This is a genomic window from Mucisphaera sp., from assembly GCF_965279675.1.
Taxonomy (GTDB): domain Bacteria; phylum Planctomycetota; class Phycisphaerae; order Phycisphaerales; family Phycisphaeraceae; genus Mucisphaera.
Genome location: NZ_CBDIIJ010000001.1, coordinates 1 through 42,267, shown reverse-complemented (window position 1 = coordinate 42,267; position 42,267 = coordinate 1). Strand labels below are relative to the sequence as shown.

Below are 42,267 nucleotides of genomic sequence, written 5' to 3'. Positions count from 1 at the left end.
CCGGGGAGCGTGGCGGGGGTGCTGCGGACGCCGACGGCGATGGGGGCGGTTCCGTTGATGGACGTGTTGGAAACGCGGGCGGATGTGGGGCTTGAGGTTGGTGGCGAGCTCATGCTGATGCTGAGTGTGCGTCGTCCGTAGCTGGTGCGATTCCTTTTTTTGTGGAGAGTGTTTTCGATGCTCAACGTGTACGGCCGACGGTTGTTTGCCTGGCTCGGGTGTGTGGTGGTCCTGCTGGTGGGGGCGGGTGTGTCGCTGGCGATTCAGCCGGTGACGGTGGTGCATGAGACCGAGGCGGATTTCAGTGACGGGACGACGGAGTCGGCGCGGGTGACGACCCGGGGTCGGATCGCGCTGGCGCCGGAGACGGCTGATGTGATTGAACTGGGTGAGGATCTCACGACGTTGTTTGGTGCGCTGCGGCTGGCGGATGAGGAGGCGTGGTTGCTGGCGGCGGGTCCGAAGGGTTTGTTTCTGGGGCGTGCGGAGCGGGGAGCCGTGGCGGTGGAGGGCGTGGCGGATGAGGAGCAGGTGTTTGTGATCACGCGGGTGGGTGAGCGTGTGGTGGTGGGGATTTCGGGGGAGACCTCGCGGCTGGCGGTGTATTCAGAGGGTGCGGTTACAACGGTGATGGCGCTGCCGGGGGTGCGTTACATCTGGGAGGTGGTTGATCTGGGGCGGGGGATGGTGGCGGTTGCGACTGGGACGGAGGGGAAGGTGCTGGTGGCGATGCTGGATGCGCCGGAGCGCGAGCCGCGGGTGGCGTTGGAAACGGGGCAGGCGAATGTGCTGAGTCTGGTGGTGGGTGCGGATGGGGAGACACTTTTTGCGGGGACGGATGGGGAGGGTCTGGTGTATCGGGTACGGATTGTGGAGGGCGAGCCCGAGGTTTATGTGATGTATGACGCGCCGGAGCCGGAGATTGCTTCGCTTGTGGTGACGACGGATGGCTCGCTGCTGGTGGGGACGGCGGACAGCGAGCAGGCTCGGCCGGGGGCGGCTGGAGGAGCCTGTGGCGTCTTCGGAGGGTGCGTTGGAGGCGGTGGAGGAGGCGGCGGAGGAGGTGGATCCGATGCTTGAATCGATCGAGGGGGCGGAGCCGGTTGCGGCTGAGACTGGGGAAGCGGCGGCGGGTGATGATGAGGTTGATATGGCGGTTGAAGCGGGTGGTGAGGCTTCGGAGGAGCAGCCGGCGGTGACGGATGAGCAGCGGGATCGGCTGCGAGAGGTGCTGCGGGAGCGGTTGATGGCGGCGCGGGAGCGTGGCGAGTTGCAGGTGAGTGGGATTGGGGAGGATCCGAGACAGATGCGTGCGCCGGCGGCGCAGCGGGTGCGCCGGCTCAGCCGCGTGGCGGGGGTGGCGAGGGGAATGCGGTGTATGTCATCACCGAGGGTGGCTTCGTGCGGGAGTTGTTTCGGGAGTCGGTGACGATGCTGGGTCTGGTGGAGCGGGCGGACTTCATCGTGGTGGGGACGGGGAACGAGGGTCAGGTGTATGCGATTGATGAGGAGACGCTTGAGGTATCGGTGCTGGCTGATTTTGAGAGCGAGCAGGTGAGTGTGCTGGAGGCGGCGGGGCCGGATGGGTTGCTGGTGGGGTTATCGAATCCGGCGCGGCTGGTGTCGATGTCGGAGGGTTTGACGCGTCGGGGGGTGTTTGTTTCAGGTGTGATTGATGCGGAGCAGATCAGTTTGTGGGGGACGGCGCGTCTGCGGGTGGATCTGCCGGCGGGGTCGTCGGTGACGTTCGAGACGCGGTCGAGCAATCTGGGTGATCCGGAGTTGGCGGGGTGGTCGTCGTGGTCGAACCCTTTGGGGTTGATGTCTCATGATTCGGTGGCGCCGGAGATTCCTCGTGAGGTAACGGTGACGTCGCCGCCTGCGCGGTTTCTGCAGTATCGGATCACGCTGATGAGTGACGGGGCTGCGTCGCCTGAGGTGGACGCGGTGATGGTGACGCATGTGACGCCGAATCTGCAGCCGAGGTTGCTGTCGGTGTCGGTGGATGTGGAGGAGGTGAGTGATCCCGATGTGACGCCTGGTGCGGAATATGGCGTGAACTGGGAGGCGGAGGATCCGAACGGGGATCGGCTTCGTTACGAGGTGTCGTTCCAGCGGGCGGGCTCGAGTGTGTGGATCGTGGCGGAGGAGGAGTTGGAAGAGAATCGTTTTGGCTGGGACACGGCGCGGGTGCCGGATGGGTGGTACCGGGTGCGGGTGACGGCGGATGATAAGTTGGACAACCCGCCTGACATGGCTCGGTTTGCGCGTCGGGTGAGTGATCCGGTGCTGGTGGATCGGACCCCGCCAGTCATTGAGGGTCTGGCTCATCGGGTGATGCCCGGTGGGCGGGTTCGGGTGTCGGGTGTGGTGGTGGATGAGCTCTCGGCGATTTTGAGTATCGGGTATGCGATCGATGGGGAGGTGTCGTTCCGGCCGATCATCCCGGAGGACCTGATTCTGGACTCGACCCGGGAAGCGTTCTCGATTACACTGCAGGGCTTGACGCAGCCGGAGCATGTGGTGACGCTTCGGGTGGTTGACCGGCGGGGCCAGTCGAGGCTGATCCCGCTGGTTGTGGACACCACGGATTTTTGACCAGTAACGACTGCAAGTCGTTTTTTATCAGAGAGATAGTGAGCTTCCATCATGTCGACCCACTACCCCAAGCGTCGCAGTCGGATCAAGCGTTCCCGCAAGTGGGGCTTTCGTGCCCGGATGCGGACGAAGCTCGGCCGGAAAATGATCAATCGGAAGCGTCGTGTGGGTCGGAGCGTGAACGTCCGGCACAACTTCTGATTGGCTCGCTGAGCGGGTGTGACTTTTGCATTTTTGGTCGGGGTGGGTGACCCCGTGCGGGTGTGGAGACGCTATCTTGCAGGGGCTTCCGATCAGCAGACTTTGGAGTCTGGCGATCGGCCCTCAGACCTACCGGCGTGTTGACGCCTTATTTCCAAACAGGAGTTTGATCGATGAGCTTCGATATCGAAGTCGTTCATGGCAGACAGGTTCTCGACTCGCGTGGCAATCCGACCGTGGAGGTCGAGGTGATTCTGGCGGATGGCAGCCAGGGGCGGGCGCTGGTGCCGAGCGGGGCGAGCACCGGTGAAAACGAGGCCGTTGAGCTGCGTGACGGGAACAAGGATTACTACGTCGGCAAGAGCGTCGAGCAGGCGGTGGCAAACGTGAACGAGCAGATCGCTCCAGAGCTGGTGGGGCTGGATGCTCGCGATCAGCAGTACATCGACCAGTTGATGCTGGACGTGGACGGGACGGAGACGAAGTCGAAGCTGGGGGCGAACGCGATTCTGGGCGTGTCGATGGCGACGGCGCATGCGGCGGCGGATGCGTGCGGGCTGCCGTTGTACCGTTACCTAGGCGGTACGGGTGCGAAGGTGCTGCCGGTGCCGATGCTGAACATCCTGAATGGCGGCAAACACGCGGACAACACGGTGGACTTCCAGGAGTTCATGATTCAGCCGTGGGGCTTCGAGCGGTTCGAGGATGCGATCCGTGCGGGTGTGGAGATCTATCACGCGCTCAAGGGCGTGCTGCACGACCAGGGGTTGTCGACGGCGGTGGGTGATGAGGGCGGTTTCGCACCGAACCTCAAGGACAACGAGGACGCGCTGAAGATCATCGAGCAGGCGGTGGACAAGGCGGGGTACAAGTGGGGTGAGCAGATCTTTGTCGCTCTGGATCCGGCGACGAGTGAGCTGTGGAACGAGGCAGAGAAGGATGGGAAGAAGGGTTACAAGTTCTTCTCGTCGTCGCAGGAGATCATTACGTCGGAGCAGATGGCTGATCTTTGGGCCGAGTGGTGCGGGAAGTACCCGATTCGGTCGATCGAGGATGGTCTGGCTGAGAACGACTGGGATGGCTGGAAGGTGCTGACCGACAAGCTGGGCGGCAAGGTTCAGCTGGTGGGTGACGACCTGTTTGTGACGAACCAGAAGTTCCTGAAGAAGGGCATTGATACGGGGTGTGGGAACTCGATTCTGGTGAAGGTGAATCAGATCGGAACGCTTAGCGAGACGTTTGATGCGGTGGGTCTGGCGATGCGGAATGGTTACAGCGCCGTGCTGTCGCACCGGAGTGGTGAGACTGAAGACGCGACGATAGCGGACATTGCGGTGGCGACGAACTGCGGGCAGATCAAGACGGGTGCTCCGTGTCGATCGGACCGTAACGCGAAGTACAATCAGCTGATCCGGATTGCGGAAGAGCTGGGTGACGCGGCGGTGTATGGGGCCGCGTATTGGAATAAGGGGTAACCCCCCCCGTCTATGCCCCGATCATCGGTGGCACATCCTGTATCGAACGAGCCTCGGGTTTTTGCCCGAGGCTTTTTTGTTGGCGGGTTCGACTGGGTGTGACTTCTGCTGATTCTCTGTTTGGTGGATGTCGGATGATTGCTCGCCCGGACCTATCAGGTCCGGGTTATGTGGAGAGGTCTTCGGACGGTGCGGTGTGTCTGGGGGTAGGTGAGTGATGGGGATTCGGGGTTATGCTGGGGGGATGAGATCGATCGTCTGGGTGTTGTGTCTGTGTGTTGTTTGCTTCCTGCCGAGTGTCAGCTGTGGGGAAACGGCTCAAGCATGGATTGCTTACGGCGTGGGGGCTGGGGAGCGGCCTGGTGGTGGGTTTTCGGATTCGGAGGGGATTCGTCGGGGGTTGCATCGGGTGGAGGGTGAGGTGGGGGCGGCGATGTTGTGGGCGTTGGCTCGGCGGGGGGAGGTGGAGGCTCAGGCGTTGTTGGATGTGGTGATGCTGGCGCGGATGCCGGATGAGACGCGGGCGGGGGCGGTCTTGGCGATGGGGGAGATGCCTTGGGAGGCTTATTCGCATCTGCTGGCGCTGATTGCGACGGGGCATGGGGCGGATGAGCCGGTGGATCGGCTGGTGACGTGGCGGGCGATTCTGGCGCTGCCGCGGCCGGACATGCGGGCGGTGACGATCACGCCTGACAAGCTGGTGCTGTCGTCGTGGTGTCGTGATCCGGGGGAGGATGATCGCGAGGCCTGGCCGTTATTTCTGGCGGCGGTCTCACAGACGGGGGAGGCGCTGTCGCCTCGGCGGGAGCCTGGGCATGAGTTGGGTGATCTGACGCGATTGGCGACGGTGGAGGCGGCGGATGTGTGGGGGTATCGGTTTATGAATCCGGAGCGGCCTGCCTTGGAGCGTGTGTTGACGACGCGGATTGATGTGAACTTTCGGTTGCTGGATATGCGGGATGCGTTGGGCTCGGAGGAGCCCGGGGTGGCGGAGCTGGCGCTGTTGACGGTGCAGGAGCGGCTGGGTCTGGATGAGCGGGCTGCTTTGGCGGCTGAGCTTCTTGAGGACCCCGCGACGGTTCGGGCTGGTTTGCTGCTCGGGGCGTTGAATGCCTGGGGTGGCGGTCCGATGGCGGTTCCTGATGATCTGCCTGAGGGGCTGGATGGGTATGGGCAGTTGCTTCGGGCTTCGAACCAGGCGCCTGTTTTGGCTCGGGTGGCGACGCAGTTTGCGCGGCATGACGCGGAGGCGGCTCCTGCGTGTCTGCTGGTGTTGTTTGAGCGTGGGTATGTGCGGGAGGCGCTGGATCTGCTGTTTCCGGTGGAGGGCGAGCCGGTGGTGGATGTCTATCGGTGGCTGATTGCGGAGCGGGGGTGGCATCTGCTTGAGAAGTATTGGCCGGCTGAGGCGCCGGGTTTCTGGTTGTATGGGGATGAGGCGGCGCAGCGTTTTCAGTTGCGAGCGATGGGTGCTTGGTATGGGGCGAAGCGGGTCTCGGGTGAGCTGTTGTTGCCTGAGTCACCTTGAATCGGCTAGTGTTTACGTTTTCAGGATTTAGCTAGGGACCGCATGGAAAAGCCAGCCGACAACGACTACCCGATTCTTGATGTGGCGAAGCGTCGATGGAGCCCTTACGGGTTGTCGCCAAAGGTGATTACGGATCAGAAGATTCACTCGCTGCTGGAGGCAGCGCGTTGGGCGGCGTCGTCGTTCAATGAGCAGCCGTGGCGTTTTATTCTGGCTCCGCGGACGGACGAGGCGGCGTTTGCGAAGGCGCTGGATTGTCTGGTTGAAGCCAATCAGGTTTGGGCCAAGGAGGCGGGGCTGCTGATTCTGACTTGTGTGAAGACGACATTTACTCAGAACGGCAAGCCGAACGTGGTGGCGGAGCATGACCTGGGTTTGGCGGCGGGGAATTTGTCGCTTCAGGCGACAGCGATGGGGTTGTTCGTGCATCAGATGGCGGGGATCGATCACGACAAGATGCGCAGTGCCTATGGCATCCCGGATGACTTCAAGACGATGACGGCGATCGCGGTGGGTCACGGGGCGAACGCGGATGATGTGCCAGAGGACCTGCGTGAGCGGGATGAGGCGGAGCGGAATCGGAAGCCGTTTTCGGAGTTTGTGTTTGGTCAGCAGTGGGGTGAGGCTTCGCCTTTGGCGGAGTGAGTGACGCTTAATTGTTGATCGCTTGGTTCTGTGGGCCCACCTTCGGCGGGACCACAGCCACCCGAGATTTTTGGTGGTCGGGTGTCCTGGTCAGTTGCTTAGCTACACATTTAGGCGGAGGCGACTTGTTGTTCGGTGGGTTGCTGGAGGGACCAGGTGACGAAGGACTTGGCCCAGTCGTGGATGTCGTCGCGGGCCATGCGGAAGGCGCCCATGCGTCGCTCGTCGTCGCCAGAGGACATGGTGGGGTCATTGAAGGGGTTGTGGATCATCCAGCGAGCGCCGGGGATCTCGGGGCAGTTGTCGCGGGCGTAGTCGCACATGGTGATGACGAACTCGAACTCCTGTCCGTCGAACTGCTCGATGGGCTTGGGGTGCTGGTCGCTGATGTCCTTGCCGACCTCGAACATGACTTCGAGGGCGAAGGGGTGGAGGTCGTCGGGCATGAGTCCGGCGCTGACGACCTCTAGTCGGTCGGCGGCGATATGTCGGATCCATGCTTCCATCATCTGTGAGTTGCAGCGGTTGTTGCGGGAGAGGATGAGGACGCGTCTTTTGGGGGTCTGGTTGGCGTTGGTGATCCGCATGCGTGAGGGATCGGCGGCAAGACCGCGTTGGTTGGGGTTGTGATGGGGGTTGGGTTTTGATTCGCCTGCGACCATGGTGTCACCCTTCTGCGTCATGCTGTTTCCGCTGGTGAATACGCAGCCCGGGGCGTTTTCTTGCACGGAATGGAGGGCTTATCGGAGATTGATGGGTTGGGGATTACCCGTGGCCGTGGTGGTAGGGGTTTTGGGACGTGAACTGCGGGCTCTGGTCAAGCTGGGGAACTTCGCTCACTCGGTGGATGGGCAGTTCGGGCAGGGCAGCGAGGAAGCGCTTGCCGTAGGGTTTGTTGATGAGTCGGGTGTCGAGGACGACGACGCGGCCGGTGTCGGCGTGGCTGCGGATGAGGCGTCCGAAGCCCTGTTTGAACTTGAGGACGGCTTCGGGGAGTGAGTAGTGGGCGAAGGGGCTGCCGCCTTGGGCTTCGATGCGTTCGAGTCTGGCTTCGACGAGGGGGCGGTCGGGCGAGGCGAAGGGGAGGCGCATGATGATGACGTTGCGGAGGTTGTCGCCTGGGACGTCGACGCCTTGCCAGAAGGTGTCGGTGCCGAGGAGGACGGAACGGCGGTCATTCTTGAATCGGCTGAGGAGTTCGTTGCGTTCGATGCCGGCGCCCTGGATGAGAACGGGCATGCTGCGGTCGGCGAGGGGTGCGGAGAGTCTGCGTGAGGTTTCGTGGAGGTCGCGATAGCTGGTAAAGAGGATGAAGGCCCCGCCATCGGTGGCGTCGATCTGCTCGAGCGCGGCGGCGGCGGCGGAGGGGAGGTAGCGGGCGTCGCGGGGGTCGGGGAGGCGATCGTAGACGTGGAGGGCGGCCTGGGTCTGGTAGTCGAAGGGGGAATCGAGTCGGATGGCTTCGGTGTCGCCGGCTCCGAGTCGGCTGCGGACGTGGCGGAAGGGATCGCCGTTGCCTCCCCCGCCACCCCGCTTCTTCGATGGTGTTGTCTGGTTGTCCTGGTTCCTGCTTTGCTCGGCGAGGGTGGCGGAGGTGAGGATGACGGGGAGTTGGCGGCCTTCGGAGTCGGTGGCTCCGAAGAGGAGGCGCTCGAGGGTGGGTGCGACTTCGACGGGCGCGGCGAGGAGTCGGATGCGGGGTTGTCGCTGGCGTTCGTTGAGCTCGACCCAGTAGACGCAGTCGGGGAGCTTCTGGTCGTTCCAGGCGGCGATGGATGCGGAGAGGTTTTCGGCGCGGTCGGCGTAGCTGGCGAGTTCGAGTCGATCTTGTTCGTCTTCAATCGAGTCTTTGACGCGTCGGAGGATGGAGGTGAGTCGCGCGAGGGGTTCGGAGAGGATGTCTTCGATGCTGGCGGCCTGGCGAATGCGGCCGTTGCTGCGTGGGTGTTCCTGCTTCCAGGCGATCCAGCTGTTGAAGTAGTGGTCGGAGGCGATGCGGACGTGTTCGGTTTCGCGGATGGCGCGTTCGAGGAGGTCGGTGTCGGCGACGCCGTTCTGGGCGACGAGGATCCCGCGTTGTCGAGTGGGCTGGAAGAGGCGGTTGAGAAGGAGGATGAGCTGCCCGCGCGAGATGGAGAGACCGAAGTGTTCGGCGGCGACGTCTTCGACGGTGTGGGCTTCGTCGAGGACGACGGCGTCGTAGGGCGGGAGGATGCCGACGCCTTGCTCGCGGAGGGCGAGGTCGGCGAAGAAGAGGGCGTGGTTGACGACGAGGACGTCGGCGTGGGCCATGCGTCGTCGGGCGTTCTGATAGAAGCACTGGTTGTAGGTGGGGCAGCGGCGGCCGAGGCAGTCTTCGGCGTCGGACTGGACGTCGGACCAGACGGCGGGGCGTGGGAGTTGGGGGAGGGTGGCGAGGGTGCCGTCGGCGGTGTCGTCGGCCCAGTCGCGGATGGTCTCGAGGCTGAGGATGCTGCCGTCTTCATCGAAGAGCTGGCCCTGGCGTTGCCAGGCTCGGCTGAGTCGGCGGCGGGAGAGGTAGTTGCCGCGGCCTTTGACGAGAACGGCGGAGAATTCGTCGGCGACGCCTGGGAGGACGGACTGGAGCAAGGGGATGTCCTTGCCCATGAGCTGTTCCTGGAGGGCGATGGTGTGGGTGGCGATGACGACCTTCTTTTTGCTGGCGGGTGCCTGGCTGTTGGGGTCGATGGGGTCTTCGGAGAGGCCGAGGGCGTGGAGGACCATTGGGAGGAGGTAGGCGAAGGATTTACCGACGCCTGTGCCGGCCTCGACGAGGAGTGGGCGGCGTTCGCGGAGGGCGGCCCAGACGGCTTTGGCCATGGCCTCCTGCTGGGGTCGTTGTTCGTAGGCGTCGCCCAGGCGGCGGGCGATGGGCCCCTCGGGGCCGAGTAGCTGGACGGGGTTGAGGGGCATGGGGTGATTGTAGAGGGGTCTGATAACGGCGTTTCTTGTGGGGGTGGGTGTGTCGGTTGTTGGGTTGACCGATGCAGGGGTGGAGGTGACTTCATGATTGTGATCAGTGGCAGTCTGCCGAAATCGGGAAGCACGTGGCTGTACAGCATGACGGAGGCGGCGTTGGTCGCTGGGGGGTATCGGCCGGCGGACCGGGTGCGGAAGCGGTTTCGGCTTGAGGATGTGCTGGTGAGCAAGGCGTGTGAGATCAGCTATGCGACGCCTGGGAAGTTGCTGCGGCTGCTGCCAGCGCATGCGGTGGGGGAGGCGGTTTTGTGCAAGACGCATTTTGCGCCGTCGCGGTCGCTGCGGGCGCTGATGAAGGCGGGAATCGCGAAGGGGACGTACATCTATCGTGACCCGCGGGATTCGGCGTTGTCGGCGCTGGATCATGGGGAGCGGGCACGGACTCAGGGGTATGGGCATGAACTCGGGAAGCTGAAGAGCGTGGCGGAGGCGCTTCATTACACGCATGAGCGGTCGGTGCGGGAGTGGGCGAAGTGGTCGGCGTCGCCTGGGCTGTTGATGCTGCGGTATGAGGATCTGTTGGCGGACCCGGAGGCGGAGCTGCGGCGGGTGGTGAATCACCTGGGTCTGCGGCTGGATGACGGGGTGGTGGCGGAGATTGTGAGGCGATTTGATCGTCGGAATGTGGCGGGGCAGACGCGCGCGAATCTGATGGTGAACAAGGCGACGACGCGTCGTTGGATGGAGGAGATGACGGTGGCGGATCAGCGGCTGGCGGAAGATTTGTTTGGGCGGGAGTTGGAGGCGATGGGGTATGCGGCGTGATTCGTCTTCGTGGGGTCTGATTTGCCTACAACTGCGTCGCTGAGTCGGAGAGAGGGTCACGGTTATAGACGGGGGCCTGCTGCATGTTGTGACTCTCGGTTCTGGGCAGCAACGAAAAGACCTCGCGAGGGTTGCTCGCGAGGTCTCAGGGTAGCAGGATTGCTTTTGAATCGAGGTCTTACTTGATTTCGACTTCGGCGCCGGCTTCCTTGAGCTTGGCGGCGAGTTCGTCGGCTTCTTCCTTGGAGACGTTTTCCTTGACGGGCTTGGGGGCTCCGTCGACGACTTCCTTGGCTTCCTTGAGGCCGAGGCCGGTGGCTTCGCGGACGGCCTTGATGACCTGGATCTTCTTGTCGCCGGCGCTGGCGAGGACGACGGTGAACTCGGTCTGCTCTTCGGCGGCGGCGCCGGCTTCGGCACCGGCGGCGGGGCCTGCCATCATCACGGCGCCGCCACCGGCGGGCTCGATGTTGTAGGCTTCCTTGAGGTAGTCAGCGACGTCGACGGCCTGCTTGAGGGTGAGGGCGGCGAGCTTGTCGCCGAGCTCCTTGATGTCTGCGTCGAACTCTTTGGTTGCGGTTGCTTCTTCGGACATTTTCAAACTCCAGGTTACGCATCCCGAGAGGCGATCGACCATCGATCATTTAACCCCTTGCGGGGCCAGTCGGGCTTGCATGACTGATTTGGTTTAGACAAACGTTGTTGGGTCGTTTCAGGCGACCTTTTCGACTTCGCCGCCCTTCTCTTCGACGGCCTTGATGAGGCCGGCGAGTGCGGAGAACGGACCCTTGAGCGCGCCGCCGAGGCGTCCACCCGGGCCGAGGACCGAGCCGACGAGTTTGGCGATGGCTTCTTCGCGGGTGGGGTACTTGCTGAGTTCCTTGACACCGGCTTCGTCGGCGAAGATGGAGCCTTCCATGACAGCGCCCTTGAGGACGATGTAGGGCTTGGACTTGGCTTCGTCGACGAGGGTGCGGGTGACGTTGATGATGGACTGTTCTTCGTCGACGGCGTAGACGAAGGCGCAGGATCCGGTGAGGAGGTCGCCGACGGGCTCGAGTTCGGTGCCTTTGACGGCCTGTCGGGCGATCGTGTTCTTGACGACCGTGATCTTCATGCCCTTTTCGGCGAGTACCTTGCGCATTTCGACGGTGTCGGTGGCGTTGACGCCACGGATATCGACGATGACGAGGCCGTCGCGTTCGACGAACTTCTGCTTGTAGCTGTTGGTGATGAGGTTTTTGACGGGCTTGCTCATGGCAGGCTCCTAGGGCCCAGGGGCCGGGTTTGAGGGCTTGGGCTTAGCTGCTGTGGTCCACGATGACGCTGGGTGTCATGGTGGCGGAGAGTGCGATCTTCTTGACGTAGACGCCTTTGGTGGTGGCGGGCTTGAGCTTCTCGATGGTGGCGATGAAGTGCTCGGCGTTCTCGACGAGCTTGGCGGGCTCGAAGCTGTGCTTGCCGATGATGGCGTGGACGTTGCCGCCTGAGTCGTTGCGGAACTCGACCTTACCGGCGGCGAATTCCTTGACGCCTTCGATGACCTTGGGGGTCACGGTGTCGTTCTTGGGGGAAGGCATGAGGCCCTTGGGTCCGAGGGCCCGGCCGAGGCGGGCGACGACGCGCATCATGTCGGGTGAGGCGATGGCGACGTCGAAGTCGAGCCAGCCGTCCTCGATCTTCTTGACGAGTTCTTCGCCGCCGGCTTCGATGGCCCCGGCGGCTTTGGCTTCGTCGACCAGGTCGGGTCCGCAGAAGGCGATGACGCGCTTGCTGGCACCGATGCCATTGGGCAGGGAGACCGAGCCGCGGATGAGCTGGTCGGCCTGCTTGGCGTCGATGCCGAGGTGCATCACGATTTCGACGGACTGGTCGAACTTGGTGGTTTTGAAGGCCTTGACCCGGTTGACGGCCTCGACGAGGGCGACGGGTTCTTTGGAGGCTTTGGAGAGGTCGGCGCTATAGCGCTTGCCTTGGCGTGGCATGTCGTTTCCTTTCGATGGCCACTGGATGGTGGCGATCTCCCACGGATTGGAGCGATCCGACGCGTGCCGGTCGCGGGCTCGTGGTGGGCCCTTTGCTGTTTGCGGTCAGCCGTGGCTGCTGTCTGTCGATGGCGTTATTCGGCGGGGGCGTCTTCGACTTCGACACCCATGGAACGGCAGGTGCCAGCGAGGGTCTTGATGATGGTGGCTTGGGTGTGGCCGGTCATCTCTTCGCCCTTCTCTTCGGCGATGGCCTTGAGCTGGTCGTAGGTGAGCTTGCCGACTTTGTTTTTGTTGGGCTCGCCTGAGCCTTTTTCGAGTTTGAGGGCGGCCTTGATGAGTTCGGCGGCGGGGGGCGCCTTGATCTCGAACTCGAAGCTGCGGTCGCTGTAGACGGTGATAAGGCAGCCGACGACCTTGCCCTGCATAGGTGCGGTGCGTTCGTTGAACTGCTGGATAAACTGTCCGGGGTTGACGCCGTTCTGACCGAGCGCGGGCCCGATGGGGGGCGCGGGGGTCGCCTGGCCGGCGGGTGCCTGGATCTTGAAGACTTTTTCGACGGTTTTCTTGGCCATTTGGCGGTCCTTGTGACGGTCGGGCGCAGCGGCGGCTGGCCGCTGGAGCGAGCCTCATAGAATAGCCCGATTCGGGAGGGTCTGCAAGGTGTGCAGGCGTGGGTGGATCTGGCCGATGGTGGGCGGTAGCGGCGGCTGATTGACTTTGGTGAGCCGCGGACTAAATTACCCAGCCGGCCACGACGGTTTCGGCTTCGTGCGGCCAGATAGCTCAGTTGGTAGAGCACAGCATTGAAAATGCTGGTGTCCCCGGTTCAAGTCCGGGTCTGGCCATTCCCTCCCCCCGCCCACGCTACCTCCCACTACATCACGCTTCTTTCTAGAGAGATCAGCTTGAGCGATCACCGCACCGGATCGTCGGTTTTGTTTCTGTGCACCGGGAACTACTACCGGAGTCGTTTTTCGGAGCTGTGGTTCAATCATCTGGCCGAGCGTCGCGAGCTGGGTTGGCGGGCGATGTCGCGGGCGCTGGGTCTGGATGAGCATCCTGAGTTGCTGGGGCCGATGGCGGCTTCTGCTCGGGAGAAGCTGGCCGGGCTTAGGGTGATGGTTGGCCCGGCTCGGCTGCCGATTCAGGTGATCGACAGTGAGTTAGAAGCTGCGACGCTGGTGGTGGGGATCAAGCGAGCGGAGCATGAGCCGCGTCTGGCGCAGAAGCATCAGGCTGGGAAGAGCGCGTGCGGTACTGGGGCGTGCACGATGTGGATGCGGCACCAGCGGAGCAGGCGCTCGGCGAACTCGAGAGCCTGGTGGCTGATCTGGTGGATGAGTTGGCGGCGGGCTGAGGCTTACTCGGGGAGGATCAGCATCTGGCCGATGGCGAGCCGATTGGGATCGATATCGGGGTTGGCCTCGGCGATGTCCTGCCAGCGGAGGCCGTCGCCATAGGTCTGGACGGCGATTTTCCAAAGGGAGTCGCCACGGCGGACCTCGTAGGTGCGGATCATGGGGAGTTCGGGCTGAGGCTCGGCGGCGCGGGGTGCTGGGGCCGGAGCGGGTGCGGGCGCAGGAGCCGTGGCCTGGACCGGGGCGGCACCGGGGGTGAGGCCGCTTCGGGGTGGCGGGGGCGGGCCGGGTTCGGCGAAGCCGTCGGTGGTGCTGGTGGCCATCGGGGCCTGGTCGAGGGTGTCGGCTCGGTCGGAGGGGCTTTCGCGGAGGCCGACGAGGTTGCTGGCGGGGGGCGGGGGGACGGGGTCGGGCATGGTTTCGGGCTCGACCCGGCAGCCTGTGGCCCCGGCCGATGAAGCGATCAGCATGGCAAGCGCGAAGCGTGTGGATGCTCGGCCGGTGAGGGGCTTGTGGAGGCGGTTCTGGTTGGTCATCTCGGTTCCCTTGAAGTCAGCGGTCGAAGCGGGGCTTCGTCTCCTCCGAGGGATATCCTGCCCGGGAATGGCTTCGGGTTCAAGGCGGGGTGATCGGATAGCACTTGTGAATCAGGCGGTGTGGTTGGCGTCGATGGTTTCGGCGTCGACTTCTTCGTCCTCGGGGAGGCCGAGGTGCTCTTCGACGATTTCCATGACGGCCTGGGTGGGCTGTCTTTCGTATTTCCAGTCGTCGAGGAGGATGCGTTGGCCGCCTGCGATTTTGACGTAGGCGATGCCCTTGGACTTCCAGCGGGTGCGGTCGACGTCGGTGACTTCGGACCAGCTGGCGGCGCGGCCGCCGTGGGAACGGATGCCGTCGTCGTCGGCTTCGACCCACCATCCGCCCGAGGTGATGGCGCGGAAAGCGAAGATCAGGCCAAGGGGGCCGGTGATGGCGAGCATGATGTACTGGGTGTAGATGTCGAAGTCGGACCGAGGCTTGATGGCGGCGATGTCCTCGCTCCATCCGTTCGCTCTGGCGTACTCGGGCCAGGCGGTGTTCCAGTCGTCGGGGTTGGCTTCCTTGAAATCCTGTAGGGCGGCATGTTCCTGAGCCTGGCGGGGATAGGTGTAGAAGCCATCTTTCACGCACCATGCGGCCCATCCGAGGCAGGCGAGGCCGATGATGATAAGGCGTACGCGATAGCCGGTGCTGACAGTCGTTCTTGCTGACATAGTCGTCATCAACCTTCCAGTTGCCTCAACCCGCACTCCCGGCGCGTCGACGTGGCGCAGAGTATGGCATGAACATCGGTTGCTCACAGCCTCCGGTTCAGATCGTCGTCGCGGTTGATCCAGCTTCGCCAGAAATGACGGACGAGGAGCTGGCCCATGATGTTATTTTTGAGCATGCCGAATCCGCCTTCATCCACTTTGCGGGTTGGGATGCGTGGGGTGTGGATGTCGCCTCGGAGAGCGAGGTTCAGGAAATGGTTGGTCTCGGCGACCATCCTCCGCCGGAGCGGGTCGATGTTGGACAGGCCGTTGTAGGAGGGGCGTCCGGGTTTCATCCGGCTGGCCGCCTTTCGGTTGCCCCGACCTGCGGCCGAGTGGGAGAGTCACCTTTCCTAGTTGCTGAAAGTATAGTCCATCGCTTTCCCAACGCTGACAGGTTTTCGACGAAACATGCTTACGGCCGATCTCCAGTTTGAACTACCCGAGGACCTGATTGCGACCCGAGCGGCCGAGCCGCGGGATGCGGCGCGGCTGATGGTGATCGATCGCGCGAGCGGTGAGATTCGGCACCAGCGGGTGCGTGATTTGCTGGACCTGGGCGTTTTCAGAGCGGGTGATCTGCTGGTGCTCAACAACACCCGCGTCCTGCCGGCAAATTTCCGGGGTACGCGGACCGGGACCGGCGGGGCGTTGCAGGGGTTGTTTCTGAATAGTGAAGAGGATGGCCACTGGACGGTGATGCTGGAGGCGCGTGGTCGGTTGCGGCCGGGCGAGGCTTGGACGATCGATGATGCGGACGGTGAGCCGGCGCTGTCGCTGAAGCTGGTCGAGAAGATCGATGCCGGGAACTGGCGGGTGCTGCCCGATCGGACGGTAGATCCGGCTGAGTTGCTGGGGCGGGTCGGATCGATGCCGTTGCCGCCTTACATCAGGAAGGCGCGGAAGCAGGCGGGGATGGCGGAGGTCGATGAGGGGGATCGTGATCGGTACAACACGGTGTATGCGGATCGGGCGGGATCGGCGGCGGCGCCGACGGCGGGTCTGCATCTAACCCCCCTGCTGCTGTCGTCGCTCGAGGCGGCCGGGGTACGTGTGGCCCGGATCACGCTGCACGTGGGGCTGGGGACGTTTGCGCCGGTGCGGACAGAGCGTTTGGCGGACCACACACTGCACAGTGAGTGGATTGAGGTTACACCCGAGGCGATCGGGTTGCTGGAAACGACGCGTGCGTCGGGTGGGCGGGTTCTGGCGGTGGGGACGACCTCGGTGCGGACGCTGGAATCGCTGCCGGACCCACTTCCGGAGGAGGGGTTTCGTGGCACGACGGACCTGTTTATCTATCCGGGGCGTGGATTCCGGTTCCGGTGGACGGATCGGCTGATGACGAATTTTCACCTGCCGGGGTCGACGTTGCTGGCGTTGGTGGCGGCGCTGCCCGGTGTGGGGACGGAGCGGCTGCTGGACTGGTACGGGCAGGCAATCGATGAGCGATATCGCTTCTACAGCTACGGCGACGCGATGCTGATCCTGTAGAAGCGTGTCGGACGGGGATGCTTACAATCGCAGGCGATGACGCTGGACCAGCCGACCGAGAGCACGAGTGCGAGTGAGATGAGCCTGGGGGATCATCTGGAGGAACTGCGCAAGCGGATCATGTATTCGCTGGTCGGGACGCTGATCGCGGCGATTGGGACGTTCGCGTTCGGGTTTCAGTTGATCGCCTGGCTGGCTCGGCCGCTACTGCAGGCGCAGGAGGCGCTGGGGTATCCGCCTCAGGTATACGCGTTTGATCCGACGGTGGGTTTCACGTCGGTGTATCTGCGGGTGTCGCTGATCGCTGCGGCGATTGTGGCGTCGCCGTGGATTTTGTTTCAGCTGTGGCGTTTTGTGTCGGTGGGTCTGTACGCCCACGAGCGTCGGGTGGTGCACATTCTCGCGCCGTTCAGCACGGTGATGACGCTGTTGGGTGTAGCGTTTACTTATTACGTGCTGCTGCCGGTGTGTCTGATTTTCTTTCTGGGTTGGGCTTCGGCTTATCCGCCTATCGAACCCGGTCAGCGTGGTTTCATGCTGCGGGTGATGCTGGGCGAGGCGACGGAGACGCGCGAGGTGATGGAGGACGCACAAGCGTCGTCGCCTTTGCGGATTCCGGTGCTGCGGGAGCCGCCGGTGGAACCGGTGGAGGGGGACATCTGGATCGATGCGCGGCTGGGGGTGGTGCAGGCGCAGATCGGCGGGAAGACGCATTCGTTTCTGGCCCGGCAGCCGACGATGCTGCAGCCGATGCCGGAGTTGGGTCAGTTTGTCGGGTTCGCGGCGTTCATGGGTTTGGGGATTGTGATCGCGTTCCAGTTGCCGGTGGCGATGCTGGTGATGGGGTGGACGGGTCTGGTTGATCCGTCGTGGATTGCGGGCTTCCGTAAGCATGCTTTTTTAGGGGTTTTGGTGGTCTCGGCGATCCTGACGCCTGCTGATTTGCTGAGCATGGTGGTGCTGTCGGTGCCGCTTTATGGATTGTTTGAGTTTGGCTTGCTGCTGATGCGGTCGGTCTATCGGGAGCCGGCCTTCCCGTCGGATGGCTGAGCCGAAGCGGACGGCATTGGGAGCAGGTCTTCGGGGTGGATGGGGGCTTCGCAGCGTTGGATGTCGACGGCTTGATCGACGCGGTAAGGGCCGATCTGCGTGCGCCGGAGTGAGGCGAGGTGCCCGCCTGTGTTGAGGGCTTGGCCGAGGTCGCGGGCGAGGGAGCGGATGTAGGTGCCTTTGCCGCAGTCGATCTGAAGCGTCAGTAGCGGCCAGTGGTAATCGGTGATCTCGATGGCGTCGATGCGGACGGTTCTGCTTTTGAGTTCGACGGCCTTGCCTCGCCGTGCGAGGTCGTAGGCACGGCGGCCATCGACGTGGATGGCGGAGTAGGCGGGCGGGGTTTGCTGGATGTCGCCGAGGAACTTCTGGCAGGCCTGGTCGATGTCATCACGGGTTGGTGGGGTGTGCACGTGGACCTCATTGCGGTCGCCTTCGCGGTCGTCGGTGGTGGTGAAGGCGGTGAGGTCGATTTCGGCGAGGTACTGCTTGGGCAGGCCCATGAGCTGTTCGACGGAGCGTGTGGCCTTGCCGATGCAGGCGATGAGTAGACCGGTGGCGAGGGGATCGAGGGTGCCGGCGTGGCCGGTGCGGACCTTGCCGGGCCCTTTGCCACGGACTTTGGCCCCAGCGGCGGCGAGACCGCGGCGGAGGACGCGGAGGGCGTCCATCGAGGTGATGCCCAGCGGCTTATCGATCAGCAGCAGCCCTGCGTAGGGGTTGGCTGGCTGATGGCTGGCGGGGACGGGTTGGCTTGGACGGTGGGTCACCATCGTCTATGCTACCGGGCTCGACGCCGTCGACCCCCTTTGGAGAGGTGACCGAGCGGCTGAAGGTGCAGCATTGGAAATGCTGTGTACGGCTTGTCCGTACCGCGGGTTCGAATCCCGCCCTCTCCGCTTGAGATTCGGATCCCAGATTCCGCCTCGGTTGCATCTCACCGATGCAGGGAGATTTCTTGGCCTGGCTCACTGGCCGGGTCAACCTCTCGACTATGCCTGGACACAACTCGGGGTCAGGGCGAGTCACGAATTACTTGCTTATCACCTACGAGAGGGTCGCTCACGCGAATCCCGGATTCAGGCACTACAATCTGCGCGGCCTGCCGTAGTCACTGGAGAATCTGAGTCTGAGGCGGTGGACGTCCTCACCGCAGACAACACGGGTTCTTCAGCCAGCGTCAGGCGGGCCTTCTTATGACCAATACATCCGGGACAGGACACGAAACCACACAGCGTGATGCGGATCAGTTGTTCAACAACGTCATCATCCTTGTGCGGGCCGACCCGATCATCTGCGGGCACTCGACCGAGGCGAGAAATCTCGCCGAAGCGGCTCACGAGGCGGGCGTGGAGAAGATACACATCGTCAGTTATCCATTAGAGACGCTGGCCGAGTCACAGTTGCCGCTGAAGCCGCTCGCCTCGGTACAGTCATACTCCCAGGGGATCAGCGTGGACCGGCCCGAGCCCGTTGGCGATTACAAGGTGCTCGATGGACGCCTGAGCTACGCCATCTCGGGGCACCTGATCGATCTGCTGCAGGCATGCGAGGGGCCAACGCTGGTGATGGACCTCTATATCGTGCCGCACGGCATGATGGTGATGAATGCGGTCCAGAGCTTTGGTCAGATCAGTCACGGGCACGAGGTGTCGACCGTGGCCGAAGCGGTTGGGTCGGACATCACGAACATCGTCAAGGCCGCGTTGCAATCGGGTCAGATCGGTACGGCGCAGCTGGTCCTGCAGAACTACCTCGATCACGATCTGCCCGTCGCCGTCTCGGCCTACACGAGAGACCTGATCGTCGAAGCCGGGCGGAAAGTCGATGAAGCGGTCGGCACCTGCTTCGAGGAGCAACTCAGACAGCGCGTCCAGATCAGCTACCCCGCGATCGACACGGCGGTCTATATCAACGTCGAGACACACACCAAGCGTGTCCGGGAAGCCCTCGCCGAGCGCGGACTCGCGGTCGATGGCTATGTGCTATTTCTGAGTAGGCTGGCACGAGCCAAGGGGGTGGACGACCTTATCCATGCCTACCGGGCATCGACGGGTTATGGCGACAAGAAGCTGGTCATCTGCGGCAACGGACCCGAGAGCGATCGGCTGCACGAGCTGAGCGATCCCGATCCGAACATCGTGATCCTCCACGACGTTGGCGACGAGGAGAAGACCCTGCTGATGCACGGCTGCGCGGCGTACTGCCTGCCCAGCAAGGAGATGCCGGAGTTCACCGAGACCTTCGGCATCGCCATCGCCGAGAAGATGCTCGCTGGCGGGCTCGGGCCGGTGATCACGACCCGAACCGGCGGGATCCCGGAAGCCACCGGCGACCACTGCTTCTATCACGAGGCCGGCAACATCGCCGACCTGACCCGAGCACTCGACAAGGCCTTTGGCATGACCGACGACGAACGACGAGACATGAGCGAGCAGGCCCGGGAGTTCGCCAAGCGATTCGACCGCGCCCACATCTTCAGCAACCTCTCGCGCATGATCCGGCGGCAACCTCAAGCAGAAGGCTCCGGGTTATCTTGAAACCGATGAAGCCAACTTCGATGCTGGATGACGTCGATCCCTTTGTCGGCAGCGAGCCGATGGACGTGCCGATCCCCGAGGGGTTGGCCTCGTCATGGTTCTTTCCCAAGCCGATGATCGGCAACACGCACCCGGGTGCCACGCTGCCGTTCGGCATGGCTTCGAGTTGCGCTTACACCGGCGGCTATCCAACCGGCTATGGGCTCTGGGGCAAGTGCACCGAGGGCATGCCCCCCAGGCTGTTCGAAGACCGCCTGTGCCTTGGTTTCACACACTTTCATCCCTCTGGCGTCGGTGCCATCCGCAAGTACTACAACTACGTGCGCGTGGTCCCAAGCACCCTGGCGCTCGGCGGGCTGGCATCGTTGAATGAACCCCGCCGGCTCATCCACGAGCAGGCTAAACCGGGCTACTACGGCTGCGAACTCGAAGGCACAGGCATCCGCGCGGAGTTGTCCGTGACCCGTCGGGGAACGGTCCATCACTACACCTTCCAGGAAGCCGGCGACGCCGTGCTGATGATCGACCTCTCGCACGGCGGGATCGCCCTCGAAGACACGCGCACCATCCCGCAGCAGGGAACCTGTGAGATCACCGGCGCTAACACCTTCGCTTCGGAGGTGGTGCTCGAAGGCGTCCCGCTCTGCACCTCTGCGGCCGTGCGTTACTACGAGGAAGAACCGACGGCCAGGCTCTGGCTGGGCGATGAGATCCTCGAAGACCGGGACGAGCTTTCTTTTCGGTACATCCGGGAGTCCACGTTCAAGCCCTTCGGGGTCATCTTCACGATGCCTGTCGAAGCCGGCCATCAACTCGAACTGCGCATGGGTTTCAGCTGGCGTTCGATCAGAAAGGCTCACAAGCACCTGCCGAGCCGGAGCTTCCGGGTGGTGAAAGAACAGGCGGCGGAGCGGTGGGCCGAGAAACTCGGAGCGATCGATGTCGAAGGCGGCACCGAGGCCCAGCGACGGACCTTCCGCACATCGCAGTACCGGAGCCTCATCAAGCCCTGCGAAGCTCACGACGAGTCGCCCTTCTGGCCATGGGACGGGCCCTTCTACTTCGACATGTCGACGATGTGGGACCTCTACAAGACCCAGTTGCCCCTCGCGATGAGCCTCGATCCCGAGTTCGGATCGACCTTCATCAACGCCCTGCTGAACATCGTCGAGATCGAAGGCAACTTCCCGATCGGCTACCGGATGGCGAGGGGCTACGACCGGTTCGCGCATCAGGCCAGCGCGCTGGCTCACGTCACGATCGCCGATGCGCTGACCTACGGAATTCCCGATATCGATTGGGAACGCGCCGCGACCATGATGATGCGCGACCTGTCGCGTGGCGGGATGGGCGAGACCTTCATGCGGGAGGGCATCGTCCATCCGATCACCCACACACTCGATCTGGCTTACGGCTGCTACTGCACGGCTCGGGTCGCACAGCACATCGGCGATGAACGGCTGTGCGCGCAGATGATCGAGAAGGCCGACAACTGGGCCAACGCCTTCGACCCCGAAACCGGATTGCTCCGACACTCAACCTTCTACGAAGGCGGGAAATGGAACTACTCGTTCCGGCTGCTTCACGACATGCATTCACGCATGACACTCTCGGGCGGACCCGGGGCCTTCGCCGACCAACTCGATCGGTTCTTCGGTTTCGGTGCGCCGGCCGTTGAGCAGGTCGGGCTGTCACCCACGAACGAACGTATGCGTGAAGGCTATGACCTGCACCGCTTCGAGGGCTTGTGCAACGAGCCCGACATGGAGGTGCCCTACGCCTACGCCTTCGCCGGACGACACGATCGGCTGTGCAAGGTCGTCCGTGAAGGCCTCAGGCTGTTCACCCCGACGCCAGGCGGGATGGTCGGTAATGACGACTCCGGCGCGATGACCTCCTGGTATGTCTGGTCAGCCTTGGGGTTGTTTCCTGTCGCCGGGCAGGACCTGTTTATCATCGGCAGCCCGCTCTTTGAGCGATCCGTGATCCGGCTGCCCGGAGGTGACTTCACGATCGAAAGCCCGGCCACCAGCGACGATCGGCGGTACGTCGCCAGCGCGATGCTCAACGGTCAGCCACTCGATCGCCCGTTCCTCAGTTGGTCAGATCTCATCAGCGGCACACTCCGGCTGGAGATGTCTGCCGAGCCGAAAGGCTGGGGCCGTTCGGCCTGAGGGAGGCTGGTTACGATGGCACGATGCTGTTGCAGATCCTGTTGACACTCGCGCCGATGATGGCCCTCGTCGGCATCGGCGCCGGGCTCTTCCGATTCGGGCTGCTCGACCAGAGCCATCGATCGATGCTGGAACGGCTCGTGTACTGGGTCTGTCTGCCGTCGCTGCTCGTGATCCGCATCGCCGAAGCAGGCACCATCGATGTATCCATTCTCTGGGTGATCCTCGCCTTCGCCGCGGTCACGCTGGCTGCCGCTGGCTTAGCAGGGTTATGGTGGTACCTGCAGGGACGACCGAACGGAACACTCGGCGTGGTCATCCAGGGCGGGTTCAGAGGGAATCTGGCGTTCGTCGGCTTGCCTGTGATCGATCTGGCCGGGGCCGACACACGAACGCTGGCCATCGCGGCGCTCACCCTCGGCCCGATCGTCGCCTTCTACAACGTGCTCGCCGTGCTGGCCCTGGCCTGGTCGGACAACCATCACAACGGCACTCCCGCAACACTGATGACGAACGTGTTGCAGTCGATCCGTTCTCTGGTGACCAACCCTCTCATCATCGCCTGCGTGCTCGGCTTGCTGATGGGGCTTAGCGGGTTGGCTGAGATCCGGCCGCTCGCCCAGACACTCACCTTACTCGGACAGCCCGCCGCTCCGCTCGCCCTGATGAGCCTGGGCGGGGCGCTGGTGGTCTACAAAATCCGCAGCCGGCTCAGCCTGGCCTTGGGGGTGACGACGATCAAACTGGCGGTGTGCCCAGCGCTCGCGATCGGCCTGGCCTGGTTCCTAAATCTGGATGAGCAGCAGGCCTTCGCCCTCATCCTGCTGGCTGCCTGCCCCACCGCGGTCGCCAGCTACGTGCTGGTCACGCAGTTCAAGAGCGATCAGGGGCTGGCCGCCACGATCATCGCCATGACCACGCTGGCCTCACCCGTATCGCTCGGCATCGGATTGATCGTCCTCAAGGGATGGGGTGGCTGAAGCGCGATGAGGATCGATCACCGCAATCAGATGCTGTAGTCATCGGCACGGGCTGTTGAGATCCGTACCTCGGCCTGGCTCATCGCCTGACGCGTCGAGCTCATCGGGTAGTCGCCTGAGACGAAGATGTTCTCCCGGCCGATATGACGGGTCAGGCCAAAGTCGGTCATCCGCTGGAACATACGGGGCCGAACCCCACAGAGCATGAGTGTGACACCCGCCGCCTGCATCTTCGTCGCAACCCGATCCAGCGTGTGCATGGTCGAGGCATCAACGAGGTGAGCACGCTTGAGCCGGAGAATAATGACCCGTGGCTCATCCTCCAAAAGCTGATCCAGAACGGCTTCCAGTTCCTCAACCGCCGCGAAGAACAGCGTGCCTTCCACGTGGATGAGACGGATCTGCCGATTCGCGCCGGCTTCGAGTTCTTCTTCACGAAACTGCCCGCGATCATGCGTCTCGGTGATGAACTCGGTGACGCGCAGCAAGCGGACCTGGCTGAGATACAGCGCAAGACTGATCGCCACACCGATGAAGACAGCGTGCTCAAGCGAGAGCAGCAACGTCGCCGCGAAGGTGCAACTAGCAGCGATAAGATCGGCGCGGTTGCCACGAAGCAGACGCTTGAAGTAGGCCACATCGATGAGCTTGATACCGATCACGATCAGGATCGCAGCGATGCTCGCCAGCGGGATGTAACGGGCAAGCGGAGCCAACGCGACAAACCCAGCCGCCACGAGCAAACCCGTGAACAGGCAGGCGAGTCGTGTCTGCGCCCCCGCGGCATCCGCCAGAGCCGACCGAGAGAAGCTCCCGCTGCAGGGGATGCCGGCGAACAGGCCCGAGGTAATGTTCGTCGCGCCCTGAGCCAGCGCTTCCTGATCCGGCTGGAACCGATCGCCGCCGCGATGAGCCAGCCCACGCCCGATCGCGACCGCCTCAAGCAATCCGACCAGTGCCAGAGCCAGCGCCGGGTAAACCAGCAGATGCCAGCCCGTGAAATCGGCGGGCCAGGCCGGCATCGGCAGGCCCTGAGGCAGATCACCGACCAACGCCAGGTCCGTTGGCTGCCAGCCGAAAGCCGCCACGGCGACGGCACCAGCGATGACAGCAATCAGGTAGCTGGGCAGGTACTTGGAGATACGCAACCCGATGAGTGTGATGACAAGGCTCGCTGCGCCAACCATCAGGTTGAGCGCGTTGATACCGCCGGGGCCGTGGTACCAGGCGATGGCCAGCCTGGGCAGACCCGACCAGTGGCCTTCGACCTCCGCGAGTTCGACGCCAAGAAACTTCGGCAGCTGCCCCGCTGCAATCAGCAAACCTGCACCGGACGTAAAACCGACGACCACGCTGTGGCTCACAAACCGGGTCAGGCTGCCAAGCCGGATCAGACCCGCCACGGCCTGGAACAACCCCGCCATCAGCGTGACGATCACCACCGCTGCGAGCTTCTGCTCGATCGTGCCGGGCGTCGTCGCCACAACGCCCGCCGTCAGCAGACTCATGGTGTTCGTGGGACCAATCGACAGCCGACTGCTCGAAGTCAGCAGCGCGCCCGCGATCGCACCTACGATCCCGGCGTACAGACCATGCACCGGCGGGAGCCCTGCAATCTGAGCGAACGCCATGGACTGCGGGATCGCCACCAGCGCCACAGTCAAAGCAGCCTGGCTGTCAGCCATCAGTGAGCGGGGCGTGACTCGCTGCGGGAGCGTGCGCCAGGCATCGGCGATGTCGATCACCGGCTGAAGGAGTCGCGATGTTGACTTCTGTCTCACAAACCCGCCTTGGATGAAGCCGTGGGTGCTTAGCCCCCCTGCCACCCGGCCAGCAAAGCCTGTTGCCGCCACGGGTTACGAGGTTGCATCATAGCAACGAGCGAATCGGCCGCTTCCCTTAGCTCTCGCCTTGTCGATACACGGGTCGGGCTAGACCTGAGGCTGCTTCAGGCGCAGACGCAGCGCACCAAAACCAACCAGCAGAGCAAGACCGCCAGCCGGCTCCGGCACAGGAGACGACCCGCTCTCCCAGGTCTCACCAAACGCCAGCGCACGGATCGACAGATCGACCAGATCAACCGCCTCATCACCCGAGGCATCGCCTGCTACAAAGCCGACCTGGTTCTCACCGAAGGAACTCGCCAGGATCGAGAGATCGATGAGATCAACGCGCCGGTCATCGTTGAAATCGGCCCGCGCCGCTTCCGGCACCACCTCGAGTTCAACGTCCGAGCCGTACCGGATCTTGACCCAATGCCCATCGAGCTCGAAGACGTGCCCCTGATCGAGACCAGCGAACGCGCCCTGGATCAGCCCGCCCACCTCCAGAAGCCTCCACGCCGTTCCGAGGGTCAGCAGATCCGGTTCGTCGATCGACAGCAGCAGGACCCCGTCCAGCGAAGCATCCCCGGTGATCAGCAGCCGATCCGACCGGCCGTCCGCACCGAGATCCAACCGGAGCACGGCTTGCTCACGCTGGATGTAGCTGCCATCGAGCTCGATCAAGCCGTAGGCATCTCCGGGTGCTGGCGAGGGCGCATCGGCTTCCCCCGCGAGAATGAACGTCGCATCCATAGAAACCGCCTGGATGTGCGTGCTGGCAAGCCCATCGTTAGCGTTCCAGCCGTAGAGCCGGATATCCACCGGTTCCGATGTCGATCCGCTGGGCGAGAACGCCGTGAAGGTCTGACGCGAGCCCGGGCCGGAAGAGGCAACGTTGTTCCGCTGCGCGAGTGCCTGCCCCTCGGTAAAGCCTTCGAGGCTGGTCAGGATGGCGTAGTCGTTCGCCGCGTTGAAGCCGTTTCGCCAGAGATCGAAACTGATGCTCTCGATGAGCAACTCAAAACCATCGGCGGCCTGAACCGTGAAGCCGAGGTAATCATCGGCCACGATCGCCGCCGAAAGCGAGCCGGTGTCGAAGCCCCCCGCATTGAACTCATCCCCTTGGTCCGTGGCCGTCAGCCCGTCCGGCCCCTGGCTCCTGGCCAGCGTCCCCGGGCCGTAGTCGAAGCCCTCCAGCAGAATCAGCCGTGCGTCCTGCACCAGTGTCTGCGTCACCGGGCCATTGTCCTGAATACCAATGAAGTTGAAATCGAGGGCATCGTCGGCCGCCGCCGGAGCAAAGATCGCTTCGAGCTCAACACCCGTCACGTGCGTGCTCGCCAGACCATCATTCGCACCCTAGGCATAGAGCCGGACCTCAACCGGAGCCGCACCGGGCAGCAGCGTCTCGAAGCTACCGGTGAACCGCTGAGCCGAGGCAGGACCCGACGCCGTCAGGCCGTCGACCCTGGCCAGCTCCGCGCCTTCTGCGAAACCATCCAGACTCGTCAGGATCGCGTAGTCCGTGGCCGCGTTCCCGCCGTTGCGCCAGAGCACGTAGCTCACCGACTGCAAGGCCATTTCAAAACCGGCGACCGGACGCACCTCATAAGTGAGGTAATCGCCCGCGACGATGGCGTCCGCCAAGGTCGGCGGCGAGGACGAAAGCGCGCTGGGGTGCTTGATGAGGTTGTGCGGGGTTGGTGGTCATGGTGATGGGGCGACTGGCGATTATCGGATCGGGCTGCCGCGCGACCAGATCGGCCAGACGATCGCGATGAACTTGCGGGGGTAGTGTCCGCCGGTACGAGGTTCGAGATTGCCGCGTTCGCGTCGCTGCTGGATCAGGCGTCTAACCCACGCACGACTGACCGAATACTTCTGGGCAACCGCCTGGGTCCCTAGCCCAGCATCGTGATCCGCAGCCACACGCTCTCTCAAGTCCATCGAATAAGATTTGTGCATCGCGACCTCCCTGTCGTGGTGATGCCCTATTCATAATCCATCCAACAGCGAAGCGCTGGATGGAAGGTGAAGCCGCTCAAAGGACGGCTCTGAGTATCGCACGGAACCACGCTGAGTTAGCGACGTCGACGTGCCGCTGCAAGACCGGCGATTGCCAGCGCTCCTCCCACGGGGCCGGGAGTTGGTACAGCTTGTACATTCGTCACGAATGATGAGATGTTGAAGTCTTCACCCTCACCAGACTGATAAGTTAAGGCAATCACATCTATGTCAGACAGGTCGATGAGTGAGTTGTTGGCGATGAAATCCGCATTGGCAAAGTCAAGCACGAGCACGGTGCCGTTGACGTTCTGGAAGCTGCTGAAAAGGTTCGCGACAGTCGCGACTTCACCGCTTCCATCCGTGATCGTCATCGTCGCGCCGGTGGTGCGGCCGAAGCCCAATGTATCCGTATCAAGATTGAGCGAGAACTTTGTGCCCAGTGACTGATCGAAGCTCAAACCAGCCCCGCCCGCGTCGTACGTGAGTGTCAGGTCGGCCATATGGTCTTCCGCACGAACTTGCAGTTCGCCACTTGTCGCACGCACGCGGAATCGGATGTCTTCGCTCGTGAACGGCGTGTGGATACTGTTGAACGAAATCGCGCGTGTTCCGCCGATGCCGCCGATGTCTGCGAATGTGCTGAGGCCCTCTGGAAGATCGGCATAGGATGATCCGAGGCTCGTCGATGAGAAGTCGTCTATGACGGTTATTGCTTGCGCCGACGAGGCAGTAAGTATTGCACAGCATGCAGCAAGTATTGAAATACGCATGATCTATTCCCTCTCAAGTTCAACTGACGAGTCTCTTCTAACGGCGACCGTTCTAGTCGCAGGTATTTACAGAATACCCCCACCCGCTCAAGTCGCAAGTCGCACCAGTTGATTTGCAGACCAGTGCACTTTTGGGCGATAGCTTTGCGGTGAGGGCTTTCCCAACTTCACACAGTCGCCCGCAGCTTCATGCGCGGTGTAGACCCCGTCTACACCGCGCGACGGCCGTAAACCGGCCCGATCCGCCGCAAGACCCGCATCGCTTGCATTCCGGAACCCTCCGCCGCCATCTGGTCGAACCGAGGCGTCTGGATCACAGACTGCCCGTAAGGCCCCAGATCCCCGATCCCCACATCATCAGCGAGGATCATCACGATGTTGGGGGCCACATCGCCCCGAACACCCGACGCCGCAGCGCCCGTGGCCAGCGTCGCACAACTCACCGCCAGCAAACCGGCCCCGAGACGCAGCATCCTTCGAAACTCCTGAACACCGAGACACACGAAGAGAAACAGACGTAGGACCAGTAAGCAGGCCATCGCCACCCGCCGCAAGTGCCAGCTTGTGACCTCCCATGCTCTCCTGTGACAAGCAGCGCGACGAGCCGGTCAGCCAGAAGCGTGTAAGGAAAGGACACGCAGAAACAGGGTCGACACACCAACGAATCACTCCAGACTCCGACTCGAATCCCCCCCCAAGCGAAAGACTAAAAAAATCATCTGCTCAATCAGAAGCACACCTGTTCGCCAAGCGAACAGACACAGCCCCCCATCGGCTACATTTCTCCGCAGAAGACGATTCAGTATCCGCCGACTCTTTGACCTTATTGAGGAAGGCTAGCCCGAGCACGTGCTCAGTCAGCCAACCAGGTAGGAAGAAAGCTATAGGAGGCTTCTCATGTACAAGTCCGCTCTCACCCTCTGCGCCGTAGCCGCACTCGCCACCCAGGCGTCCGCCATCGAACTCACCAGTAATGGCGGCTTCGAAACCGGCGATACCAGCGACTGGGTCTCGTTCCCAACCGCCAACTCAACCTTCAACATCACCACCGACGCCAACTCAGGCGCCTGGGCCGCCGAAGTCTTCAACAACGACCTCGCCAGCTCCGCCGTCATCAAGCAGGCCAACCTGGGCATCGGCACCGTCCAGCCCGGCGACCTCATCGATATCTCCTTCGCAGCCAAAGGCGAAGGCGTCATCGGCGGCGTGGTCTTCGCCGAGTTCTTCTCCGAACTCGATGGCGGCGGCACCTCCTCCGCTGAAATCCTTGGCGGCGGACCCCTCCCCCTCACCAGCGACTATCAGGTCTTCAACTTCCAGACGACCGCCGGAGCCGATGTCAGCGGCGGCGTCACCCTCCAGTTCGCCACCGTCACAGGCGGCGCAACCGGAAGCGTCTCTATCCTCTTTATCGACGACGCCTCGGTCAGCATCGTCCCCGAGCCCGCCAGCCTCGGCCTCCTCGGTGCAGGTGCCCTCGCACTCGTCCGTCGTCGCCGCATGGCCTGATCGCTCACACGCGACTCTCAAGAAAAAGGCAGGGCGCCCCAGGCGTCCTGTCTTTTTTCATACCTATAGCACCAATAAGTACGCTTTCGACCCTTGAAGGACAACAGGCACGGACGTGCAAGGTGCTGAGTTCCGGGTGGGGTGCGGGGGCGGAGGGGGTTATTCGAGGATGGTTCGGAACCGGATACCGCAGCCACCGCACCTGCGGTACTGCTCGCAGAGTCCTTCTCGGCTCGCCCGCCGACCGGTTTCCGCTTTGTGTTGAACCGAACCGCATTTCGGGCACCGCAGCGCCGCCGCGATCACCAGCCACAGACGCCCCTCGGCTTCGGGGGCCACATTGATCTGGCTATCCAACTCACCCGGAGCCGGGGGGAAGACCCCATCCTCATAAACAGCGGGCTCCGACGAAGCATGCGTTCTGACAACCATGATGAACCTTTCTCTCAGAGCCCGAAGGCCCCATCCCTTGATGAACCACGAATCAAAGACAACAGACAGACTGATTAACTGAACCTGTAACTGATACGCGTTTGTTACATTAAGAACCGAGCCCGTCCTTGTCAATCATTTCCCGTGAATTCGCATGTAATCATCGCGGCACAAGCCGCTGGAGATCACGCTCATGTAACACCGTTACACGAACGCACCCCATCCGGCACATCACAGAACCTTACGGATAGCCTTGAATACCCCCTCTTCCAGCGAAACACCCACCGAGCCCACCGTCACTCGAGACGCACTAATCAACAAGAAAACCGATCATTTTCGAGCATCTCAGACCATAACCGGCCCAAAACAGCCCGAACCAGGCCTTCTGGAACACCCGCCCAGGCCCAAAAAACGACCTCACGCCCCACCAGCCCCGATTTCAGCCCCAATCCGCCCGCCGACGCCCAAACACACCCACCACACCCCCGAGCAGCCCCCACATCCCCGCGGGCTCCGGCACGACCGCCGCAAACCCAAAATTGCCCGCCAGAAGCGACAGATCAATCAGATCCACCTGCGAATCGGCGTTGAAATCCCCATCGCCCCAGGCACCGGCGTGACCAAACCCGCTGGCGAGTTGGCTGAGGTCCACGAGATCGACGAGTCCATCCACATTCGCGTCGCCACGGGTGCTGCCGGCCAGTAAAAGCCAAGCGTCGAGATCGGCCGCATCGACAACCCCGCTGCCATCAAGATCGAAACCGAGGTCGGCCCCGCCGAAGCCGGAGACGAGCAGGTCGATATCGGCGTCGGTGAGCTGGCCGTCCTGGTTGAAGTCGCCGGTCAGACCCAGCGGGACGTGCTGGTCGATCCATTCGGTGAACGCGGCGACGCGGGTCAGGCCGCTGAGGTCGCCATAGGCGCTGAAGACGCTGTCGCGTGACAGGCCGACGGAGACGACGCCGGCGACGGTCGGGACGCCGTCGACATCGATAAAGCCAGGACCACCGGAGTCGCCGAGAGCGCTGAGGCCTTCGAGATCGGTCGGGCTCGCGGAGCCGAGGGGGTTGACGGCCGAAGCGCCCGGAGCCGGGTCGAAGTCCATGAACATGACGCTGGGAAGGTAGGCGCTAAGGCTGAACGGCGAGGCGGGCTCGCCGCCGAAGGCGTCGACGGTGTTGGTCACGGCGGCGGGGAGGCCGTTGCCTGTGAGGACGGCGCCGGAGAAGCCGTTGCCGACCGAGCCGTAGCCGACGATGGTGATGTCCTGATCGCGTTCGCCACCATCGTCGCGGAAGATCGGGCTGGGGGTGATATCCGTCAGGGGTTCGGTCAGGCGAACCAGGCCGATGTCGAGGTTGAAAGCCGAGGCGAAGGGGTTGAAATCGGGGAAGGGAATCAAGTCTGCGGCGGTGGCGGTGACCGGCGTGCCGGTGTCCTGATCGGTGAAGTCGAGCTCGATGCCGGTGATGGAGACGGCGGTGATGGGGTGAGCCGCGGTGAGCACCCACTCGGGATGGATGAGGACGCCGGAGGCCAGCGAGGGAGCGCCGAAGAAGAAGGAGATCTCCATCTGCGTGACCGATTCGTAGGCCGGCTGCGCGGCGAGGTTGCGGGCATCGACGAGGGACCGGTCGTGCCGAAACGTCACGGCGTCAGCGCTGGTCGCGAAGGCCACTGAGGTCAGCGTCGCGATTGACAGACAGGATGTGAGCCGGCGAAACAACATGTCCTGACTCGCTAGTTACGGTGAGGTTTCAGGGGTACTGATCAAGCGTTCTGCCGCGTGAATCCAGCCAGCTGTAGAGCACATTGATGTTGCGGAGGTCCTCGCGGACATACACACCTGCGAAGGGGAGGAACTGGCCGCTCGCGTCGCCATAGACCACATTGATCCCACGATCACCGTGTGCTCCCTGGACATCGTTGAACTGATGCTGGCACCATGAGAGCGATTTGTTGGCGTTCTCACTGAAGCGCAGCGACCCGAAGTAGACCTCATCCTGACTGAGACCAAGAGCTCGCGCGATGCCCGTCTTGTCGTCTTTCGAGACCAATTCTGAACGATTGGCATAGGTGCCAATACCCACCCGTCGAGAGGGACTAAAGCCGGGAACGCCCCAATTCTGGGCCCCAAAGTTCTCATCGGTCGGTTCGATCTGCCTGGCTTCGGGGAAGCCCCAGAAAGTCAGGTCGGCGACTGCGGCATCTGGACAGAAGAAAAACTCGACGTCCTCGATGTAACCCTGATCGATCAGGATCCCGTGGCCGGAGGGGCCGCCAAACTGCCAGATGAACTCTCCCCCGGGCGCGGTTCCTGCAAGCGCTCGGTCAGCGGAAAAGACGGTAGCCGTGTAGCCGCCAAAGGTGATCTGGCTGGAGCGGGGCAACTGAGTTGCGGGGTTCTGCGCGACAAACATCCCGTCATTGAAATCGACGGCATAGATGTTTCTGGCGGTAGCGATCTGTCGCTGGTTGGCGAGACACAAGACCTGGCGTGCCGAGCTGCGGGCGGCACCGAGGGCGGGGAGGAGGATGCCGATGAGGAGGGCGATGATGGAGATCACCACGAGGAGTTCGATGAGGGTGAAGGCCTGTTTAGCTTGGCGGGCCTGCTTCATGCTGGGTTCCTGCTTGTGCGTTTCACTGGCTTCTATTTACTGAACTGGTCGTTGCATGACGGGCATCGGGGGTTGTTTATTCCGCGTGATGCATGCTTTAGCTGATGCTGCTCTATGGCTGAAGGTCTTGCTTCCAGCGGTCCGCCTTCGGTCCGCCTGCGGCGGATCTCACTTTGTTCGACGGGTTAGGGCGAGCATGCTGAGCGTGAGGAGTGCTGCCGACGCGGGTTCGGGGACGGTGGTGGTGCCGAAGTTGGTGGCGAGGAGGGACAGGTCGATGAGGTCGACGGTGCCGTCGAGGTTGAAGTCGCCTTGGTCCCAGAAGCGGCCGTTGGAGGTGCCAAAGTTGGTGGCGAGGGCGGAGAGGTCGATGAGGTCGACGGTGCCGTCGAGGTTGGCGTCGCCGTCGATGACGCTGTTTGTGGTTTCGCCGGCGAGGATGGGCTTGTCGTATTCGGTTTCGTAGGCCCACTGGGTGATGGTGAAGGTGCCGAGTCCGTTGCCGGCGGGGGGCGCGACGATCTCGAACTCGACCCAGGCGTAGTTGATGCGGCGGTTTTCACGCTCGCTGAAGGGTGTGTCGAGGCCGACGAAGGAGAGGCCGACCATGCCGGTGATGGACTGGCCGTCGGGGACATAGAAGTCGCCAAACTGCTCGCCACGGACGGCGAGGACGCCGAGGAAGTCCTGGGTGGCGTCGCCGGTGGCTCCGATGTTGAGTCGGCTGATCGGTGAGCCGGGAGCGAGATTGGCGAGGGCCTGGTGGGTCAGGGTCGTTTCGCTGGGGGTGCCCGGGAAGTAGGTGACGTCGATGGCTTCACCCGTGAGGACGACGCTGCCGGGGAAGGCTCGGACAGAGATGCCCTGGAAGGTGGTGAAGTCGGGGGCGAAGAAGTGGTTGACGAAGACGTCGAAGGGCGGGGTCTGGCCGGCGTTGGCGGGGTCTTCGGGGTCGAAGAGGGGGAGGCCGTCGATCTCGAGGTTCTGGGTGAAGCCGGGCTGGACGACGATGGGGGTTTCGAGGACGACGTGGTCGATCTCGGCGTGGGCGGCGGCGGTGAGGCTGAGGGCGGCCAGACAGGTGATCGCGAACGGGTTACGGCTCATCGCGGCGGTCTCCGTAGCTAGATGATGGGGCTCGGGTTGGGAGCCTGGCATGGGTTGGTTGACTGGGGCGGCCTGGGGGCCGGTTGGAGATGGCCGGTTCGCCATCTCGAACAGGGCAAGTATAGCTCAGGAGGTCTTGAAAGCCAGTGTTGCGGCTGTTCAAGCGGAGGGCGAGGGTGGTTTCGGGAGCGATTGATCTTCGTAAACGGGCCAGGGTTGCCTGGCGCGTGCCTGGTTGTCCCGGGTCGCCCATTTTGACGCGTGCGTGGTGGTTTTTGTTGCTGATTTTTTTGGGGTGGCGCTACCCGGGGCGGCTGTTCGGCGTCATACTATCGGATCGGCCGAACTGCCTGTCCGGGCGCGGCTGTGGTCCTGCCACCCTATTTACCGGTTTGAGGAGAATGACAGATGTCTCAGTCTGAAGGCAAAGCAGCGGGTGTTTCGAAGCGTCTGGCGGCTTACAGCGCGGCGGCGGGTGCGGCTGCTCTGGGCGTGAGTGCTGATGCGGAAGCCGCGATCATCTACTCGGGCGTTCAGGATATTTCGATCAACCAGTTCGGCGCTCAGGACCTGAACCTGGATGGGGATGCTTACAACGACATCCTGCTCAAGAACTACGTGTTCGGTGGCAACTACCAGGGTGCGACGGTGAACTTCTTCCCGGGCAAGGTGGTCGGCTTCACGACCGGCCTGAACTACGCCTCGGCGTTGTCGGCGGGTGATGTGATTGATGCGGCGGCGACGGCTGGCGGTTCGTTCGCGGTGTCGCTGGCTTATGCGAACAACCCGGACTCGCAGTTTGATAACGCTGTGGGTGCATTCATCGGTCTGGAGTTTCCGATCAATGCGGTAAGCCACTTCGGCTGGATCCGTGTGACGATCGACAACGCGGCGGGCACGTTTGTGATTAATGACTGGGCTTATGAGTCGGTGCCCGGTGTCGGCATCGAGGCTGGTGCGATTCCCGAGCCGGGTGCTCTGGGACTGCTGGCTGCGGGTGCTCTGGGCCTGGCCGGTTATCGCGGTCGTCGGGCCTGAGTCGTCTGGCTCTGACAGATTTGGTTTTGATGACACCGCCTCGGTTCAGCCGGGGCGGTGTTTGTTTGTGGGCGGCTGGCCGATAGATGGTTTATGGCAGAACGATTGGCGAAGCGTGTGTTGCTGGTGGGTTGGGACGCGGCGGACTGGCGGTTCGCGGAGCCATTGATGGCGAAGGGGTTGATGCCGAGTCTGTCGAAGCTTCGCGAGGGTGGGAGTTGGGGGAAGCTGGCGACGCTGAAGCCGATGTTGTCGCCGATGTTGTGGACCTCGATCGCGACTGGGAAGGCGGCGAAGCATCACGGGATCTGTGGGTTCACGGAGCCGTTGCCGGACGGCTCGGGGATCCGGTCGGTGACGAGCACGAGCCGTCGGTGTCAGGCGCTGTGGAACATTCTGACGCAGCGGGGGATGCGCTCGCATGTGGTGGGTTGGTATGCGTCGCATCCGGCGGAGCCGATTCTGGGGGCGATGGTTTCGAATCAGTTTGAGTTGCCGAGTGCGCCGCTGGGTGAAGCTTGGAAGGTGCCGTCGGGGTCTGTGCATCCTGCGGAGGTGGCGGATGAATTGGCGTCGCTGCGGGTACATCCGGGTGAGATCACGGGGGAGGCGATCCTGCCCTTTGTGCCGAATGCGGCGGCGGATCATCTTCGTGAGGGGAACAAGCTGGGGGAGCTTCGGTCGCTGCTGGCGCAGACGAGCTCGGTGCATGCGATCGCGACGAAGCTAATGATGCGGGATGACTGGGATCTGATGGCGGTTTACTACGAGGGGATTGATCGGTTTGCGCATGCGTTCATGGAGTTTCATTCGCCTCGGATGAAGCACGTGAGCGATACGGATTTTGAGGCGTACCGGCATGTGATGACGGGGGTGTATCGGTTTCACGACATGATGCTGGAGGCGCTGATGACTCTGGCGGGTGAGGAGACGGCGGTGGTGCTCATCAGCGATCACGGGTATCTGGATGATGCGCGGCGGCCTGATCCTGCGAAGGCGGGGCCGGTGGACTGGCATCGGGCGTTGGGACTGGCTGCTTTGGGGGGTGCGGGGATCAAGCGGGGCGAGCGGTTGATGGGGGCTTCGCTGCTGGACGTGACGCCTACGGTGCTGCGGCTGTTGGGTTTGCCGGCGGGGATGGACATGCCGGGTCGGGTGTGGCTGGAGGCGTTGGAGGGTGAGGAGGCGCCGGATCGGATTCTGAGTTGGGAGGATCCGAAGGTGGCGGATGGCCGTCATCCGGCGGACTTGGTGGAGGACCCGGAGGAGGAGGCGGCGGCGCTTCAGCAGCTGATTGACCTTGGGTATATCGAGGCGCCTAGTGAGGATGCGGCGAAGACGGTTCGGGATACGCGGGCTCACAATGATCTGACGCTGGCGCAGTCCATGTTTTCGCTGGGTGATACGGCGGAGGCGCTGGGGGTGCTGGAGGGGTTGCCGGATGTGTTTCGGGAGGAGGTGTCGGTGCGTGGGCTGGTGGCGCAGTGTCATCTGCTGCTTGGGGATGGGGAGGCCTGCCGGTCGGAGTTGGCGGCGATGGGGGATTCGGATGAGGCGGTGGCGCAGCGGGCGTTGCTGCTGGGCGGGTTGGCGCTTCGTGAGGGGCGGGAGGCCGAGGCGCTGGCCCACTATGAGGCGGCGGAGCGTGTGCGGTCTGACGATCCGGGGTTGTTGAGTCGGCTGGCGGGTTTGCAGTTGAAGATGGATCGGTCGGAGGCGGCGGAGGGCTTGTATCGGCGGGTGGTGGCGTTGGTGCCTGAGGATGCGACTAGCTGGGATGGGCTGGCGGAAGCGCTGCTGCGTCAGGGACGTGCGGAGGAGGGTTTGGAGGCTGCGTTGGAGGCGGTGGGTCTGGCGTTTTCGCTGGCGCGGGTGCATTACCGTCTGGCGAAGGCGCTAGTGGCGGTGGGTGAGTTTGAGCGGGCGAGGGAGGCGGTTGAGGCGAGTCTGCTGCGATCGCGTTATTACGAGCAGGCGCATCTGCTGGCGGCGGAGATTTATGAGCGGCTGGGGATGTTGGATCGGGTTGGGGAGCAGAAGCGGCTAGCGGCGGAGGCACGGCTGGCGGTTTCGGGCGGGCTGAAGACGGGGTGATTGGGTGGGCTAGGGGGCTCCTAACCATATGGCAACGGTTTGCTAACACGGAGGGTCTATAAGCGCACGCGTTGGCGTTAGGAACGTCTATGGCTGTGCGAGTGGATGATGCAGGTACCCCGGATTGGCATTCTGGTTGAGCCCCGGACGACGTGGGGGGCGGAGGTGATTCGGGGCGTCGGGGACTATGTGAGTGCGCGCGAGCGGTGGACGCTGGTGGTTCCGGAGGCGCGAGCGGGCGGGGGGCTGGCGCTGCCTGATGTATGGGCGGGTGAGGGTGTGGTTGCGGAGGTGAATACGTTGTCGTTGTTGCGGGCTTTGCAGGGTTGGGGGGGAGCGGTGGTGGATGTGGCGGGGGAGGGGCTGGGGGGCGTGTCGTTTCCTCGGGTTGGGGTGGATCAAGAGGCGATGGCGGAGATGGTGGTCGAGCACCTGATGGATCGTGGTCTGGAGGCGTATGGCTATGTTGGGCCTGAGCCGGGTCGCGAGCGGGAGCGGCGGCTGGTGGAGGCTTTCGAGGCGGGCCTGGTGCGGCGGGGGATGGTGGGTGGGTGTTCGGTTTTTGGGGAGGGTCTGGTGGTGAATCCGGGTGGGGATCGGACGGCTGTTGTGCGCGGGTTGGCGGGGTGGCTCGAGGGACTGGCTCGGCCGGCTGGGGTGTTGGTTTGGGATGCGGACTGGGCGGCGTTGGTGCTTGAGGCGTGTGGTTTGCTGAGGTATCGGGTGCCGGAGGACGTGGCGGTGGTGGTGGGGGCTCACGATGATTTTCGGATGAGCGTGACGGATCCGGCTTTGACGTGTGTGGATCATGGGCCTCGGGCGATTGGTTATCGCGCGGCGGGGATGTTGGATCGGTTGATGCGGGGTGGTGTGGTTGAGGCGTGGGTTGGGCTTTCGCCGGGTGGGGTCGTGGCGCGGGCATCGACGGATCGGTTGAAGGTTGAGGACGCGCTGGTGAACCGGGCGATTCGGTTCATTGAGGCGGAGGCTCATCGACCGATTCGGGTCGGGGATCTGGTTGATCGGTTTTCGGTGTCGCGGAGGTCGTTGGAGCTTCGTTTCAAGAAGACGGTGGGTCGTTCGCCAGCTCGGGTGATTCGTGAGGCTCGGTTGGAGCGGGCTCGTCGGCTGCTTGAGGAGACTCAGAAGTCGGTGAAGGAGATTGCGCTGGCGTCGGGGTTCCAGTATCAGGAGGTGATGCAGCGTGCGTTTCGTCAGCGGTTTGATGTGTCGCCTAGTGTTTACCGGCGTCGTTATCTGCTGGGGTTGGCGGCGATGCGTCGGGGTGGGGATGGTTCGGTGACGCGGGGGTGAGGGGTTGGGTTTGTCGTGCGGTCAGGGGGTTGGCTGGATGAGTCGGTTGAGTTGTTCGCGGGCGGCCTCGGTTTTGCCGGCTGCGAGGTTGAGGGCGATGGCGTTTAATCTGACTTCGTCGATGAGCTTGGCGTCGCCGTGCCGTTGACCGCCCTGCTCGGCGTGTTTCGCTTGCTGTCGGAGTTTGAGGAGTTGTGCGGGGAGGCGGAGGTCTTCGGGGGTGTGGGTGAAGGTTTGGGGTTGTTCTTGTCGTCGGGCCTGCTGGATGATTTCGAGGAAGAGGTAGCCGAATTCGTGGGTGGGTTCGATCATGGTGCCTTCGCCGTAGTCGTTCCAGGTGACGAGTTGGACGATGGGCCAGTCGCCTTGCATGGCGACGTCGAGCATTTCGCGGAGGGTGTCGCCGTCGCGGTGGCTTTTGGCGGCGAGGCTGTTTTCGTAGATGTCGTGGTAGCCGGCGACGGCGGAGGGGATCATCTGGTGGGGTGGGGTGTTTGGGTGTTGGTGGACGCGTTGGAGTCGTTCGCGGATTTCGGCAGGGGTTGGGTTGTTGTCCCAGACGTAGTCATGGACCCAGGTGAATCCGCCATCGGCGCGGGTGTTTTTCCACAGGTGGTGGAGGGCGAAGAAGCGGGGTCTGGGGTTGATGCTGTTAAGCGCGGTTTGCCAAGGTTTGGGGTCGCTGACGTAGATGGGGCCGAAGTTGAGGAGGAGGGGGTGGCCGTTGATTCTGGTGTAGTTGGGCTGCTGGAACCAGTTGTCCTGGAGCCATTGCATGGTCTGGGTGAGGTGTTCGGTGATCTGGTCGGGGGTGATGTGCTCGCGTTCGACGAGGAGTTGGATGGTTCGGTCTTCGTAGCAGACGGCGAACTCCATGCCGAGTCGGCGGGTCTGTTCGAAGATGGCGAGGGTGGCGGTGTGGATGATGGGGTAGTCGACGGCGTCGGAGATGCCGTACCAGTCGACGATGATGCCGTCGACGCCGGCCAGTTTCATCTGGAGGAGTTGGCACTCGATGACGTGGGGGTCGGCGGAGTCGTAGAGGCCGATGAGGGGGTGGTAGTGGGAGTAGATGTCGGGGAGGCCGTTGTCTTCGATTTGTTCTGGGTCGTGCTTGCCCCAGCCGGTCCAGTGTCCGCCCCAGAACCCGCGGACTTCGGGAGTTTCGTACCAGGGCATGACGTGCATGAGCAGGCGTTTGGGAGGGTCGGTTTCCTGCTGATGTTGAGCGTTCGCGGGGGTGCTGAGGCAGGCGGTGGCGATCAGGAGCGCGGCGATCGCGTGTCGGAGGATCATGGTTGTTCCTTCGGCTGGGGTGGCGTTTGTGCGATCGAGGATACCGGGAGGGTTGGGGTCGGGGTTTACTCGACGCCTTCCTGGATACCGAGTTGGGCGTAGCCCAGTTGCTGGGGTGAGTACCAGTAGTTGAAGGCGTTGAACTTGGCGGAGGAGCCTCGTTCGTTGTTGACGACGGGTCCCTGCTGGTCGTTGCCGAGGTAGAGGTCGTCGCCTCGGGAGTAGAGGTTGTCGTGGGTGTTGGTGATGCTGCCGAAGCGGGTGTTTTCGACGACGACGGAGTTGCTGAAGCTGGTGTGTCCGTCGTTCCAGACGATGCCGATTTCGATGCGTCCGGGCTCACTTGAGTACATGCCGATATAGTCGTCGTTGTTCCACTGGGAGCCGCCTGGCGCGATGCGGTAGAGGCGGTCGGCGATGATGGGTGCCTGGGCGTTAAGGGTGGCCTGCCATTCCTTGCGTGCTTCGGCGAAGTCGTTATCGGGATCTGAATCGGAGGTGATTTCGTCGAAGCCGAGTTCGTTGAGGGCGTAGGAGAAGTTGAGGAGGTTGAACTCGTTGCCTTCTTCCCAGGCTTCCTTGGGATCTGGCTCGGAGGGGTGGAGGAGGTACTCGGGGCTGACGAGTCCGGTGGTGACGAGTTCGGCGAAGCGGACTTCGACGGAGGTTCCAACGAGGTCGGCGCGGGTGGGGAGGTCGTGGGTGGTGCTTCGCTTCCAGACGCCTGAGTTGCCGTCGTAGCCGGTGTACCAGTTGTTGTTGGCCTGGGCGTGGATGACGAGGCCCTGGTGTTGTCCGCGGATCTGGGTGTTGGACTGCATCTGTTTAGCGACGATGCGTGCGCGGCCGAGGGCGGGGAGGAGGATGCCGATCAGCAAGGCGATGATGGAGATGACGACGAGGAGTTCGATCAGGGTGAATCCTGCCAGGCGTCGGTTCTGGAGGGCGTTGCTGGTCATGGCTTTTCCTTGTCGTTGTTATCTGAAAAGTCTGAGAGTCTTGCTTGAATCGCGATGTCGCTGGTGTAATATATAGCATTAATGCTTTGTTTTCAAGTGATCGGTCAAATTTTTTTCATTCTTGACAGTTTAGGTAGGCTTGAGAGACTGCTTTCACCTGTTCAGGGTCGATGCGGCCCGTGATTCTGCCGATGGTGCTATACCAAACGCTCTAAATACCCGGATGTAAGGATTTCATCACCATGCCACGGAAGCCTGTGTTCACGAACGTGATGGAGGTTCTGGAGCAGCGGATCGTCGCGGGCGATTACATGCTGAAGGACCTGCCGGGTGAGCGGAAGCTGGCGGAGGAGGTGGGGGTGAGTTACATGACGGCGCGGAAGGCGGTGCTGGGGCTGATCAAGAAGAAGGTGCTGGACCGTAAGCCGAATGGCTCGCTAGTGGTGCATCCGCGTTTTCAGAATCGGCGGTCGCATTGCCGTGTGGCTCTGCTGACGCCTGCTTATCCTTCTGCGCACTTTGTGCATTGCCGGCTGGCGATCACACAGGCGGCGCAGCGGCAGCAGGTGCAGCTGCGGCCGGTGGAGTATGTGCACTGGTACGACCCGATTGTGAATGAGGCTTTGCAGGGCTCGGATGGGTTGATTGTGATTCCGAGTACGGAGCCGATGCCTGAGTCGCTGGTGAAGGAGTTTGCGGAGGAGGGGAACCGGGTGGTGATCTTTGATGATGACCTGACGGATCAGGGGTTGCCTTCGATCCGGCTGTTTGCGCGGACGCACATCTCGAAGCTGTTTGAGCATCTGTGGAGCCTTGGGCATCGGCGGATTCACTGCCTGAACACGCAGGGTCACAGCGAGGAGATTGAGCGGCGGATTTCGCATTGGCGGAGCTGGCTGGAGCGTAAGGGTGGGAGCGGGGAGTTGTGGGATGAGCCTGCGCCGCCTTATGTGGATGCGATCCAGATTGCGTACCGGACGATGCAGCGGCTGATCGATGACCACGATGGTGATCTCGGCAGCCTGGTTTGCACGACGCAGCCGGCGGCGTTGGGTGCGATCCGTGCGTGCTATGAGGGGGGGCTTCGTGTGGGCGAGGATGTATCGATCTGCACGATCAATAATGAGCCAACGGGGCGTTATTTTTGCCCGTCTTTGACGGGTCTTGAGATGCCTGAGATAGAGCCGTTGCTGGAGCACTGCTTCGAGTGGTTCGGTGGCACGGCGACTGGCTGGTCCGGTGATCTGCGGCTGGAGCCGGCGCGTCCGAGGTTGCTGCGTGGTGAATCGACCGGGCACGCGATGGCTTCGGTCTGAGGATCTTGTGTTGGTTCGATCGACTGCCGGGGACCCCCAAAGAAAAAGCCGACCTCCTAATAAAGAGGTCGGCTACGTCAGTTGCTCGCTTGCTGACGCGTGTACGTGGTGGTTAGCGGGTGCGGCGGATCAGGCTGAGGCCGGCGAGTCCGAGGAGCGCGGCGGATGCGGGCTCGGGGACGATGGCCAGGTTTTCGAAGGTGATGCTGTACTCGTCGCCGGTGTTGGTGCCGGGGTCGACCTGGAGGTGGAAGAAGTCGAGGTTGGCGGTGTTGAGTCCGGCGGGCACGGGCCAGGTGAAGGTGTAGCTGCCTGGGAGGACGCCGAACTGTCGGGTGGTTCCGAAGGTGCCGAACTCCTGGGGTGTGCCGGCGTCGCTGATGAGTCCGAGGATGATGCCGAGTCCGGCGCCGGGCTGGGCGGGGGTTTCGTAGCTGTTGAGTGTGACCTTGAGCTCGATGGTGTCGAGGTTGGGTGCGGAGGCGTCGATGTTGGGATTGATGTCGTAGAAGCCGCCGCCAAAGGCTTCGGTCACGATGGTGTAGTCGGTGCCGACGGGGGCCGGGTTGGTCCATGAGCCGTAGGTGCCGGTGAGGTTGAAGTTGGCGAAGTCGGTGATGAGGACGCCGGCTTGTGCGGTTGCGGCCGTGGTGGTGATCGCCAGAGCGGCGGCGAGGCTTTTGGTGTGGTGGAACATGTTGGATTCTCCCTAGGGGTGCTGGACGTGTCTTTATACGGGGTCTGAAGCAGATTCTGAATTGATAGCATATACGCTATTTATTGGTTTGCCAAGTGTTTTTGTGCTGGATCGAGGCAAGATTTGGTCTTCGTAGCTTGCCCAGAGCACAGGGTTTACGGGATTCGGGGCCTTGTTCTTCGGGTCGTGAGTGCGG

41 protein-coding genes and 2 tRNA genes are annotated in these 42,267 nt (G+C 62.8%); 20 read left to right on the top strand and 23 right to left on the bottom strand.

The features are described from left to right. Positions 1 to 177 precede the first annotated feature (177 nt). The 7 genes from ACQZAB_RS00215 to ACQZAB_RS00185 all read left to right on the top strand — a co-directional run bounded on the left by ACQZAB_RS00215 (position 178) and on the right by ACQZAB_RS00185 (position 6,447). Positions 178 to 1,080 (top strand): hypothetical protein, encoded by a 903-nt coding sequence (locus ACQZAB_RS00215; protein ID WP_428386175.1) that lies wholly within the window; start codon positions 178 to 180, stop codon positions 1,078 to 1,080. Then, positions 1,013 to 1,429: a hypothetical protein gene (locus tag ACQZAB_RS00210; RefSeq protein ID WP_428386174.1), complete on the top strand. Its 417-nt coding sequence runs from the start codon at positions 1,013 to 1,015 to the stop codon at positions 1,427 to 1,429. The genes ACQZAB_RS00215 and ACQZAB_RS00210 overlap by 68 nt, the downstream gene beginning before the upstream one ends. Continuing rightward, positions 1,375 to 2,598 (top strand): hypothetical protein, encoded by a 1,224-nt coding sequence (locus tag ACQZAB_RS00205; protein WP_428386173.1) that lies wholly within the window; start codon positions 1,375 to 1,377, stop codon positions 2,596 to 2,598. The genes ACQZAB_RS00210 and ACQZAB_RS00205 overlap by 55 nt, the downstream gene beginning before the upstream one ends. Positions 2,599 to 2,649: 51 nt before the next feature. Then, entirely contained in the window at positions 2,650 to 2,799 is a 150-nt protein-coding gene (locus ACQZAB_RS00200) for a large ribosomal subunit protein bL34 (RefSeq protein WP_428386172.1), read from the top strand. A 173-nt stretch (positions 2,800 to 2,972) separates the two neighbouring features. After that, a complete protein-coding gene (gene eno, locus ACQZAB_RS00195) occupies positions 2,973 to 4,274 on the top strand; it encodes a phosphopyruvate hydratase (RefSeq protein ID WP_428386171.1) in 1,302 nt (433 codons plus the stop codon). A 244-nt stretch (positions 4,275 to 4,518) separates the two neighbouring features. Then, positions 4,519 to 5,802, top strand: a complete 1,284-nt coding sequence (locus tag ACQZAB_RS00190) for a hypothetical protein (RefSeq protein ID WP_428386170.1) — start codon at positions 4,519 to 4,521, stop codon at positions 5,800 to 5,802. Between the two features lie 42 nt (positions 5,803 to 5,844). Beyond that, complete coding sequence (locus ACQZAB_RS00185; RefSeq protein ID WP_428386169.1) at positions 5,845 to 6,447, top strand: nitroreductase family protein; 603 nt, start codon at positions 5,845 to 5,847, stop codon at positions 6,445 to 6,447. Between the two features lie 110 nt (positions 6,448 to 6,557). Here the strand turns inward: ACQZAB_RS00185 and ACQZAB_RS00180 are convergent, their stop codons facing one another. Further along, complete coding sequence (locus ACQZAB_RS00180; RefSeq protein ID WP_428386168.1) at positions 6,558 to 7,130, bottom strand: arsenate reductase ArsC; 573 nt, start codon at positions 7,128 to 7,130, stop codon at positions 6,558 to 6,560. A gap of 82 nt (positions 7,131 to 7,212) precedes the next feature. Continuing rightward, a complete protein-coding gene (locus ACQZAB_RS00175; protein WP_428386167.1) occupies positions 7,213 to 9,381 on the bottom strand; it encodes an ATP-dependent DNA helicase in 2,169 nt (722 codons plus the stop codon). Between the two features lie 93 nt (positions 9,382 to 9,474). Here ACQZAB_RS00175 and ACQZAB_RS00170 point away from each other — a divergent pair, with 93 nt between their 5' ends. Continuing rightward, on the top strand, positions 9,475 to 10,212 hold the full coding sequence (locus ACQZAB_RS00170; RefSeq protein WP_428386166.1) for a sulfotransferase domain-containing protein: 738 nt from the start codon (positions 9,475 to 9,477) through the stop codon (positions 10,210 to 10,212). 178 nt (positions 10,213 to 10,390) lie between these two features. Here the strand turns inward: ACQZAB_RS00170 and rplL are convergent, their stop codons facing one another. The 4 genes from rplL to rplK form a co-directional block, all read right to left on the bottom strand. Next, a complete protein-coding gene (rplL, locus tag ACQZAB_RS00165; protein WP_428386165.1) occupies positions 10,391 to 10,807 on the bottom strand; it encodes a 50S ribosomal protein L7/L12 in 417 nt (138 codons plus the stop codon). 117 nt (positions 10,808 to 10,924) lie between these two features. Beyond that, positions 10,925 to 11,470 carry a 50S ribosomal protein L10 gene (gene rplJ, locus ACQZAB_RS00160; RefSeq protein WP_428386164.1) on the bottom strand — a complete coding sequence of 182 codons (546 nt, stop codon included), beginning with the start codon at positions 11,468 to 11,470 and terminating at the stop codon, positions 10,925 to 10,927. 43 nt (positions 11,471 to 11,513) lie between these two features. Further along, positions 11,514 to 12,197 (bottom strand): 50S ribosomal protein L1, encoded by a 684-nt coding sequence (rplA, locus tag ACQZAB_RS00155; RefSeq protein ID WP_428386163.1) that lies wholly within the window; start codon positions 12,195 to 12,197, stop codon positions 11,514 to 11,516. Positions 12,198 to 12,331: 134 nt separating this feature from the next. After that, on the bottom strand, positions 12,332 to 12,772 hold the full coding sequence (gene rplK, locus ACQZAB_RS00150; protein WP_428386162.1) for a 50S ribosomal protein L11: 441 nt from the start codon (positions 12,770 to 12,772) through the stop codon (positions 12,332 to 12,334). Between the two features lie 200 nt (positions 12,773 to 12,972). Here rplK and ACQZAB_RS00145 point away from each other — a divergent pair. Continuing rightward, positions 12,973 to 13,045, top strand: a tRNA-Phe gene (locus ACQZAB_RS00145). A 515-nt stretch (positions 13,046 to 13,560) separates the two neighbouring features. Here the strand turns inward: ACQZAB_RS00145 and ACQZAB_RS00140 are convergent. The 3 genes from ACQZAB_RS00140 to ACQZAB_RS00130 all read right to left on the bottom strand — a co-directional run bounded on the left by ACQZAB_RS00140 (position 13,561) and on the right by ACQZAB_RS00130 (position 15,146). Beyond that, positions 13,561 to 14,094 carry a LysM peptidoglycan-binding domain-containing protein gene (locus ACQZAB_RS00140; protein WP_428386161.1) on the bottom strand — a complete coding sequence of 178 codons (534 nt, stop codon included), beginning with the start codon at positions 14,092 to 14,094 and terminating at the stop codon, positions 13,561 to 13,563. Between the two features lie 111 nt (positions 14,095 to 14,205). Further along, positions 14,206 to 14,811 (bottom strand): hypothetical protein, encoded by a 606-nt coding sequence (locus ACQZAB_RS00135; RefSeq protein WP_428386160.1) that lies wholly within the window; start codon positions 14,809 to 14,811, stop codon positions 14,206 to 14,208. Between the two features lie 83 nt (positions 14,812 to 14,894). Further along, positions 14,895 to 15,146 carry a hypothetical protein gene (locus tag ACQZAB_RS00130; RefSeq protein ID WP_428386159.1) on the bottom strand — a complete coding sequence of 84 codons (252 nt, stop codon included), beginning with the start codon at positions 15,144 to 15,146 and terminating at the stop codon, positions 14,895 to 14,897. 115 nt (positions 15,147 to 15,261) lie between these two features. Between ACQZAB_RS00130 and queA the strand changes: the two genes are divergently transcribed. After that, a complete protein-coding gene (queA, locus tag ACQZAB_RS00125) occupies positions 15,262 to 16,344 on the top strand; it encodes a tRNA preQ1(34) S-adenosylmethionine ribosyltransferase-isomerase QueA (RefSeq protein WP_428386158.1) in 1,083 nt (360 codons plus the stop codon). Between the two features lie 36 nt (positions 16,345 to 16,380). After that, on the top strand, positions 16,381 to 17,394 hold the full coding sequence (gene tatC / locus ACQZAB_RS00120) for a twin-arginine translocase subunit TatC (protein ID WP_428386157.1): 1,014 nt from the start codon (positions 16,381 to 16,383) through the stop codon (positions 17,392 to 17,394). Here the strand turns inward: tatC and truB are convergent. Further along, positions 17,361 to 18,167 (bottom strand): tRNA pseudouridine(55) synthase TruB, encoded by an 807-nt coding sequence (gene truB / locus ACQZAB_RS00115; protein ID WP_428386156.1) that lies wholly within the window; start codon positions 18,165 to 18,167, stop codon positions 17,361 to 17,363. The genes tatC and truB overlap by 34 nt on opposite strands. Before the next feature lie 38 nt (positions 18,168 to 18,205). Here truB and ACQZAB_RS00110 point away from each other — a divergent pair. The 4 genes from ACQZAB_RS00110 to ACQZAB_RS00095 all read left to right on the top strand — a co-directional run bounded on the left by ACQZAB_RS00110 (position 18,206) and on the right by ACQZAB_RS00095 (position 23,088). Continuing rightward, a tRNA-Ser gene (locus ACQZAB_RS00110) sits at positions 18,206 to 18,293 on the top strand. Positions 18,294 to 18,590: 297 nt separating this feature from the next. Continuing rightward, complete coding sequence (locus ACQZAB_RS00105) at positions 18,591 to 19,934, top strand: glycosyltransferase family 4 protein (protein ID WP_428386155.1); 1,344 nt, start codon at positions 18,591 to 18,593, stop codon at positions 19,932 to 19,934. 5 nt (positions 19,935 to 19,939) lie between these two features. Continuing rightward, the gene (locus tag ACQZAB_RS00100) at positions 19,940 to 22,108 is read left to right on the top strand and encodes a glycoside hydrolase domain-containing protein (RefSeq protein ID WP_428386154.1); all 2,169 of its coding nucleotides are present in this window, start codon (positions 19,940 to 19,942) and stop codon (positions 22,106 to 22,108) included. Positions 22,109 to 22,131: 23 nt separating this feature from the next. Then, positions 22,132 to 23,088: an AEC family transporter gene (locus ACQZAB_RS00095; protein WP_428386153.1), complete on the top strand. Its 957-nt coding sequence runs from the start codon at positions 22,132 to 22,134 to the stop codon at positions 23,086 to 23,088. Positions 23,089 to 23,114: 26 nt separating this feature from the next. Here the strand turns inward: ACQZAB_RS00095 and ACQZAB_RS00090 are convergent, their stop codons facing one another. The 6 genes from ACQZAB_RS00090 to ACQZAB_RS00065 form a co-directional block, all read right to left on the bottom strand. After that, a complete protein-coding gene (locus tag ACQZAB_RS00090) occupies positions 23,115 to 24,869 on the bottom strand; it encodes a SulP family inorganic anion transporter (RefSeq protein ID WP_428386151.1) in 1,755 nt (584 codons plus the stop codon). A 150-nt stretch (positions 24,870 to 25,019) separates the two neighbouring features. Further along, on the bottom strand, positions 25,020 to 26,240 hold the full coding sequence (locus tag ACQZAB_RS00085) for a hypothetical protein (RefSeq protein ID WP_428386149.1): 1,221 nt from the start codon (positions 26,238 to 26,240) through the stop codon (positions 25,020 to 25,022). Between the two features lie 30 nt (positions 26,241 to 26,270). After that, positions 26,271 to 26,558 carry a hypothetical protein gene (locus ACQZAB_RS00080; RefSeq protein WP_428386147.1) on the bottom strand — a complete coding sequence of 96 codons (288 nt, stop codon included), beginning with the start codon at positions 26,556 to 26,558 and terminating at the stop codon, positions 26,271 to 26,273. Between the two features lie 84 nt (positions 26,559 to 26,642). Then, positions 26,643 to 26,876, bottom strand: coding sequence for a hypothetical protein (locus ACQZAB_RS00075; protein ID WP_428386146.1), 234 nt, complete (start codon positions 26,874 to 26,876; stop codon positions 26,643 to 26,645). Positions 26,877 to 26,992: 116 nt separating this feature from the next. Continuing rightward, positions 26,993 to 27,688, bottom strand: a complete 696-nt coding sequence (locus tag ACQZAB_RS00070; RefSeq protein ID WP_428386145.1) for a hypothetical protein — start codon at positions 27,686 to 27,688, stop codon at positions 26,993 to 26,995. A 209-nt stretch (positions 27,689 to 27,897) separates the two neighbouring features. Continuing rightward, positions 27,898 to 28,161: a hypothetical protein gene (locus tag ACQZAB_RS00065; RefSeq protein WP_428386144.1), complete on the bottom strand. Its 264-nt coding sequence runs from the start codon at positions 28,159 to 28,161 to the stop codon at positions 27,898 to 27,900. Between the two features lie 424 nt (positions 28,162 to 28,585). Here ACQZAB_RS00065 and ACQZAB_RS00060 point away from each other — a divergent pair, with 424 nt between their 5' ends. Further along, positions 28,586 to 29,197 carry a PEP-CTERM sorting domain-containing protein gene (locus ACQZAB_RS00060; RefSeq protein ID WP_428386143.1) on the top strand — a complete coding sequence of 204 codons (612 nt, stop codon included), beginning with the start codon at positions 28,586 to 28,588 and terminating at the stop codon, positions 29,195 to 29,197. Between the two features lie 159 nt (positions 29,198 to 29,356). Here ACQZAB_RS00060 and ACQZAB_RS00055 read toward each other — a convergent pair whose 3' ends face one another. From ACQZAB_RS00055 to ACQZAB_RS00040, 4 genes are all read right to left on the bottom strand, one after another. Continuing rightward, positions 29,357 to 29,629, bottom strand: a complete 273-nt coding sequence (locus ACQZAB_RS00055; protein WP_428386142.1) for a hypothetical protein — start codon at positions 29,627 to 29,629, stop codon at positions 29,357 to 29,359. 439 nt (positions 29,630 to 30,068) lie between these two features. Further along, complete coding sequence (locus ACQZAB_RS00050; RefSeq protein WP_428386141.1) at positions 30,069 to 31,307, bottom strand: trypsin-like serine protease; 1,239 nt, start codon at positions 31,305 to 31,307, stop codon at positions 30,069 to 30,071. Between the two features lie 79 nt (positions 31,308 to 31,386). After that, on the bottom strand, positions 31,387 to 32,250 hold the full coding sequence (locus ACQZAB_RS00045) for a type II secretion system protein (protein WP_428386140.1): 864 nt from the start codon (positions 32,248 to 32,250) through the stop codon (positions 31,387 to 31,389). 168 nt (positions 32,251 to 32,418) lie between these two features. After that, positions 32,419 to 33,357 (bottom strand): dockerin type I domain-containing protein, encoded by a 939-nt coding sequence (locus ACQZAB_RS00040; RefSeq protein WP_428386139.1) that lies wholly within the window; start codon positions 33,355 to 33,357, stop codon positions 32,419 to 32,421. Positions 33,358 to 33,765: 408 nt separating this feature from the next. Here ACQZAB_RS00040 and ACQZAB_RS00035 point away from each other — a divergent pair, with 408 nt between their 5' ends. The 3 genes from ACQZAB_RS00035 to ACQZAB_RS00025 all read left to right on the top strand — a co-directional run bounded on the left by ACQZAB_RS00035 (position 33,766) and on the right by ACQZAB_RS00025 (position 37,803). Then, entirely contained in the window at positions 33,766 to 34,395 is a 630-nt protein-coding gene (locus ACQZAB_RS00035; protein ID WP_428386138.1) for a PEP-CTERM sorting domain-containing protein, read from the top strand. Positions 34,396 to 34,488: 93 nt separating this feature from the next. After that, entirely contained in the window at positions 34,489 to 36,489 is a 2,001-nt protein-coding gene (locus ACQZAB_RS00030; RefSeq protein ID WP_428386137.1) for an alkaline phosphatase family protein, read from the top strand. A 105-nt stretch (positions 36,490 to 36,594) separates the two neighbouring features. Beyond that, positions 36,595 to 37,803 (top strand): helix-turn-helix domain-containing protein, encoded by a 1,209-nt coding sequence (locus ACQZAB_RS00025; RefSeq protein WP_428386136.1) that lies wholly within the window; start codon positions 36,595 to 36,597, stop codon positions 37,801 to 37,803. A gap of 21 nt (positions 37,804 to 37,824) precedes the next feature. Here ACQZAB_RS00025 and ACQZAB_RS00020 read toward each other — a convergent pair whose 3' ends face one another. Together ACQZAB_RS00020 and ACQZAB_RS00015 are read right to left on the bottom strand one after the other, a co-directional pair. Next, entirely contained in the window at positions 37,825 to 39,099 is a 1,275-nt protein-coding gene (locus ACQZAB_RS00020) for a glycoside hydrolase family 71/99-like protein (RefSeq protein ID WP_428386135.1), read from the bottom strand. Positions 39,100 to 39,164: 65 nt separating this feature from the next. Beyond that, positions 39,165 to 40,058, bottom strand: coding sequence for a prepilin-type N-terminal cleavage/methylation domain-containing protein (locus tag ACQZAB_RS00015; protein ID WP_428386134.1), 894 nt, complete (start codon positions 40,056 to 40,058; stop codon positions 39,165 to 39,167). Positions 40,059 to 40,300: 242 nt separating this feature from the next. Between ACQZAB_RS00015 and ACQZAB_RS00010 the strand changes: the two genes are divergently transcribed. After that, positions 40,301 to 41,374 (top strand): substrate-binding domain-containing protein, encoded by a 1,074-nt coding sequence (locus ACQZAB_RS00010; RefSeq protein ID WP_428386133.1) that lies wholly within the window; start codon positions 40,301 to 40,303, stop codon positions 41,372 to 41,374. Between the two features lie 112 nt (positions 41,375 to 41,486). Here ACQZAB_RS00010 and ACQZAB_RS00005 read toward each other — a convergent pair whose 3' ends face one another. Beyond that, complete coding sequence (locus ACQZAB_RS00005) at positions 41,487 to 42,071, bottom strand: PEP-CTERM sorting domain-containing protein (protein ID WP_428386132.1); 585 nt, start codon at positions 42,069 to 42,071, stop codon at positions 41,487 to 41,489. Positions 42,072 to 42,267: the final 196 nt, after the last annotated feature.

Coding starts and splice junctions, on each gene's coding strand:
- ACQZAB_RS00215 (WP_428386175.1), top strand. CDS start 178: ATGCTCAACGTGTACGGCCGACGGTTGTTTGCCTGGCTCGGGTGTGTG.
- ACQZAB_RS00200 (WP_428386172.1), top strand. CDS start 2,650: ATGTCGACCCACTACCCCAAGCGTCGCAGTCGGATCAAGCGTTCCCGC.
- eno (WP_428386171.1), top strand. CDS start 2,973: ATGAGCTTCGATATCGAAGTCGTTCATGGCAGACAGGTTCTCGACTCG.
- ACQZAB_RS00190 (WP_428386170.1), top strand. CDS start 4,519: ATGAGATCGATCGTCTGGGTGTTGTGTCTGTGTGTTGTTTGCTTCCTG.
- ACQZAB_RS00185 (WP_428386169.1), top strand. CDS start 5,845: ATGGAAAAGCCAGCCGACAACGACTACCCGATTCTTGATGTGGCGAAG.
- ACQZAB_RS00180 (WP_428386168.1), bottom strand. CDS start 7,130: ATGACGCAGAAGGGTGACACCATGGTCGCAGGCGAATCAAAACCCAAC.
- ACQZAB_RS00175 (WP_428386167.1), bottom strand. CDS start 9,381: ATGCCCCTCAACCCCGTCCAGCTACTCGGCCCCGAGGGGCCCATCGCC.
- ACQZAB_RS00170 (WP_428386166.1), top strand. CDS start 9,475: ATGATTGTGATCAGTGGCAGTCTGCCGAAATCGGGAAGCACGTGGCTG.
- rplL (WP_428386165.1), bottom strand. CDS start 10,807: ATGTCCGAAGAAGCAACCGCAACCAAAGAGTTCGACGCAGACATCAAG.
- rplJ (WP_428386164.1), bottom strand. CDS start 11,470: ATGAGCAAGCCCGTCAAAAACCTCATCACCAACAGCTACAAGCAGAAG.
- rplA (WP_428386163.1), bottom strand. CDS start 12,197: ATGCCACGCCAAGGCAAGCGCTATAGCGCCGACCTCTCCAAAGCCTCC.
- rplK (WP_428386162.1), bottom strand. CDS start 12,772: ATGGCCAAGAAAACCGTCGAAAAAGTCTTCAAGATCCAGGCACCCGCC.
- ACQZAB_RS00140 (WP_428386161.1), bottom strand. CDS start 14,094: ATGACCAACCAGAACCGCCTCCACAAGCCCCTCACCGGCCGAGCATCC.
- ACQZAB_RS00135 (WP_428386160.1), bottom strand. CDS start 14,811: ATGTCAGCAAGAACGACTGTCAGCACCGGCTATCGCGTACGCCTTATC.
- ACQZAB_RS00130 (WP_428386159.1), bottom strand. CDS start 15,146: ATGAAACCCGGACGCCCCTCCTACAACGGCCTGTCCAACATCGACCCG.
- queA (WP_428386158.1), top strand. CDS start 15,262: ATGCTTACGGCCGATCTCCAGTTTGAACTACCCGAGGACCTGATTGCG.
- tatC (WP_428386157.1), top strand. CDS start 16,381: ATGACGCTGGACCAGCCGACCGAGAGCACGAGTGCGAGTGAGATGAGC.
- truB (WP_428386156.1), bottom strand. CDS start 18,167: ATGGTGACCCACCGTCCAAGCCAACCCGTCCCCGCCAGCCATCAGCCA.
- ACQZAB_RS00105 (WP_428386155.1), top strand. CDS start 18,591: ATGACCAATACATCCGGGACAGGACACGAAACCACACAGCGTGATGCG.
- ACQZAB_RS00100 (WP_428386154.1), top strand. CDS start 19,940: ATGAAGCCAACTTCGATGCTGGATGACGTCGATCCCTTTGTCGGCAGC.
- ACQZAB_RS00095 (WP_428386153.1), top strand. CDS start 22,132: ATGCTGTTGCAGATCCTGTTGACACTCGCGCCGATGATGGCCCTCGTC.
- ACQZAB_RS00075 (WP_428386146.1), bottom strand. CDS start 26,876: ATGCACAAATCTTATTCGATGGACTTGAGAGAGCGTGTGGCTGCGGAT.
- ACQZAB_RS00070 (WP_428386145.1), bottom strand. CDS start 27,688: ATGCGTATTTCAATACTTGCTGCATGCTGTGCAATACTTACTGCCTCG.
- ACQZAB_RS00065 (WP_428386144.1), bottom strand. CDS start 28,161: ATGCTGCGTCTCGGGGCCGGTTTGCTGGCGGTGAGTTGTGCGACGCTG.
- ACQZAB_RS00060 (WP_428386143.1), top strand. CDS start 28,586: ATGTACAAGTCCGCTCTCACCCTCTGCGCCGTAGCCGCACTCGCCACC.
- ACQZAB_RS00055 (WP_428386142.1), bottom strand. CDS start 29,629: ATGGTTGTCAGAACGCATGCTTCGTCGGAGCCCGCTGTTTATGAGGAT.
- ACQZAB_RS00045 (WP_428386140.1), bottom strand. CDS start 32,250: ATGAAGCAGGCCCGCCAAGCTAAACAGGCCTTCACCCTCATCGAACTC.
- ACQZAB_RS00040 (WP_428386139.1), bottom strand. CDS start 33,357: ATGAGCCGTAACCCGTTCGCGATCACCTGTCTGGCCGCCCTCAGCCTC.
- ACQZAB_RS00035 (WP_428386138.1), top strand. CDS start 33,766: ATGTCTCAGTCTGAAGGCAAAGCAGCGGGTGTTTCGAAGCGTCTGGCG.
- ACQZAB_RS00030 (WP_428386137.1), top strand. CDS start 34,489: ATGGCAGAACGATTGGCGAAGCGTGTGTTGCTGGTGGGTTGGGACGCG.
- ACQZAB_RS00025 (WP_428386136.1), top strand. CDS start 36,595: ATGATGCAGGTACCCCGGATTGGCATTCTGGTTGAGCCCCGGACGACG.
- ACQZAB_RS00020 (WP_428386135.1), bottom strand. CDS start 39,099: ATGATCCTCCGACACGCGATCGCCGCGCTCCTGATCGCCACCGCCTGC.
- ACQZAB_RS00015 (WP_428386134.1), bottom strand. CDS start 40,058: ATGACCAGCAACGCCCTCCAGAACCGACGCCTGGCAGGATTCACCCTG.
- ACQZAB_RS00010 (WP_428386133.1), top strand. CDS start 40,301: ATGCCACGGAAGCCTGTGTTCACGAACGTGATGGAGGTTCTGGAGCAG.
- ACQZAB_RS00005 (WP_428386132.1), bottom strand. CDS start 42,071: ATGTTCCACCACACCAAAAGCCTCGCCGCCGCTCTGGCGATCACCACC.